Below are 55744 nucleotides of genomic sequence, written 5' to 3' on the forward strand. Positions count from 1 at the left end.
CGAGCCGCGCATCCGGGGGCATGCCGACCAGGGCGTCCAGCCGCTCCTTGAGCGGGAGGGGCAGTCCGGAGGAGTGGAGTTCGGAGCGGCTGAACCACCGGTCCAGCAGGACAGCGGCCTGCGGAGAGCGCAGCACCTCGTGGTGCGGCGGCTCCACGACGACGAAGGCGGCGTCGGGGCGGCGGTAGAGCTCCTCGAGGAGCCGGGCGCTGGTGGCGGCTTCCTGGACGTCACTGCAATTGCGCACGGTGTTCATCAGGTGCGCGGTGAGGCTGGAGAGGAGCGCGGCGTTCCGGGCGGAGAAGGCGCGCGGCAGGTGCCGGTAGAGCGCGAGGGCGCCGAAGAAGCCGGGCCGGATGGGGAGGAGCACGGCCATGATGTGCTCCAGGTTCTGCGCCAGCTCCCGGCTGCGTTGGAAGATGAGCGTCCGCTCGTACTCATTCCGGGTGAGGATCTGCGAATCGCGGATGACCACGTTCGGCCGGGCGAAGATGGGCTCCCGGAAGAAGTCGTGTTCGACCACGCGCTCATACTCATCCAGGATGGGGATGCGATGGCCAGGGACGTGCCAGTGGTTGCTCGCGGACTCGACGTGCATGAGGCACAGGGCCATGGAGTCCGCCTGCGCGAGCTCCAGCAGGTGCGGTCGAACGGCTTCGAGGTTCCGCGAGAGGGACAGCGAGCCGTTGAGGGCCAGGAGGGCCCTGTCCCTGAGCATGAGCTCGTCGGAGCTGAGATTCATTGAGCGGAACATCCACCCTCCCGGGTCAGACCATTCTGTGGGGATTGTACGGCACTTCCCCATGCATAGACATGGCCTGAAAACCTGCCCCTCACCCTTCCTGGGGATTGACGGGGCGGAGGAGGGCACCGCCCGGAGCCCCATCCAGGACCCCGGGCGGAGTTCAGCTCAGCTCACTGCATGATGGTGACGATCTGCGCCTGGCAGGTGTTGATGTCGATGAAGGAGTTGATGGTGTCCAGGGCGCAGATGGCGCCGCCGACGGTGCCGAAGGCGACGGACGCCGTGCAGGTGCCGCCGGAGTCAGCGATGTCCACGCGCCAGATACAGGTCTTCGCGCCGCCCGGGTTCGCCGGGTCGACCGTCCAGTAGTACTGCTGGGAGAACGACGGCGCCGGGGTGGGCGCGCTGATCTGGAACCCGCCCAGGGTGGCGGTGGGCACGGGGTAGGGCGTGAACACGCCGTTGAACGTCCCCGTCACGATCTGGAGGCCCAGGGAGACGGTCGCACCGCTCTGGTTCTGGATGAAGAAGTTCTCCAGCGCCGGACCCACGGACGCCCCGCCCTTCACCTGGGGAACCTCGAAGGCCCCCTCGCGGAGGCTGACATATTCGCCGCGCTGGGTGAGGAAGTCGGGGAACCCGAGCTCCACCTGGCCGGCGAACGCGATGGACGGAGCGAGAGACAACAGCGAGGCAGCCAGGAAACGCTTCACGTTCCTCGTCATGGACTTCTCCTGAGTTGTTTGTGCGGGGGTTGGCCGAAGCCAATGCCTTACTAACACCAATCCCTTTCTAACTGCAAATCAATCCAGGCAATTCGAGGAGTTCCTGTGGGCGTGAATGATTGCGATCGTGGCGTGCCGGGACGGCCCTACGGGATTCCCACGGGTCAATCAAACCCATAGGCCATATCACCGGGGGCGGCCCGGGGCCTCTTCGCGGAAGATCAACAGTCCATCCATGACCGTGTCCCACGGCGCCGTCATCCACGTGTAGTTCAAGGCACGCGCCACCCTGGGTCCGAAGTCACGGAGCTGGTGTCCCTCCAGATACCGGGTGTCCGCGGCGTGGTTGGCGAACGCCCACCCCTCCAGCGATTCGGCCGTCGCGGGGGCCAGGACGTAGGTGCGAGCCGAGCTGCCGAGGGCATAGCCCCCGGAGTTCGCGGAGAACCCCAGCACGAAGGACCGGTCCCCGTACTTCTCACGGACATGGGAGCCGAAGGACGTCCCGTTTCGAGCGTCCGCATCCACCTGCCGCAGGTCCTTCGCGGCATGGATGGTGGCAAGCCAGACGATGGCCTTGCGCGGCCTGGGGAACTGGGACAGGAACGATTCCAGGTTGAGGAACATGGAGCGATCGCGCGCGTCGAAGTCGTTCCAATCCCTTGCGCTCGCGGTCTGCTCCGGAGTCTGGGACATCGCGGCGACCTGGCGGGTGAAGTTCCGTTCCAGGTTGCGGACCATCCGCAGCGAACGTCCGGACTCGGGAGCGGTGAGCGCCGACGCCAATTCCTGCCAGCACCCCAGGATGAACTTCGCGGTCTCCGCCGTGTACGGGTGGGCTTCGTCATATCCCCAGGCCATGTGCCGTTCTATCTCCGCGCCGCACGCGGCCTGCCTTGGCCCCTGGAAGAGAGGGATGAGCTCACGCGCCATCTGCTTCTGCGCGTAGGTGCCCCTGCCAATCTGATCATCGAGCCCGCCGGCCACCAGCGTCCCCGCCTGGAGCCGCGCGGTCAGGAACGGGATCAGGGGCGCCATCTCCTCGGTGGCCCACATCCTGCCAATGGCGGCGGCGACCGTGTCCTCGCCGAGGGGTTGGCCTGCCTTCAGCAGCGCCTGGATGTGGAGGAAGTCGTAGGTGCCTGCCTCGATGACGAACGCGTCGTAGTGGCACTCCTCCACCAGCCTGCGGGTCAAGGCCACCTTGAAGGCAACCGTCCTGGCGTTGCCGTGGTGGGACTCCTCGCCCAGCAACGCAAGCTGCTTGTCGCAGAGCGCCCGGACGATGCGGTCGGCGTCCGTGTCCGTCACGGCCTCCCGCGGGGACGTGGCCTGGGATGACGAGGCACAGGCTGCAAGCAGCGGGAGCAGGAGCAGGAGGTATTTCATTCGCGGCCCTTTCATGAGCGAAAGGTTCACTCTAGGTCCGTTTGGGTAGTGGTTGTATGCTGCCCGCGCAGTTCTTCTCAGACGGAGCACGCATGCGCACGCTGAAGAAGTCCCTCCTGGCTGCCTCGGTTGTCCTTTCCCTCTCGCCCGCGGCTGCCTTTGCCGCGAAGCCCCAGTGCGAAGACATCTGTTACGAAAGTCCCTGCAGCACGATCTGCGACGTCCGGGGCCGCACGACCACGTGCGCCGAGAACGCGATGTACTGGGGCTGCATCCCGAGCGTCACCGACATCGACCCCGCCGCCACGGAGGCCCAGCAGGCCGAGGCCTCACGGGTGTGCAGCGAGCAGGACCCGGCGGCCGAGCAGTCCGCCACCGTCGAGAGCTGAGGCGCGAGAATGACCGGGACGTCCGGCATGCTTCATGATTTGCCGGGCGTCTCATCTCGACTGCCTGTCTCCGGCCCTCCATGACCCGCCCGAACGCATCCCCCGACTTCGACCCCCAGCTCGCCGCGCTCCTGCCTTCGCTGAAGGGGTATGTGCCGGTGGGGATGACGCTGGAGCAGCTGGAGCACTTCCGCACGTTGAGCCGCGTGGGCCGGGAGGACCTCATCGGAGACGCGAAGGTCCGCTGCGTCGATCACCGCATCCCCGGGTACCAGGGCGCGGAGATCACGGTCTCGGTCATCGCGCGGCAGGACCACGCGACTCCCGGGCCCGCCGTCTATTTCATCCATGGTGGCGGCATGGTGATGGGGACCCGCTTCGCGGGGGCGAGGCCGCTCGTGGACCAGGCGCTTCGTCACGATGCGGTCTGCGTGACGGTCGAATACCGCCTGGCGCCCGAGCATCCGGCCCCCACCCTGGTGGAGGACTGCTACGCGGGGCTGGAGTGGATGGCGGCGAACGCCGCGGCGCTCCAGTTCGACCCGAGCCAGCTCGTCATCTTCGGCGGAAGCGGTGGGGGAGGGCTCGCGGCGGGGACCACGCTCCTGGCCCGGGATCGGCGTGGGCCGCGGCTGCTGGGCCAGTTGCTGCAATGCCCCATGCTGGATGACCGCAACGAGACGGAGTCCGCCCACCGGTACGACGGCGTCGGCGTCTGGGACCGCACCAGCAACCTGACGGCCTGGCGGGCGGTGCTCGGCGACCGTCTGGGCGGCGCCGACGTGTCTCCCTATTCCGCGCCCGCGCGCGCAACGGAGCTCCGGGGGCTGCCACCGACCTTCATCGACGTCGCGGAAGGGGAGACGTTCCGGGATGAAGCCGTTGCCTACGCGCGCGGAATCATGGCCGCTGGCGGCGAGTGCGAGCTGCATGTCTGGGGCGGCGCCTTCCACGGCTTCTACGACATCGCGCCGCAGTCCGACGTGGCCCGGGCCTGCATCGCGACGCGCGACGCGTGGCTGGGACGCATGTTCGCCCGAGGCGCCGCGAGCAGGGGCGCGAAGTAACCGGGGGCCGGGCCGCTATGCCGCCCGGCCCAGCTTCTCGGCCAGCACCTCGCGCATGCCCGTCGGCGCACGGCCCAGCAGCTCACGCAGCGTGGGATTGACGGCCGCGAACTCTCCGTCGCGGCTCGCGCGGTAGAGGCCGAGCGAGATGGCCACCGCGGGCGCGGGCATGCCGGAGGCGGTGAGCTTCGCGCGCATCTCGTCCTCCGGCACCGTGCTCCGGTGGAGCGGGCGTCCAAGGATGCCCGACGCGAGCTCGCACAGCGCTCCGAAGTCGAGCGCCTGCGATGCCGTGAGCGGCGGCGTCGGCCCGTCGTAGCGGCCCTCGTTCGTCAGGATGACTGCTGCTGCCTCCGCGAGGTCCGCGTGCGTGGTCCAGGAGACCTTGCCGTCCGCGGGTGCCTCGAAGACTCCTGTCTGCAGGCCCTTCGCCAGCAGGAACACCGCGCTCGAAGCGTAGAAGCCGTTGCGAAGCGAGGTCCACGCCAGCCCGGACTCGCTCAGCAGCTGCTCCGTCGCCGCATGGTCGAGCATCGGCGGAAACGCCGAGGAACGGCTCGCGGCCATGTGGCTCGTGTAGACGATGCGTCGCGCGCCAGCGGACCGGGCGGCGTCGATGGCGGCGCGGTGCTGGGCGAGGGTATCGCCGCCCGTCGCTCGCGCGTTCGAAGAGACCATGAACACCTGGGATGCGCCTTCGAAGGCGTGCGCGAGGCTCGCTGGCTCCGCGAAGTCGCCCCTGCGCACCCGGACGCCCCGTGCCGCCAGGTCCTGGGCCTTCTGCACGTCCCGGACGCTGACGGCGACCCGGTCCGCAGGGACGCGGGTGATGAGGTTCTCCACGATGAGACGGCCGAGCTGCCCGGTGGCTCCGGTCACGACGATCATCGAACGCTCCTGGTGATATCGGTGGAAGCAGATGATTGTTACCGTCGATAACGTAGTGGCCGTTATCGCCGATATCAAGCCTTTGTTACCGGCGCTCCACGGGCGCGTGCTATCTCCACCCCATGAAGGATCGGGACAAGGTCGCTGCCGAGGACGTGGAGGGCTCCGATGCGCGCGCGCGCATCCTGGCGGCCGCCGCTGAGCTCATCGCCTCTGGAGGGCCCGAGGCCGCGACGACGCGGGCCGTGGCTGCCGCGGCGGGGGTGCAGGCGCCGACGCTCTACCGGCTCTTTGGCGACAAGCGAGGCCTGCTCGCGGCGGTCTTCGAGCACGCCATGCGGAGCTACGTGTCGGAGAAGGCCGCGCGCAAGCCGCACCCGGATCCGCTTCAGGACTTTCGCGACGGGTGGGACATGCACATCGCGTTCGGCCTCAGCCACCCCGGGCTGTTCGCCATCATGAGCAGCGACCCACAGCTCGCGTCGCAGTCTCCGTCCCTGGGCGACGGGGAGGATGTCCTGCGGCGGCGCATCCGGAACCTCGCGCTCGCGGGCCGGCTGCGGGTCAGCGAGGAGCGGGCGCTCGGCCTGGTGTCCGCGATGGGCATGGGCGCCGTGCTCACGCTCCTGAGCCAGCCCGAAGGCAAGCGCGACCCCGGGCTCGCCCACGCCGCGCGCGAGGCCGCGGTGGCCGCCATCACGAGCGAGGCGGCGAAACCCAAGCACGCGGAGGTCCGCGCCATGGCCGCCGCGCTGCGGGCCTCCCTGGACCGGATCCGCGTCCTGTCAAAAGGCGAAAGCCTGCTGCTGAGCGAACTGCTCGAGCGCATCACGGACGCGGAGTAGCCGAATCAAGGCGCCGTCACCTCGATGCGGAAGGGATTGCTGATCACCCGCTCCTGAAGGGAGCGTCCTTCAGCGTCGGTCCTCAGCGTGTCCACGTCGTGCACGATGCGGTACTCGCCGGCCGGCAGCTCCTTGTGGAGTGTCACCATGCCGTGGGCCTGGTCACCGACCTTCAGCGTGTGAAGCACGGCAGGGCAGGCATCGGTCTCGCCCAGGAGCGGTGTGGGGATCCACTCGCCGTCCTCCCGGTGCTCGACCCGGGCGCCGCAGAGGTTGTAGCCCACCTCGCGGGTGCCCTCGTTCACCAGCACGAGCTGGACGGTGTCACCGGGCAGGTACGCCGTGGCGTCCGTGGAGAGGGAGACCTCGACCTCCCCACAGGCCATCAGGAGCGTGGTGAGGGCTAGCAACGGCAGGGTGTGTCGCATTCGCGTCCTCCTGGGATTGAGGCCCGGCGCTGATGCAGCCGCCAGGCCATCTTCAAACCCAGACGCATCAAGGGAGTACGCGGAGGGCCCTCTCGGAAAAGCATGGCGATGGCGCCGGGGCCCTCAGCAATCTGAGGTCAGGAGTCGTACAGCGCGGCGCCGTAGACCGCGAACAGGCCCTGCTCGAAGGCGCCCAGCGGGGTGCCGTTGTCGTTGCCGGGCGACAGCTCCATCCCGAGCAGGTCCAGGACGGCTCTGCGCACCGCCCCCGCGCCCTCGCTCAAGGCCTTGTCCACCGACACGCGCTCGGCTTCCGACAGCACTCCTGACAGCAGGGTGCCCGTGGCGGGATCCGTCCGGAAGGACATGCCGAGGTTGGCGAGGCCCCGCGCGAACTCGATGTCCGGTCCGCCCAGCTCCGCCGCCGTGAGCGAGTCCGCCGCGCGGATCATCGAGCCGGCGACCGCTTCCTGCTGGAGCGCTGCCTGGCGTGCCGCGGCCTCCGCCGCGAGCCGCGCGGCGAGCTGGCCATACCCCGACTGAATCGTGCTGTCCCCCATGACACATCCTCCCCAGGAATGTTCGCACCCTGCTGCGTGCGAACGGAGTATCGGCAAGGGGCCGGGGGAGGATGAGTCAAGCCGGATTAAATCCGCGGCCGCTAGGGCTGCACGGTGAAGCGCACGCTCAGGGGAACGCCGCCGAGTCCCTGCCCGTTGGCCTCGCTGTAGGGCGTGGCCGTCAGCACGTGGGTGCCGACGGTCGCCGTGGCCGGGAGGATGTAGGGCGCCTGGTTGTCGACGGTATCGACGCCGTCGAGCTGGAAGCGCACGCTGCCCACCTGGGCCTCGTAGGTCCAGGCCATGAGGCCCACGGAGTTTCCTCCCAGGTCACTCAGGTCGAAGACCGCGCCGTTGTACATCGGCGCCAGCTCCCTGCCGGAGTCCGGGTTCACGACGGTGAAGGAGTTCACCTCGCTCACGTGGTTGGGCAGGACCGGGGTCGTCCGCTGGATGGTGAGCGTGTTGCCTCCGAAGGTGCGGACCTGGAAGCCCGCGAAGGGCTCGTTGTAGTAGTGCGCCAGGTCCTGCAGCGTGCGCAGCGCGAGCAGCTCACCCAGGCGGGAGCCGTGGTCGTGGTCGCTGCGGTAGTGCACCCCCGCGAAGAGCCGTCCCACGCCGACGTTGCTGACCAGCTTGTCCAGCTCGTCGAAGGCGTAGAGCGTGGGGCCGGTATAGGGCAGCAGCGCCGTGCCGTCCTCGTTGGGGACCACCGGGTTCGGCAGGGGGATGTCCTTGTAGAAGGCCTTGATCATCGTCACCCCCGCGCCAATGTAGGTGGAGTGGCCGGACGCATAGGCGGGGTGGACCGGGCTTCCTTCGGGAAAGGCCTGATTGAGCAGGTACGTGCCGCCCGCGCCTGCGTTGAGCGCGTTGTTGCGAGCCAGCACGAGCGGCAGCACCGGCGAGGTGAGCAGTTCCTGGGGAACGGGGTAGACGCGCGCCCCGGTCACGGTGTTGTGCACGCGGCCCGCGTACTCCTCCGGACGCAGGCGCCGGTGGATGAGCCACTTCTGGAACCACTGCGCGCGCAGCGCCGGATTCACGATGCGGCTCACCAGGTCCAGCCCTTCACCGTTGCCCAGCGTCGCGAAGGGCTCCTGGTTGCGGTAGTTCCGGTAGGGATTCAGCTCATCGAAGACGAGCGGCGAAGCTTTCGGATCCGCGTCCACATCGCCCAGCCGGGTGAGCAGCAGCGCCGCGTTGAGGCTGGACTGCACCGGATAGTCCAGGTGCACCCACTCGGCCAGGTCGCGGCCGTTGCGAAGGTACCGGCGGACCGGGTCGTAGATCGGCGGCTGGGTGGGGAGCGCACCGTTCTGGATGTTCAGCCAGGCGTCGAACCGGAAGACGCGGTCATCACCGGCGACACGCGTCAGGTTGCGCTGGGGAATCACCTGGGCGCCATAGGGCACGTCCATCAGCAGGAACTGGGAGATGAACGGACCCTTCACGCTCCCGGATAGCTCGGCCCGGAAGAGCGTCTGGCCCGTCACGACGCCGGCGTCCTTCGCCCCCCGGTATTCGCGGAGCGCGTTGAGGCGCTGGACGGCCTGGGTGATGACCGCGGGCGGATTGGACGTGTAGGCCTGGAACGGGACGTCCCGGACGAGAGACATCCAGTACAGTTCGTCCAGCTCTCCCGCGACCTCGGGGCTGATGAACAGCGGCGCGGGCCTGAGCGCGAGCGCGTGCGGGTCCGGCCCCACGGGCAGGTAGGAGAAGCCCGCTACGGGATTGACGAGCTTGCGCTCGCCAAGGAGTAGCGCCTCCAAGCCCTCCTCCGGATCATTCTCCAACAGGGCCGTGAGCAGCTTGTCGTACTCGGTCGTGACGACGTCGCCCAGCGCGTCGTGCTGCAAGCCCTTGCTGTAGCTGGCGAAGCGCGTGGGGTAGCGCTCCTCGTCGTTGTTATCCGGGTTCTCGGGCAGGGGTTTGGCGTACTCGGCCTCCGCCGCATTGACGCGAAGGACCCGGGCAATGCCGGCACGCAGGCCATTCGCGAGTTGGGCGTGCGCGCTTGTCGCAAGCAGGACGACACAGGGGATCAGGGGACGCAAACATCTCATCGGGGGGCTCCAACCGGCACGGGTTGCCGGGCGACGGAGATGCACCGGCTGCCCAGAAGGCGCACGCATGTGCCTGGATTCGAGCAGGGCCATGTGTCCGAAAGGGCCTGTTCGGCGCGGGAAGTGATGGCAAGCGCTCAGTGGACACGTCCCCGGGGGGCGGGGCTGCCATCCACACCTTCGCCGCATTCATGCGCACCTATGCTGGGTGCGGCCACCCACCCATGACAGAGTGGGGATCATCCGAATCCCCATCTCGATCGCGTTCTGGATCTTCCTCGCGCTGTCCAGCGCGGTGTTGTTCCTTGGAGCGCTCCTGCTGTGGGCGCTCACCCGCCCGTTTGACGCGAATGGACGCGTGCTTCACCTGTACTCGTGCTTCTGGGCGCAGCTGTATTTCTATGTGAACCCGATGTGGCACCTGCGGGTGGAGGGCCGTGAACGCCTGCCCTGGAAGGGCGCGGCGGTGCTGGTGGCCAACCACGAATCGCTGGGGGACATCCTGGTCCTCTTCGGCCTCTACCGGCCTTTCAAGTGGGTCTCCAAGGCGGAGAACTTCAAGCTACCGCTCATCGGCTGGAACATGCGCCTCAACCGCTATGTGCCGCTCATCCGCGGAGACCGCGCCAGCATCATCCAGATGATGGCGGGGTGCAGGCATTGGCTGTCGCGCGGCGTCCCCATCCTGATGTTTCCCGAAGGCACCCGCTCCCATGACGGCCAGGTGAAGGCCTTCAAGGACGGCGCCTTCACGCTCTCCATCCAGGAGCGCTGTCCCATCATCCCCGTGGTCCTCACAGGCACCGCGCGGACCATGCCCAAGCATGGGCTCATCCTCCAGCAGGCCGTCCACGCCAGGGTGCGCGTGCTGGAGCCCATCGACCCAGAGGCCTTCGGCGGGGACGTGCACGCCCTGCGCGACCACGTGCGCGACGTCATCATCCGCGAGAAGGCGCGCATGGAGGCTGAACGTTGAGCGTGCCGCGTGAGATAAGGCGCCATGCCTGACTGGAAGCGGCTGCGGAAGCTCAACGGCGGGGACCCCATCTGGTACTCGGACCCCCAGCTCGACACGAAGGACGAGGTCTGGCTCTACACCCAGGGCGGTGCCCTGCGCGTCTGGAGCGCGGGCACGCTCGACAAGGAGGATGCGAACGTCTTCAAGGGGCTCGCGCCCGTCGAACGGCGGCACACCCTGTACCGGCTCGGCAGCCTGCTTCACGTCGACGTCGAGGTGCGTGGCGCGCAGTCCCTCATCCGCCGGGGGACGCTGAACGGCGCGCACCTGGTCTCCCGCATCGAGACCTCCCAGGTCGAGGCCCTGCTGGCACGCTACCGCAAGCTGGGGTTCAAGGATGGCGCGCCGTGGAACGCGACGAAGAAGTTCGTGACGCGGCGTCAGTACCACCGGGCTCCCGACAAGTATTGGGGGGTCCTCGTGGACGGCGAGCATGTCTTCGAGGACTCCTCGAAGCAGACGACCTGCGACAGCCGTGAAGCCGCCCTCGCCCGGGCCGAGCAGCGCGTGCGAGCCAGGGAGAAGGCCGGCTTCGTGCTCCAGAACATCGAGCTCACGTCAGCCCGGTTCTCCAACCCGGAGCCCAGGCCCGCGCCGAACGCCCCCAAGCGCGCGCCCCTTCCCAATCGGCCCTCCTTCCCGAAGCCCCGGGACGCCTTCGAGGCCGTCGACGTGGCCATCGCGATGCTGAAGGACCTGCACGCGCGCATGCCCACGGGGCACTTCGTCGCGGAGCAACTGGACGCGCAGGAGGAGAAGAAGCGCATCGCCACGACCGTGGAGCACGTGTCCTTCTTCAAGCGCATGCACAAGGCGCGCATCGGCCGCTGGAGGACGGCGAAGCCGGGCAAGCCGAAGAAGCGCGAGTCCAGCTGGGACTACTTCCTGCGCGTGTATGGCTCCATCACCTGGATTGTCGGCAGCGGCGCGGACCAGGACCTGCCCATGTTCCTGTGCGGCAACGTCACCGGCGGCGGCTGGAGCTGCCTGGAGATCGCCGACGACGTCTACGACATCGAGGGCCTCGTCGAAGCCACCGGCAACACGGAGCTGGAGAACCTCCGCGTGTTTCACGGGGGCTGGCACACCTCCCGGTCCTTCGCGTTCGACGCCCGCGTGGTGTCCCCCACGGGCGAGCAGGCCATCATTCCCTTCGACGAGGGCGAGGCGGAGCTGCCCCGGCCCATGAAGCGCGAGCGGGTGCAGCCCTTTGGCCTGTGGCTCCACAAGCGCGTCGCCCAGTTGGCCCGCACCGCGGAGGAGAACCTGCGCGAGATGCTGTGAGCCGCGGTCCTCGCCTCAGGGCGTGCCGAGGGCGGGCGGAGCCTCCGGCCGCCGGGTGCGCCGGCGCCAGTAGAGGAACACGGGCACACCCGCGCCGAGCAGCAACGTGCCCTTGAGCGCGTTGAGCGGGTTGGAGGCCGTCGAGCCCAAGAGGACGTACAGCGCCGCGGCGATGAAGAGCAGCGGGGTGACGGGATAGCCGGGCACCCGGTACGCGGCGCGGGGCACCAGGCCCTGCCGCTCACGCGCGCGGTAGACGAACAGCGTCGCGGCCGTGGCGCCGAAGACGAGCCAGTCCGCGAAGACGACGTAGTCGAGCAGCTCGCCGTACGTGCCCGTGCCCGTGAGCAGGATGGCCCAGACCGCCTGGAAGACGATGGCGTTGGAGGGCGTGCGGAAGCGCGGGTGCAGCCGGGCCATCCAGGGGAAGAACAGTCCATCCGCGGCCATGGCCTGATAGACGCGCGGTGAGACGAGGATGACCAGGTTGAGGAAGCCGAAGGTGGAGAGGGCGATTCCCGCGGTGATGAACGTGCGGCCCGCGGGCCCCAGCAACTGACCGAGCGCGTCCGCCGCCGGCGCGCTGCTCGCCGCGAGCCCCACCGCGCCGAGCGTGCGCAGGTAGGTGATGTTCGCGAGCAGGTACACCGTCACCACGCCGATGACGCCGAGCAACAGGGCGCGCGGCAGGTTGCGCTCGGGGTCGACCATCTCCTCGGCCACGAAGTTCGTCTGCTGCCACCCGCCGTAGCTGAACAGCACCGGGACGAGCGCCGCCCCCAGGGCGAGCACGATGGAGTCCGGCGCCTGGGGCGCGGCGACCGCCTCCACCGCCGCAGGACGGACGCTCTCGAGCAGCAGCCCCGCGCCCACCAGCACCGCGAGCGCCAGCAGCTTGAGCACGGTGAAGACGTTCTGCGTGAGCGCGCCGGGCCGCACGCCGAGGTAGTTCACGCCGGAGAGCAGGAGGATGGCACCGACGGCGAGGGGGAAGCGGAAGCCGGGCCCCAGGCCGGTGAGCGCGAGGGTGTAGTTGGCGAAGGTGACCGCCACGGCGGCGATGGCCCCGGTGGCGATCATCAGCATCAAGCCCCACGCATTGAGGAACGCGGGCAGCGGGCCGAAGGCATCGCGCAGGTAGACGTAGCTGCCGCCCGCCTTGGGGCTGCGCTGTCCCAGCTCCCCGTAGATGAAGGCGCCAATGAGCGCCACCCCGCCGCCCATGAGCCACACCAGCAGGGTGAGCTCCGGCGTGTGCACGCGCTGCGCGACGATGGCCGGGTTGAGGAAGATGCCCGAGCCGATGATGCCGCCAATGACGAGCATCACCCCCGAGAAGAGGCCGACGCGTCGCGCGTATCCGTGGAGGGGGGAGGGGCTCATGGGACGCCGAGCATAGTCCGGCTGCCCCCGGGCTCAGTGCCACGACACGAACACCTGGAACCGCGGGGTCTGCACGGGGTCGGGCCTCTCGTTGGAAATGAGCGTGTCGCGCCGGAAGAGCTGGAGGCTGCCACCCAGCCCCAGCCCACGGTAGACCGGGATGTCCGCATGGAGGCGGCCCTCGTGGATCAGGTGGTCCTTCACCACCCCGTCCAGGGTGTGGATCCATGACGTCTCCAGCTCCACGCCGAGGTACTCCCACGGCCAGGAGCCCAACGCGGCCCGCAGCGTGACTCCCACCCCGGGCCCGTAGTCGTAGCCCCGTTCGTTGGTTTCGGAGGGGATGGAGGAGATGGCCGCGAGCGCCACTCCCCGCAGATCCAGGGCCGCGCGCACATCCATCGCTCCCGTCAGTTCATGGCGGTAGAGCAGGCTCCCGCTGAAGGACTGCGCGCCCACCTGGTAGTTGCCGATGTCCACGAAGTCGTAGAACTGGTACGCGCCCAGCAAGACCTGCCACCGGGGTCGCCGCGACAGCGAGGTGACCGCGAGCAGCCCTTGCGCATCGGCCTGGCCGAGGAAGTGGCCCTGGCGGACGATGAAGCTGGCATCCACCGCGAAGCTGTCGAACGGCTTGCGGAAGTCGTCGAGGAACGGGTCGCCGTGGCGCATGCCCAACCCGAGCACGAACCGGCCCGAGCCCTCTTGCCCCGCGTCGCCAGCTCCCTCCTGGAGGAACCCCGCCCGCGCGAAGCCGGCGAAGTGGGCCGGCGTCCACTCGCGCGGCGTGGGCCCGACCCGCCACGCCTCGCCCCGGACGACCCGGCTGAACCCACGCCCCGGATTGAGCAAGCCCGCCGCCACCTCGCGGCCGCCCCGCTCCCAGCCCGTGGCACCGTTGTCCAGAATCATCGAGGACAACCGGTACAGCACCTCGCCGACGGCGAGACCTCCGATGCTCGTGTTGATGACGTCGTTGGCGGACGGGGGGTTGTTCTCGCCGAACACCTCCCATTGGAGGCTGCCGAGGAAGGTGAGGGGAGCCGCCTCCCAGTAGCTCAGGCCGTTGTCGCGCCCGATGTTGTAGTAGATGCCGCCGTGGTACGGATGGTCGAGCTGGTTGGCGGTGAACTTGTCCGCGTCCCACTCGAAGCCGCTCGTCAGGTTGCGCCCCCAGACTTCCGGGCTCACCTCGGCCCAGTCGCGCTTCCGGATGTACCGGTTCACCGCCCACACCGCCGTGTTCACCGCCGTCACCTCGCCCAGCGCCAGCCAGGGATGCCGGCGCGGAGGCTCTGGCTCCTGGCACCCGGGAGCGGCTTCCAGGGCCGCATTCCCCGTGGCCTGAACCGTGGGCTCCTGCCTGGCGAGCGGCGCATCCGCGGGGAACCCGCGCGCCTGGGACGGAAAGACAGTGGCCAGCAGCAACACCGTCGCGACGTGCGCGAGGGCCGCCCGGCTGGGCCGCTCGGACCTCACGGCCATTGTCCCCAACACGCGGCCCCCCGTTCCCCCACGCCGGGAAGCATGCCGGGATTGAGGGTGGGACCGACCTGCCAGGGCGGCCATCGGCCCTGGAGCCGGAAGCGCCGTCGGCCGCGGAACGGTTGCTTCCTCCCTGCCCGAATCCCAGGGCAATGGAGGGACCAGGCGAAGGCTGTGATGCATCCCGGATGCCGCGCGAATGGAATCTCTGATTCTGCGCGCCGTTCAGTTGCTTGATGAGTCAGTCATTGCGTCTTAACGAAGTAAACCGCACCCGAAGGAGGGGCTCGCTCGTCGCGCTGCCGTGGGCGCTCCTCCTGCTCTCGCTGCTGACCGGGTGCCCGCTCGCGGAGAACTACCCGGATGAAACAGGACCGAGGTACAGCGGGGACCATCGGACCGCTGGCGCCGTCTCCGCGGAGGAGCCCTCCTCGCTCACCGTCGTGACGTTCAACCTTTCCTTCGCCGAGCACGTCCCCGAGGCAATCACAGCCCTCACGAGGCCACCGCTCGCGGGGGCGGACGTCATCCTGATGCAGGAGATGGACGCGGCCTCCGTGGACCGGATCGCCAGGGAGCTCGGGCTGGCCTACGTCTACTACCCCGGGTCGGTCGCGAAGGATGGGGATGACTTCGGAAACGCGGTGTTGAGCCGCTGGCCCATCACCGCGGACTGGAAGATCAACCTGCCGCATGACGACCCCTACCGCCAGCAGCACCGCATCGCGGTCGTCGCGACGCTGGACATCCGGGGGACCCCCGTCCAGGCGGTCTGCGTGCACAACGCGACCCCCATCGTCGGGCTCGGCGCCCGGCTGGATCAGGCGGAGACGATCATCGACGCGCTCGACGGAAAGGGGCCGTTGCAGATCATCGCTGGCGACTTCAACACCTCCGACCCCGGGAGCCTCACCCAGACCGTGAAGCTGTTCTCGGGGCGGGGCTTCCAGTGGGCCTCGGAAGGAGTGGGGGACACCGTGGACTCCATGATCGGGGGCCTGCCGCTCGACTCCGTCTTCGTCCAGGGCCTCTCCGTGGAGGAGCGCGGCGTGGACAGGCTCCCCGCCGGCAGCGACCACCATCCGGTCTGGGTGCGCTTCGCGTGGCCGCCATGACGCCGCGACACGCCATGCGGGCCTTTGGCTTGGGCGGGCTGCTCCTTCTTGCAGCACCCGGCTGTATGAGCGGAGCGCGGAACCTCGGCGCGGCGACGACCCCGGCGGGGACGACCGACGTCGGCGTTTCGCTGAACACCCTCGCTTTCGAGCGCGGCCGGGAGCGGGCGTATCTGCCCAACCCCGAGCTCACCTTCCGCAGGGGGGCGGGGGAGAACTGGGATTGGGGGGGCCGCCTCACGCTGCTGGGCCTCGAGCTCGGGACCCGGCATCGGCTCGCCGAGCAGTCTGCCTGGACGTTGTCGGTCGCCCCGAGCGCGGGTGTCTGGTACGTGCCCGTCACCAACAACTCCACGGAGCCCGTCAACCTGCGCCTGGGGGCGCAGGCGCTGCTGGACTACCGGCTCAGCCGGGCGTGGACCGTCACCGGGGGCGTCTCGATGATGGGGACCTTCGCGGGACCCCTCACCGTCTTTCAAGGCAGGTTCAACGGCACGCACCTGCTTGCGTCACCGGGCGGCTCGCTGGGCATTGGTTTCCGCCTGCGCCCGAACCTGGAGCTGCGAGCCGAGGGCGGCCTCGAGCTTCCGCTCGACCTGAGAGAAGGCCGCCGGCAGCCGACGGGCTACGCGGGGCTGACGCTCCGCTGGCGGCGCGCCGACGTTCGCTGACGGAGCGGGAGTCAGGAGGGGCTCATGGGCCGCGGAGCATCTCGGCTAGCATGCCGTCCGCCGTGAATGCCCATGCTGGAAGGACGGTCCCGTGGCAGCCGCTGATGGCATCAACCCGACGTCGCAGGCCCTGGTCGTCGAAGGGCCCCTGTCGGGCGTGATGAGCTCCCTGGCGGTGCTGCCGGAGACCCAGAAGTCCCGCCGCTTCTGGCGCCGCGTGTGGACCCGGCTGAAGTCCCTGGCGCGGCTGGGGACCTTCCTGCTGTGTGTGTGGATTGCCGGCACCGCCGAGGCTCCCCTGGACGCCGTGGCGGGCGTCCTCGCGGTCGTGCTGGGGCTGGTGCTGTGGTTTCGCAACCTGCTCCCCAATCCCTTCCACGCGGAGGGCCATCCGGGTGACGCGCTGAGCCGCCGGCCGGAGCTGGTCCTGCGGGTGCTCCGGCGCCTCAAGGCGGACCTGGCACCGGATGCGTCCGTGCGCCTGCGGCTTCGTCCCGATCCGCGTCCCCAGGGGCCGGGGTCGAGCTTCTACGAGATGAAGTTCACCCGGAAGGTCTCACGGGATGTGCTGGATCCGTGGCTCCTGCTGGAGACCCGGCTGGTGGATGGCGCGCACCTGCGGCTGAGCGCGGTGGAGCGCCGCAGGGTCAAGGTCAGCAACCGCAGACCGGATGGGACCCCGCGGCGCACCCGAAGCAAGGAGTACGACACGCTGTTCCTGGAGGCCCGGCTGCGCGTGAAGGCGAAGCGGCACCCGCAGCTCGCGACGCTCTCGGAGAAGCGGGCCCGGGAGGCGGTGCACCTGCCGCCCGGCGCGACGCTCCAGCGGCTGCGCGTCACCGGGGAGCGGCTCCTGCTCCGGATCCGCCTGGAGGAGTCCTGGCTTCCGTATGTCCCGAAGGACGCAACGGGAGAGGCGGCCACGGCCCCGGACGCGTCCCGCGCCGTGACGATGATGCTGCTGAGCCTCTACCAGATGCTCCATTTCGCCCGGACGCCCGCGGCCCGCCGGGCCATCAAGGCGCCGCCTCGCCCGAAGCCGTTGCCGCAAGAGGCGCTGCCTCACGAGCCGCCGTCGCCTCCCCAGAAGCAGCCACACCCTCGCGCGAAGTCGCGGCGCCTCCTCAGAACGAGGCGTTCCAGGTGAGCGCGGCGCCGCCAGCGGTCGGCGTGATGCCGACCTCGGTCAGCGCGGCGAGGGCGCGGTGCTGCCGCTTCCACTCGACATAGTCGTTGTGGCGGCTGACGCCCACGAGCAGCAGCGGGACACCCACGGCCGTCAGGACGCCGCCGAGGACCAACGAGGTCCCAAGACAGACGTCCTGCGTGTCCCGGGGGACCATGCTGGTTTTACAGAGGGGCGAGGTGAGCAGGTTGACCGCCCCCACGCCCGTCATGATGCTGCCGGTGACGAGCATGCCCGTGCCCGTGGGCGGAGGCCTGCCGCCGAGCAGCTCGTTCGCGCGCTCCTGCGCGAAGGCGGGATTCGAAGCGAAAGTGACGGCTGCGCTCACAACCAGGGAGAGGGTCGCTTTCATGTGACAAAGAGAGCGAGGGGCACGCTCAACGTCAAGCGTACCCAGGGCTCAGTCCACGACCGCGGTGGCTTCAATCTCGACGAGGACATCCGGCTCGAAGAGCACGGAGACCCCGATGAGCGAAGCGGGCGCCGGCACGATGCGCAGCTCCTTGGAGACCTGCTCGATGCCGGCGAGGAAGTCGGGCATCCGCTCATGCTTCCAGTCGACCACGTAGATGGTCAGCCGGACGACGTCGTTGAACGTCGCCCCGGCCGCCGCGAGCGCGATGGAGACGTTGCGGTAGGCCTGCGCCACCTGCCCGGCCAGGTCCCCTCGCGCGACGAGCTGTCCTTGCGCGTCGTACGCGACCTGTCCCGCGATGTGCACCTGCCGGGTGCCGGTGGCGATCGCCACCTGCCGGTACACGTCGGGCTTCATGAGTCCATCGGGGTTGAGCAGGGTGACAGGCATGGAGGCGCTCCAGGTGAATGGGTGAATGCCGGGCTCTATACCGGGCCCATTGACGAACGGCGTTCCCCACTCCAGCGACGCGGTCGCTACAATGCGCGCCAGCGATGAAACGCGCGCAGCTGGATGAGATCTTCGCCTTCATGGCCGTCGTGGACGCGGGCAGCTTCGTGGGAGGCGGCCAGTCCCTCGGGCTGACGCGCTCGGCGGCGGGCAAGGCCCTGGCCCGGTTGGAGTCGCGCCTCGGCGTGCGCCTGCTCAATCGCACGACGCGCCAGCTCAGCCTCACCGACGAGGGCCGCGTCTTCCACGAGCACTGCCTGCAGGTCGTCGCGGCCCTGGACGACGCGGAGGCCAGCGTGGGTCAGCGCGCGGGAACGCCCCGGGGCGTTCTCCGGATCACCCTGCCGGCGGCGTTCGGCAGACGTCAGGTCCTCCCGCTGCTGCGGGACTACCTGCGCGCCTGGCCGGAGCTCCAGGCGGAGGTGAGCTTCACGGATGGCGTCTCGGACATCATCGAGGAGGGCTACGACCTGGCCGTGCGCATCAACGCCTCCAGCACGGACACGCGCCTGGTCTCCCGGGTCGTGGCCCGATCCCCGGTGTTCGTCTGCGCCGCGCCCGCCTACCTCAAGGCGCACGGCGAACCCCGCACGCTGGAGGACCTGGCGGCCCATGAGTGCCTGCTCTTCAGCAGCCGGACGCGGCGGCAGCACTGGCGTCTGCGCGAGAAGGGCGGTGCCCCGTTGAAGGTGGAGGGGCGAAGCCGGCTGCGGCTCGACAGCGGCGAGGCCATCCGCGACGCGGCCATCGCGGGGCTGGGCATCGCCTATCTTCCCGGCTTCCTGGTCGGCGAAGACCTGGCGAACGGGCGGCTCAAGGCGCTGCTGCCGTCCTGCGAGACGGAGTTCGTCCCCATCATGGCGCTCTACCCGAGCAAGCGGCACCTGCCCGCGAAGGTGCGGCGCTTCATCGACCTGATGGTGGAGCGATGGGGCGCGACTTCGACAGCACCCAAATGATGAAGAGCCCCGCCTCCCCGGGTGCACCGGAAGAGGCGGGGCAGGGGGCCACGAACGTCTGCCGGCTACTGGCCGTCGAGCCTGCCGTCCAGGTTCCGGTCGAGCGCGATGCGCGTGCCGGAGCCCGGAGGCACCGCGGTGAAGGTCACCTCCTGGCCCAGCGTGTTCGCCAGCGCGCGCAGGGCCGCGGTGGTGATGTTGGCGGTGCCGTCATCCGGCTTCCACGTGCCGGCCGCGCGGTCGAACAGGAAGCCCTTCACGCGCGTGCCGATGGCGGCCTTCGCCACCAGGTCTGCCTCGTACGTGGCGCCGCCGAGGATCTTCGACACGAACGGCGCCTTCGCCCGAGCCATCAAGAGGTCGATGCGCGCCCCCACCACGGAGGCGTTCGTCGACGTGAGCGTCACCTGCTGACCGACGATGGGCGCCAGGTCCGAGTCCACCGCCAGCATGTACGCCTCCACGCCCCGGCGTTCCGTGTCGCTCCGGAAGCCCACCAGCGGGCCGCCGATGCTGTTGTTGGCGAAGACGATGGCGCTGAAGAAGCGGAACAGCGTGTCCACCGCGCCGTCGTGCGTGAAGCCGAAGCCGCGCACCTGGTCACCCGTGGGCCCCGTCTCCGAGTGCTGGAAGAAGCTGCTGTCCGGGAAGCCGAACATGCCGACCTTCGTGTACATGTTGCGTACGTGGGGGATCTTCATGATCTGGCTGATGCCCTCGAAGCTCGACTGGCCATCCGTGCCGAAGAAGCCCTTCGACGCGTCGATGACGTGACAGCCATTGCAGTTGAAGCCGGTGTTGGTGCCAATGGCCAGACCATCCACGCGGCGGCTGCCAAAGAAGAAGTCGCGACCGGCCGCCTGCGTGGACGTGAGCGAGTTGTCCAGGTTGCGGATGGGATTGGGCGGCAGCTGCACCTGGAGCTGGAAGTTCGTGAACGTGTTCATCTCCGCCTCGGTGGGCATGTCGGCGCGGCCGAGCAGCCCGGGGAAGGCGACGACGAAGTTCTTGAACGACAGGGCCTCGTCGTACGCCCCCGCGCCGAAGAAGCCCGTGGACCGGTCCCCTCGCCAGTGCATGGCGCCCGACGTGGACATGCCGCGCAGCGTCTGCGTCGTCATGGGGCCCTTCATCGGGTGGAAGGAGTTCTGGTTGCCGGTGCCGTTGACGTCGGAGCTCGGGTGGCCGGTGAGCAGGCGGAACGCGCCAATCTCCAGGCTGCTCGCGAGGCGCTTGTCGATGGCGTTGGTCGTCACGGCGTCATCCGGGTTGCCCAGGTCCCACGCGAGCTCGTCCTTGTCACCGAACACGTGGCAGCTGGCGCACGAGGCCTCGCCGTTGGCCGAGGAGAAGTTCGCGTCGTAGAGGAACGGGCGGCCCTGCACGACGGAGGCGGGCTCCGGGTTGTAGAGCGCGGCCGAGGCCACCTGGCTCTTCGTCCCGAGGTCGATGACCTTCACCGCGTTGTCGAAGCGGGTCATCACGTAGAGGCGGTTGCGTGCCTCGTCCAGCACCAGGCCGCTGGGGCCACCGCCGCTCACCGGGATGTAGTTGGCGCTCGCCGTCCTCGGGTTGAAAGTGTCCGCCTCCAGCGCCGCGGTGTCGAAGACGCCGACCTTGCTGGAGCTGAACGCGGCCACGTACAGCTTCGCTCCGTCACCGGACACGGCCATCTCCGTGGGGGTGGAGAGGCTGTGGTCGCGGGCCGTGGGGTCGAAGCCGGGGGCGCCCGCCAGCTTCGAATAGTCGATGTGCTTGTTCAGGTGGCGCGGCGACACCGTCGTCCCCTTGATGACGGTGATGCGCATCTTCGCGATGTTGCCCTGCACGGTGCTGCCGCCGAAGGAGCCGGGGCCCTCGAAGCGGGTGAGGTTGTTGGCGTCGCTGTTGGTCGCGTACACCGTGCCCGTCTTCGGGTTGGTGGCCAGGTTGAAAACCGTCGTGCCCACGCCCGTGTAGAACGCCTTCTGCTGCAGGCCGTCCGCGTCGATGGCGAAGACGTCCTTGTCCGGCAGGTTGAAGCGCACGCCGTTGTTCCAGTTGCGGCCGAGCGTGTCCTCCCAGCGGCTGGCGGCGGGGTTCCACTTGACGATGAGGCCCGTCTCCGGAGCCTTCGCGCCCTGGGCGTTGGTGGACGGCCCGGGCAGGCCGCCCAGGAAGAGGTTGTTGCCCCACGGGAACGTGTCCGGCTGGACCAGACAGATGCCCGCCTCGCCGAAGCCGTTACACACGCTGTCCATGTTGATGGTCGTCGTCCGGTTGCCGGACTGCGCGATGGCCGCGTAGACCGTCTTCTTGTCCGGGCTGACAGCCAGCGAGCGCGGCGTGTCGCCAAAGAGCGTCACGATGCGCACGGGCGTTCCGCCCAGCGTCGTCCCCAGGGCCGCCGGGTTGAAGACCCAGAGGTCCGCGCGGCCCACGCCCGGCGTGGTGAGCTGCGGATCCCCCGCGCCGGGCACGGAGGCGATGGACGGATCCGTGCGGTGCTGGCCCCGGTGCGCGGTGGAGATGAACGCATGGCCGTTGGCCCCGGCGAACACGACGTCGCGAGGCTCGTCACCCACCAGCAGCGTGCGCACCACGCGCGGCGTGCCGCTCACGTTCACCACGCTGACGCTGTCGGACAGGTGGTTGACCACCCAGACCTCGGTGTTGCTGCGCGCGGCGACGGAGACGGGCTCCAGGCCCACCGGCACCTCGGCCACCAGTGACAGGCCCGCGCTCGTGACGTTGAAGACCTCCAGGCGGTTGTCCGGCGTGTTGACGGCGAACAGCTTCGTGCCGTCCGGAGACAGGGCCAGCGGACGCACGTGCGCGCTCTCGAACTCGATGAACGCGGGCGCCTGGGCCTGGGCACGGGAGGAGACGAACAACGACACGGCGGCGCACAGCAGACCGGCTCGGGCGTGCCACCGGTTCTTGCTCAGGGCCACCTGCGGGGAAGGGACCATCTGGAACTCCTGGGTGAGCAGGTAAGAGCTGCTCAAGCGGAATTACCAGCGGGTGCCGCGACATCGCCCCCTCCGAAGGGAGGGGGCGGGGAGGGGCCGTCTCCAGAGAGGGTGACGCGTTGCGGCGTTCGCTGTTTGACGCTGTGTGTCTTGAGGCCCCCGTCCTCGCGCGCGGCGCCCGTGGTCTACTCGGGAGCGCCATCGGTCACAGGGGAAACGCGCCCATGCCGAGCTCTCGAAATACCCCGGGGAGCCCTCCCCCAGCGCCCGCGCCGATGGGCGACGCGCTCTCACACCTGCTGCCAACGAAGCTGTCGCCGCCGCAGACGGCGTCGGTGCTCGTGTCGCGGGCCGCGGCGCTCCGGAAGATGGACCGGGGTGCCGGCGGCAAGCTGGTGCTGGTGACCGCGCCGCTGGGCTCGGGCAAGACGACGCTGCTGACGCAGTGGTACCGCGAGCTGCGCGGGTCGCGGGTGCTCGCGTGGCTGTCGCTCGACGAGCGGGACAACGCGCCCGAGCGCTTCTTCTCCTACCTCGTCGGGGCCATCCGCCGCGCGGCCCCGGAGTTCGACGCGTACATCACCAGCCAGTTGGACGCGCAGGTGGCGCTCCCGCTGGACCATGCGACGACGGTGGTGCTGCGCAGCCTCTGGAACCTGGGGCGCGAGCTCGTCGTGGTGCTGGACGACTTCCACGTGCTGCGGGAGCGCTCGGTGGTGCGGGCCTTCTCGTACCTGCTGGACCATGCGCCGCCGCACGTGCACTGGATTGTCTCCTCGCGCGGCATGCCGGAGCTGGACCTGGCGAAGCTGAAGCTCACCGAGCAACTGGTGACGCTCGACAGCCGCGACCTGGGCCTGGACGGAGAGGCCATCCACGAGCTGGGGCAGCGCCTGTGCGGCGCCGCGCTGAAGCCCGAGGACGTCGAGTACCTGCGCGCGCGCACCGAGGGCTGGGTGGCCGGCGTGAAGCTGGCCCTGCTGACGGCGGGGGAGCACGCCAGCGTGAGCGACGCGCTCCGCAAGGCCATTGGCTCCAACCACGACGTGGCGAAGTACCTGGCGGACGTGGTGCTGCGTGAGCAGACGGAGGAGGTGCACACCTTCCTGGTGCTGAGCTCGGTGGTGGACCGGCTCAACGGCGAGCTGTGCAACGCGCTGCTGGGCATCACCCGGGGGCCGGCGCTGCTGGCGGAGCTGGAGCGGGGACAGCTGTTCATCCAGTCGCTCGACACGCAGCACCAGTGGTACCGCTACCACCCGCTGTTCCTCGACTTCCTGCGCACCCAGCTCGCGTGTACGCACGGCGACCGCATCCCCGGGCTGCACCGCGCGGCGAGCGCGTGGTTCGCCGGGCACGGGCTGCCAGACGAGGCCCTGACGCACGCGTTCGCCTCGGGGGACCGGGGCTGGTGCCTGGAGCTCACGGCCCGCTGCGTGGAGGCGTGGATGCGCGAGGGGGAAATCGCCTCCGTGCTCCACTGGACGACGAAGCTGACGGCGGAGGAGACCCTCTGCTCGCCGGCCATCTGCGTGGCGCGCATCGCGTGCCTCATCCTGTCCCGCGCCTTCGTGCCCGCCTCCCTGGCGCTGCAGGACGCGCAGCGCCGGCTCCAGACGGCGGCGTCGGATCCGGAGCGCGAGCGGCTGTCGCGACAGCTCTCCCGGCTCGCGCTGCTGCACGCCGTGCTGTCGGACTCGGCGCAAGGAGCCGTTATCGAGCTGGAGACGCCTCCGGGGGACGAGGACCCGGACGTCTTCATGGCGGGCGCGGTGCTGGCGGCGAAGGCCTACCAGGCGCTCCGGCTGAACCGGTTCGACGCGATGCGGAGGCTCGCGTCCATCGCGCGGGAGACGCTGCAGGGACAGAACAACCCGTACATGGTGGGCTACACGGACGTCCTCACCGTGCTGGCGGACCGGGCGCAGGGGAACATGAAGGACGCGGCGGACCGGTGCGAGGCGGCCTTCGAGCGCGCGAGCCGGGGACGGCGCAACCCGGTGTGGGTGAACGCGGCGACGGCGCTGGCCACCACCCGCTACGACCAGAACCGCCTGGACGAGGCCGAGGCGCTCTGCATCGAGGTCCTGCCGCTGCTGTCCCAGGCGGCCGTGTTCGAGACCTTCGCGATGGCCTACCTGGTGCTGGCCCGCATCAAGACGATTCGAGGCAAGTACGCGGAGGCCTGGCAACTGCTGGACTACCTGCACAGCGTGCTCGAGTGCGGACACCAGACGCGCTTCCTGGCCCACGTCTGCGGCGAGAAGGTCCGCCTGTCCCTGGTGGAGCAGTCCCCCGCGAGGATGAAGGCGGTGGCGCAGGAGTTCGGCCTGGGCGAGCGCATGCGCCGGGGCGAGTGGAGCGAGCGGCGCTTCTACGACGAGGCCTGGGAGCAACTGGGCGTGGCGCAGGCCTGGGTGCTGATGGCGCGCGGGAGGCATGACCGGGCGCACGGGCTGCTGGAGACGCTGCGGGCCAGCGCGCACGACGCGGGCTGCGTCGCCCGGGAGACGGCGCTCCTGGCCGCGCTGGCGGTGTGTCATTGGCGAGCGGGAGACCCGGCGGCGGCGTTCGCGGCGGTGAACCGGGGCTTCGCGCTGGTGCCCCGGTTCGGCTTCAGCCGGGGCGTGTTCGACGAGACGCCGGGGCTTCAGGAGGTCATCGTCGCGGCGGCCACGCAGCGCAAGCTGAGCCACGTGCTGCCGGCCCGCTACGCCGAGCGGTACCAGGACCTGCTGTCGTCGGCCAGCGCGGGCCAGGCCCCGTTCCCGGCCCTGCCCAGCGCGCCGCTGGAGCCACTCACCGAGCGGGAGCTCCAGATGCTCAAGCTGCTGGCGCAGGGCCTGAGCAACCAGGAGATCAGCGAGCGCTCCAACGTCGCGCTCTCCACCACGAAGTGGCACCTGCGCAACGTGTTCGCGAAGCTCGACGTGACGACGCGCACCGCGGCCATCGTGAAGGCGCGGGAGCGGCTGGAAGGGACGCTCTAGGCCTGGCCGTGGGCCGGGGGCCCGGCGGGGATGAACTCGCCGTGGAAGGTGGGCGGCAGGGCGTGCTCGAAGTGGCAGCGCGCCACGGGCCCCGCGTCCAGCCGCTCCGCGTCCAGGACGGCCACGTGGGTGGTGTCCGTCTTCGCGTCGAAGACCTGGGTGAGGATCCATCCGTCGTCCTCGGCGCGGGAGCCGGGGCGGGGCACGAAGACGGGCTCGGAGGGGAACTGGTCCGCCTCCAGCGCGGCCCGCGTCACGCGGCCGGTGCCCAGGTCCAGCCGCACCACCGAGTCATAGAGGCCGCGCCGGGCCTCGCGGGTGGCGTGCGCGCCCAGGTAGACCGTCTGGTAGGGCCGGCACTCCACGCTGGGGGCGACGCGGGGGAACTCGCAGCTCAGGTCCAGCAGGGGCTCGCTGCGGAACGTCCGGGCCTTCAGGTCGATGACCGCGCGGTGGAGCATGCCGTCGGCGTCGGCGGACGGCGTGCCGCGCACCAGCTCTCCCAGCCACTGGTTGGAGGCGAAGTCCGGATAGCGCACGTAGTCCACCACCAGCGTGTCGCCGTCCTCGTACGCGTTGGAGAAATGCCAGTTGAAGAAGGAGTCGGCGGGGATGCGGATGGGGTGGGCCACGTCGTCGATGGGCACCACCAGCACCTCCGCCGCCGCGCCCGGCCGGAAGTGGACGTTGTGCGCGAACGCGCCGATGCGCAGCAGCATCTTCAGGACGTCGATGCGCATCGCCGGCAGGAAGAAGACAAGGTAGCGGTCCGTGACCATGTAGTCGTGGACCATGGTCGCGCCGGGCAGCGGCACGGACCCCAGGTGCCGCGCCTTGCCGCCGTCCGGCAGCGCGTACAGCTCCAGCGTGTTCACCCGGCCGTGGTGCTGCGCGAAGTTGTACGTCGTGCGCCGCGAGTGGATCCGGTGGGGGTGCGCGGAGAACGACTTCAGCACGGCGCCCTCCAGGTCCGACTCACCCAGGGTGGACAGGTCCTCCGGGGACAGCTCCACGGGGAGGTTCGGCTCGTGCAGCGCGTACAGCCGGCCGTTCCAGGACATCACCGCCGTGTTCGCGTTGTTCTTCTGGGGATTGAGCAGCTTGTTGCGCAGCGGCGTGGGCATGGCGTAGCTGCCGTAGAGCTGCCGGCCCGCCTTCCGCTCCGTGACCATGGTGCGCGAGTCCACGAGCCGGGCCGCGCCCTGGACGCCGTCCGGCCCGAAGCGCACGCCCATCACGCCCCCGTCACCGTCGAACCAGTGCTGGAGCGGCACCCCGTGCACGTCCACCGTCCACGCGCCCGCGCGGAACAGCGTCCCGCGCAGCCCCTCGGGAAGCCGTCCCTCCACCCGCAGGGGCTGGAAGGCGTGCTGCCGGGAGATGTTGCGGAAGGCCCGCTTCCAGGCGGGGAGGGCAGGGGTGGCGGGCTGCGGCGTCGCGGTCGTCATGACGGGTCCAGGAGGTGGAGATGGAGGATCAGGGCGTGGGCTGGGCGAGCACGGCCTGCTGCCCGCGCGCCTCGGCCTCGTCGCGGCGCAGCCCCATGAGCGTCCACATGGCGCCGCTGAAGTCGATGCAGCCGAAGAACGTGACGATGGGCTCGCACAGGCCCATGGCCGTACAGACGATGAGCACCCCCACGATGAAGGTGCGCCCCATCACCGCCCAGACGAAGAACTGGCGCATGTCCAGGATGGCCGCCTGATGGGACATGAAGGACATGGACACCAGCAGCGCGCCCGCGAGGCGCATGAAGAACAGGTTGCCGTCCGCGGCCCCGGGCGCGATGCCCATCACCTTGAGGAACAGCCCCGGCGCCAGCAGCAGCGTGAAGGCGAGCGGGATCGTGTAGTAGACCCAGAGGTACATCGAGCGTCCCGCGTGGCTCAGCGTGGACAGCTTGGGGAACACCTTCGGCGCGAAGAGCATCATGGAGACTCCGGGGGGCAGGCTTGGGGGCGGTGGCGGGATCGTAGTGGAAATCCCAGGCTCGGCGCACGGGGGGGCCCCTGGGGCCGGGCCGTTCGCGGTGGCCGTTAGGCGCCGGCCCGGGTCTTCCGGGCTGTCACGCCACGCCGTGGCGCCCATGGAGGCCGGAGCCCGCCGAAGGCAGGGCGGCGACGGTCGGCCGGGAAGGGACCAACCGGATGAACGCGAACCGCTGGCTGTTGCTGGGTGCCCTGGGGCTGTCCCTGGGAGTCGTGGCGTGTAGCAGTGGAGACATCGGCACGCCGCCGGACAACAAACCACCGGTCCCCGGGGACGCCGGGACGGACGCGGGACAGCCCGTTCCCGACGGCGGACAGTCCCTCCCGGACGGGGGACAGCCGCTCCCCGACGGAGGGTCGGGCTCCCAGTGCGGCGCCGCGGGTGAGGCCTGTACCAGCGGGCTCGAGTGCTGCACGAACAGCTGTCTGGACGGCAAGTGCTCCACGCTGCAGTGTCTGGACGTGGGCGGCGCGTGCGCCAGCGCGGAGGCGTGCTGCACGAAGCTCTGCGGCGCGGACGGCAAGTGCGCGGCGCTGCCCTCCAGCAGCACCAGCAGCTGCAAGGTCCCGGGCCAGGCCTGCACCGGCGCGGGGGACTGCTGCTCCAGCAACTGCCAGGGCGGGGTCTGCAAGCCGGCGTACTCGTGCCAGGCCAACGACGACCTGTGCATGAAGGGCGCGGATTGCTGCGGCGGGGTGTGCTCGCAGGAGAACACGGGCACTCCGGGCCGCTGCGTGGCGGTGAGCGGTGGCGGCGCGGGCGGCTGCCTCCAGGACGGCAACCCGTGCTCGGGCTCCAGCAACTGCTGTTCGCGCACGTGCGTGGACCTGGGCTTTGGGACGACGGTGTGCCAGCCGGTGGGCGGCTGCCGCCCCACGGGCAACTACTGCACCAGCGACGGCGTGTGCTGCGGCGGGGAGAAGCTGTCCAACGCGGTGGACTGCCGCGAGAGCCGCTGTGACAAGCCCAATGGCTGCAACCCGGTGGGCAACATCTGCGGCAGCGGCCAGCTGCCCGACGGCGGCATCATCGACGTGAACGCCCGCGAGGCCTGCTGCGACGGCCAGAAGGCCGTGTGCAAGGTGGACTCCGCCGGCGTGCCGCGCTGCTTCGGCGGCTGCCCCAACAACAACTGCCCCGCGGAGTGCCCCACGGGCTACACCGGCGAGGCGCCGTGCTGCATCGCGCAGGAGCAGCAGTGCCAGTTCTCCGACCAGTGCTGCGGCGGCGCGCGCTGCCTGCCCGGCGCCGATGGCGGCCTGACCTGCCAGAAGGCGACGTGCGATGCGGTGGGCACGACCTGTGACCCGCAGGACTCCAAGTGCTGCGCTGGAACGACCTGTTCCCTCGTCTCCGAGTTCGCCTACGCCTGCCTCGCCAAGGGCGTGCCGGGTGGCGGCACCGACGGCGGCACCGGCACCCAGGACGGCGGCACGGGCGGGACGGACGCGGGCACGTGCGCCGCGAACGGGAAGGCCTGTGGCTCGGGTTCCGCCTGCTGCTCCGGCATCTGCACCAACGGCACCTGCGCGGCCCCCAGCGCCTGTCAGCCCCAGGGCCAGGCCTGCACCTCGCCCGCGGACTGCTGCGTCGGGCTGGGCTGCACCATCCCGGGGGGAAGCATCGTCGGCACCTGCCAGCCGGGCTCCACCTGCTCGGCCGCGGGTCAGGCGTGCTCGCCCACCAGCCCGTGCTGCACGCGGCTCAGCTGCGAGACGGCCGCCGGCGAAGCCTGCACCGGGACGACGCCCTGCACCTGCAACGGCACCATCGGCTGACAGGAGAAATCATGCTCACCTCCCTTCCTCGTACCCTGACCGCTGTCGCGTGTTCCTTCTTCCTGTCCCTGGGCCTCACGGCTTGCGGTGATGACGACATCAGCTCCGACGAGCAGGCCCGCCGCGCGTACCTCGGGCTCGACACGTCCGTGAGCAAGGCGCTGCAGCTGGGCTTCGCGGGCTTCAACGCCGCGTCCAGCGCGAACATCCCGCCCCAGTCCACGACGGGCACCGCCTCCGGGACGCTGCTCGTCACCGGGCAGGTGGATCAGGGCAGCTCGGCCAACAAGGGCATGCGCCTGCGCATCGGCATGACCGGGTACTCCGACGGAGAGATTGCCGTGGGCGAGGACGAGGATCCGGTGACCCTCACCTACGACACGGGCACCGACACGGCGGCGCAGCCGGAGCTCACCCTCCAGCTGCGCGACATCCCGGGCGGCACCTTCACCGGGACGCTCAAGGGGCCCTTCCAGATGGCCGGGGACCTGGAGGGCAGCGTCACCCTGGACCTCGCCCTCTCGGGTGAAATCGAGGACGACGGCACCGGTCAGGTCCGCCGCACGCCGGGCAGCACGCGCGTGACGGGCACCGCCACGTCCGGCGACGGCGTCTACACCGTCGACGTCACGCGGTAGTGGAAGGCCAGGGGCTCACCGCTACGCCGCGCGGGAGAGCCCCCGCCGCTCCATGAAGGCCCGCAGCTCGGGCCAACGGGCGGAGAGGAACTCGAGGTCGCCGGGGCGCAGGGGCTGGAGGGACGCCAGCGCGGCGTCGATGGCGGACGCGTGGCCCACCGGGTCCAGGGCATCCAGGGCGAAGGCCCTGAGCAGCTTGAGCCTGCGAGCGTCCCGCCCCACCAGCGCATCCGCCTCGCCCGCCCGTGCATCCAGCTCCGTCACGGCGGCGGCGGGGTTGCCTTCGCGGCAGAGGAGCGCGACCTCCGGCAGCAGCGCATACATGGGGGGCAGGGTGCCGTTGCGCTTGCGTCCCTCCTCCAGCCACGCGTGCGCGGAGGCCAGCTCTCCCTGCGCGAGGTGCGCCGTGGCGATGAGGCTGGGCATCCACCGGTGGATCGCCGGGACGGAGGCCCTCAGCTTGCCGGAGCGCTCCGCCGAGCCGAAGAGCTCCAGCGCGCGTCCGGTGTCTCCGAGCGACATCTGGCACTGCCCCATCATGGCGACGGAGATGGCGCGCTGGGCGCCCTGGGTGGCGCGGCGGGCGGCCTCCTCGAAGTGGTGGGAGGCCTGCTGTTCGTCCCCCGCGCTGAAGAAGGCCACGCCCTGGTGGTAGGCCCGTCCCCAGCGGCGGATCCGCCAGTAGAAGAAGGCGAACAGCCCCAGGAAGACCGTGACGAGGAGCGGGATGTGGAACCGCGGCCCCCAGGCCTCCCCCGCCGCACGGCCGCCACGGCTGAAGTGGTTGTAGGAGACGAGGAAGACGCCCACCCAGACCGCCCAGGCAACAAGCCGTTGCGCCGAGAGGAATGGGAAGGGCTTGAGGTGTGACTCTTTCGGCAGGGGAAGTTCGTTCACGGAACCCGCGAGGTTACCAGCTCGCGTCACTTGAGCCGACGGACGACGCGATGCGGTGGAGGGAAGGGATTGCTTCCGCCACGCGGGCGCGGCGAGGCTGCGCCGCCATGACGACCAGACGGTTGATGCGGGTGGGCGTGGTGGGTGGTGGAGCCATGGGGTGCGGCATCGCACTCGAGCTCGCCATCGCTGGCAGGCGGGTGGTGCTCCACAACACGCGCCCGGACAGCAGCGAGCGCGCGAGGGTGAAGCTGGAGCGCGACGCGGCCCTGATGGTGGAGACGGGCCTGCTGGCCCCCGCGCAACGGGAGGCGGCGCTCGGGCGCATCCGGCGCACCACGGTGCTCGCGGAGGCCGCCGTGGACCAGGACCTGGTCATCGAGTCCGTGCCCGAGGACCTCGCGCTCAAGCAGGAGGTCTTCCGTCAACTGGACGGGCTCGCGGCACCGGACACCGTGCTCGCGTCCAACACCACCGCGTTGAGCGTGACGGCGCTGGCCCGGGACTGCACCCGGCCCGAGCGCGTCCTCAGCGCGCACTACTACCTGCCCGCGCACCTGGTCCCCCTGGTGGACGTCATCCCCGGGGAGCGCACCGCCCCGGAGGTCGTGGAGGCCGTGCGGCGGCTGCTCGAGGAGATTGGCAAGACACCGGTGGTGTACGCGAAGGACGTGCCGGGCGCGTCGGTGGGCCCCCGGCTGTTGCAGGCGCTCATCGGCGAGGGCATCCGGCTGGTGCAGGAGGGCGTCGCCACGCCGGAGATGGTGGACCGCGTGCTCACCCAGGGCATCGGGCGGCGCCTGGGCGTGTCCGGCGTCTTCGACCGGCTGGACCTCGCGGGGTTGGACCTGGTCACCAACGTCATGCGCAACGCCGGGCGCCCGGTGCCTCCGGTGCTCGCCCAGAAGGTGGAGCAGGGGGAGCTGGGATTGAAGACGGGGAAGGGCTTCTACGCCTGGACGCCGGACACCACCGCCGCGTTCGAGGAGCGCGTCGCGCGCGGCCTCATCACCCAGCTTCGCGAGGATCGGGCCGAGGGCCGCCTCCGCGTCCCCACGGCGGAGGTCCCGGAATGAGCCCGCGGCACGTGCTGCTGGATCCGGGCGTGCTGTCGGACTTCCTCGCGGACGCCCAGCGCGAATACGTGGCCTGCACCCCGGAGCTGCCGCCGCGGAGCTGGGCGGTGTTGCTGGGGCGCTTCACCGAGGACGCGATGCGGGTGGAGCGCGTCCGCTTCGCCACCAACATCCGCGAGACGGACGCGTCCGTGCTCCAGGAGTTCGACGCCGCCATCATCCCGCGCTTCGGGGCCTGTTATGCCAATGGACGGCGCGGCTACTGGTGTGAGCCCCGGGAGCTGATGCGCATCACCGCGGAGGCGGAGGCCGCGGGGCTGGAGGTGCTCGGCTCCATCCACCTGCACCCGGACTGGCACCGCATCGGCCCGCCTCACGAGCGGGGCCTGCGGGTGAGCCAGGAGCCCACGCCCATGGACAGACACCTGTTCCAGGGCTCTGGCTGGCCGCTCAACATGATCCTCTACCTGGAGCGGCGCGAGGGGCGGCTTTATCACGCGCTCGGGGCCTGGGCGCCCCCGGACGCTTCCACGCCCGACGCGGGCTGCAACGCCTTGAGCCTCCACTTCGGCATGCCGGACACCCGGGCTTGAGCTCCGGCGTCACCGCCCGAAGGGCAGGGTGGGCGGCGGCAGCCTCAAGAGGAACGTGTCACGGCTGCCCAGGGGCGGACTGCCCGCGACCAGACCGCCCTCGGTGGAGCCCACGAGCACGGCATTGCCGCATGGATCCACGGCCAGGCCGGTGACGTGGTCATCCATGGGAGTGCCCTGCTGCCAGGTCCCCAGCAGCCGCCCGTCCGCGCTGAAGCGCAGCACGAACAGGTCGCTTCCCCCCTGATTCACGAAGCCGGGGAAGCTCCCCAGGGTGTCGCCCGCGACGAGGACGTCGCCGTTGGGCGCCAGGGACAGGGCCATGGTCCGGTCTCCGTCCCGGGTGCCCACCTGCCGCACCCATTGCACCTGTCCGGAGTCGGGCTCGAGCCGCGCGAGGAAGACGTCCGTCTCTCCCACGACGGGGACGCCGGGCTCCAGCGCCATCTGGCTGGACCCCGCCAGCAACAGCTGGTGGTCGGGCGTCAGGAGCAGTTCGTCCGCCTCGGTGCCCGTGGGCGCGATGACGCTCGTCCAGAGGACGTGGCCGTCTTCCGGATCGTGGCGCTGGACGAACGCGCCGCCCGGTCCCTCTTCGTCCGCGAAGAACCGGAAGCCGGACGTGAACAGGGACTCGCCGTCGGGCGAGAGCGCCAGTCCCGTCAGCCGGTCCGGATTGTCCACCACCTGGGAGCGCACCCGCCAGGACGGCCCCTCGGGTCCACCTGGAGCCGGGAACCGGGCGACAAAGCCATTCTCCATGTCCAGGGACACGCGGTTCTGGACGAACAGGTCGTCATGGCCGACGACCACTCCCCGGCCCCGTGCATCGACCGCCACCTTCACCGGATGCTGGGGGCGCTCGTCGCCCTGCTGCGCGGTGTGCAGCAGGTTCCCCTCGCCATCCAGCTCCAGGAGGAAGACATCGAACTGGCCGCCATTGCCGTGCCCCTCCAGGGCTCCGGTGGTGCGCCCCACCACCCGCACCGTGCCGTCCTCGCGGCCTCCGACGACGTGCTCCGCCGTATCCGTCCCCGCCGTGTCCAGGCGCTTTCGCCAGAGCACCTGTCCATCGGCCGAGTACCGGGTCACCACCGCGCGCGAGTCGCCCGAGGGCTCGATGTTGGTCGCTCCGAGCACGCCCTCCCAGTAGCCCGCCGTGTAGAGGTCGCCGGCCTTGCTGACCCAGACGGACAGCGTCTCGTCCGCTCCCGCCGTGCCTTCCTGGCGGTCTCCCCGCCAGGGCGAAGCACACGTCACCGGACCCGCGTCCTCGCTCCCACCGTCAAAGCCGCCATCCAGTCCCGCGTCCGGTGCTCCCGCGTCCGGCGCTCCCGCGTCGACCGGGCCCGCGTCCAGGGTGCCGCCATCCGTCGTGGGGTCGACCTGGCCGGACGGCGAGGAAGTGCAACCCAGCCCGAACAGCCCGAACATGACTCCCAGGGCGATTCCCAGACAGGGACTCGCGGCTGTGCTGCGGCTCGTGTCGCGTCCCTGCACGTCGCACCCCCGGCCCTCGGGGCCTTCCCCATTCCATATCAGACAAACACCCGGGACCGCCGCCGGTCCCGGGTGCCGCCTGTCACGACGGAAGGACGTCCTACCGGGGGAGCAGGTCCTCGGGAACGGAGCGCTGCAGGATGATGCGGTTCATGAAGCCGACGTCCTCGTTCTGGTAGCGGGCGGAGCCCACCAGGAAGCCCTGGGCCACCAGGACGTTGGTCACCTGGTCGCGGGTGATGGGCCGCAGGTTGTAGACCTTCCCGAAGTGCGTCGTCTTCTCCACGCTCACGACGCGCTCACGCGTGCCGTCCTGGCGCAGCAGCTCGTCATCCACCTTCAGGTCCGCCGCGCGAACCATCCGGCCCTCGCTGTTGACCACCGGGTGCTCGTTGGTCAGCCGCAGCTTGCCGCCATTCTCGGTGAGGATGGTGTAGAGCAGGTGCTCGCTGTCGCGCGTCTCCGACGTGTAGCTGTAGACGTGGTTCGTCTGGAGTTGCACGTCGTCCAGCGTGGAGTCCGGCGTCAGGGTGACGATGTCCACCTGCTGCTCCTGGACCGCCTTGGAGATGGGCACCGTGCCCTGGCTGAACAACAGCTCCTGGTCCGGCGCGTAGCAACTGGACTCGCAGTTCGCCACGACGAAGAAGATTCCGCCGGTGTACAGCGTGTCGCCCTTGGCGTCGGAGTTGGTGTCCCGGTAGAGGCGGCAGTCGGTGGTGTCCGTCGGGTGCGGATAGAGCGGCGTCCCGGAGCCCGCGGGCAGCGACGTCTCGAAGGTCGGGTAGAGCGGCCGCGCGCGGGCCACGGTCGTGGGCGCGGGGTTCCACTTGAAGTACCCCGTGGTGAGGCCCGTGGTCTCCGCCTCCACCTTGAGGATGGGCGTCGCGTCATACATCGCGATCGCGTAGTAGTAATTCACCCTGTAGCCCTGCGAGTTGCCTGTGTAGGCCCGCAGGGTGTCCTTCTCGATGTACTCCTTGGCGGGCGCGAAGTTGGTGTCGAAGGTCGTGGTGGAGGCCACCCAGTTCGAGGGGCCCGCGGGGTTGAGGTTGGTGAGCAGACCGCACCTGCGAGCCCATTCGGCGCGCACGATGGCCTGGCTTGGCGTCAGGCTGTCGACGTTGCAGCGCCACTCCTGCTGGGTCTGCGCGCCTGCCACGGTCGGGAACAGCGCGACGGCGGCCGCGCCCCCCAGGACGATTCTGAAGACAGACTTGGACATGGAATTCCCCTTCTTGGACAGACTGCCGCCCCCTCGTGTTTCAGCAGACCACCACCTGAACCTCCCCAGGGGGCGCGGGAGGCCTACTCCGGCAGCACTTCCGCCGGGATGCCACGCTGTCGCAGGACGCGGTTGAGCTGCTCCACGTCCTCGTTCTGGGGGCGGGACAGGCCCACCACGTACCCTTGAGACAGCAGCAGCCGCGACACCGGATCCCTTGCATCCGGCTGGACGGCGTAGATCCTGGCGGACTGTGTCGTCTGTTTCACCGTCACGATGCGGTCCGGCGTCCCATCCATGCGCAGCAACGCATCCCCGGGCCGCAGCGACTCCGCCTTCACCAGCCGGCCGTCGCTCGTGAGGACGGGTTGCTCGCGCGTCACCCGCAGCAGGCCTCCGGACTCCGTGAAGAATTCATGGAAGCGGTGCTCGCTGTCGCCCAGGTCCGTCGTGTCGCTGGGCACGGGACTGACGCGCAGCACCGGGTTCTCCAGCGTGGCCTCGGGCCCCAGGACCGTCAGCTCCTCACGGCCCGCATGCGCGGCGTCCTGGGGGGCCGTGCCGTCATGGCCCAACATCAGCAACTGGTCCCCCGGGTGACAGCCGGACTCGCAGTAGGCCACCGCGTAGAAGGGCCGCTCGACCGTCTTGATGACGATGCGGCAACCGTCCCGGATGATGCCCTCCGGACCGGCAGGCTCGTCTTCCGCCCCCTGCAGGTACTCGATGGGCTCATCGTCACAGACGGTGGTCCGGGTCGTGGTCACCCACGGCGTGGTGCCCGCCGTGTCGCTGAAGAGGCGGCAGTCATTCGTGTTGGTGGGGTGGGGATACAGGGGCGTGCCGCTGCCCGCGACGTTGGTGCTCTCGAAGGTGGGGTAGAGCGGCCGCGCGCGCGGCGTCGTGTGGGACCACTTCCAGTAGCCGGTCGTGCCTCCGCTGGTCTCCTGGAACACGGAGTACATCGGCGTCGCGTCGTAGAGCGAGCGGGCGTGGTAGTAGTTGACGTTGTTGTAGTGCGTGTTGCCCGTGTACGCGTGGCTCGTGTCGGCCTCGCGGTATTCCTTGGCCCACGCGTAGCCGGTGTCGAAGGCCGCGGTCGAGGAGAACCAGGCCGCCGCGCCCCCCGTGTTCCGCCACAGCCCACACCGCCGGGCCCACTCGGAGCGCGCGATGGCCTGGTCGATCGTGAGGAAGTCGCTGCCGCACCGGGCCTGCTGCGGGTCCTGCGCCAGGGCGGAGCAGGGCAGCAGGCCGAGCGCGAGGACCTTCAGGGCCTGGGCAAGGTGGGGGCTTCGCATGGGGCTCTCCGTGCGGCGGGGGCGCGGCTACTTCGTCTTCGCCATCACGGTTCCGGGGCCGCGGTTCTCGGTCCACACGACGTGGTCCCCGCCCACCGCCACGCTGGTGAGGTTGAACGTGGGGGTGAAGGCCTGCACCGCGGTGCCACCGCCCACCGGCACGCGGAGGATGCGCCCCGGCACCGCGTCCTCGGCCAGCCATACCTGCGTGCCGTCACTGGCCAGGCCCGTGATGGAGGCGCGCGTGAGCAGCGTGGACACGGTGCCTCCGCCCTTGGGCATCTTGCGGATGGCATCCCCCTCCTGCCAGTAGACGCTGCCGCCATCCACGGTGATGCGGCCCGTGACGTTGGTGCGCTGGGTGATGACGTCCGAGCGGGTCCCGCCCTGGGTGGACATCTTCCGGAGGGCGCCGCCCTCGGTCCAGAACAGGGTCGTCCCGTCCGTGGCGATGCCGCCCAGCCCGGTGATGCCGCTGGCCAGGACCGTGGGCGCGGCGAGCGGCGTGGCCACCGGCAGCTTGAGGATGGAGCCCGCGGCTTCCGTCCAGTACAGGTGGGTGCCGTCGGTCGCGATGGCCATCGGCTCGTTGCGGTTGAAGGCCATCAACTGCTCGCCGCCGCCGTCCAGTGACGCGCGCATCACCACGCCGCCCGCGCGGCGCTCCACCCAGTAGGCGAAGCGGCCGTCCGACGCGGTGCCGGACAGGTTGAAGCGCGAGGGGGGCGTGAGCGGGTGCTCCGCGTTGAGGAAGTCCTCCATCACCTGCTTGCGGAACGGGATGAACGTCTGGGTGAGCGCGCTGGAGAGGAAGAACCGGTTGCCGTCCGGGCCCGGCTCCTGGAACTCCAGGTTGTGGATGAAGCCCGCGGCGCTGGGGAAGCGCAGGGTGCTGCCGTCCGGCAGGGTGCCCACGTCCGCGCTGTCGCTGCGCTGATGACAGCCACTGCAGGACAGCGCCTGCGCCCGGGCGACAATCTGCGTGGGCGTCAGGTCGCTGCCAATCATGTCGAGCCGGGACTGGATGTCATTGCGGAAGCCGCTGGGCCCGGTCCCGAAGCGCAGGCTGTACTCGTCCACGGCATTGAAGGTGCTGGAGTCGCCCTGGGCGGCGTTGAATTGATCCGGCACCGCGTAGTTGAAGGTGTTGAGGTTGTTGGTGGCCAGCGCGGGCACCTGGGTGAGGAAGTGCGCGCGGAAGCTGGCGGCCAGCGGGTGCGTGGAGGCGGGGTTGAACAGCTCGCCGAACGGGTTGGTCTTCACCGTCACCGGGGCGAACTTCAGGGTGCACACCCCGCCCGGGCACTGCCGCTGGAGCTTGAACTCCTTGAGCACCCACAGGGGCTCGATGAACACGTTGAAGCGCACCTGGCCGGTGCCGTCCGGGTTGAGGCCGTAGTTGTTGATGTGGAACACCGGCGAGAAGCCGGGCAGGCCCGTGAAGTAGAAGTCGCGCAGGGCAATGCCGCGGTCGGTGACGTTCTTCGCGCTCAGGTCGCGCCAGAAGGTCTGCACGGGGCGGCAGCCGTCGAGCCCCAGGTCCGGACGGGGATTGGGAAGCGAGGCCTCCAGGATGAGGAAGGCGCGGCCCGCGCCTCCGGACGTCTTGCCGAAGACGACCCGGTATTCACCGCAGTGGGCCCCGGAGACGGGCGCCAGGTCGAAGCGGTTGAAGAGGCCGATGGCGGAGTAGGAGTTGAGGGTCGTGGGGCTGTTGGCCGCCGCCTGGGCGCCCTCCTGGGGACGGCAGCCATACGGAAAGCCGTTGAGCGAGCCTCCGTTGTCATTGCAGTGCGCCCCCGGCTGCAGGTCCGGCTGGCCGGGGGAGGGGTTCTGCGTGTCCCAGAGCTGGCGGAAGAGCTGGGTGGCGTTGAGCCCCGTGCCCCCGTTCTGGGTGACGAGCTGCTGCAGGACGTTGGAGAGGGCGAAGTGGGCCAGGATGGAGGCCTCCGTCACCGCCACGGACTTGCGCCCGTCGACCGTCTGGGAGGCCAGGGCCGTCAACTCCCGCGCCTGCGAGGTGATGCCAATGCCTCCCCGCTCGGAGAAGGGCGCGGAGGGAGTGGACTCGGCGTCAACGGTTCCGGGCGGCTGACAGCCGGTCCCCAGGAGGGCTCCCGCGGCGAGGAGCGCGCGCGACCAGTGCTTGAACATGTCAGGTCTTCCTTTGGATTAGAGCGGAGGCGACTGGGGCTGGGGGACGTCCACCTTGAGCAGGAACATGTCGCGGCTGCCCTGGTGCTGGCGGCCGGGCACGAGCGCGCCCTCGGTGTGGCCCGCCAGGAAGACCCTTCCGCACGGGTCCACCCAGATGGCCGTCGCCTGATCATTGCCGGCGGTGCCGCGCTGCCACGTTCCCCGCAGGCGCCCGTCCGCGCTGAAGCGCAGCACGAACAGGTCCCGGGCACCCTGGTTGGTGAAGCCCGGGAAGCTGCCCTGGGTGGCGCCCGCGACGTAGAGGTCGCCGTTGGGCGCGCGGGCGAGCGCGGTGACCAGCTCACTGCCCGCCGTGCCCACCGTCCGCAGCCACTGGACCTGTCCGTCGGCGGGGTTGAGCTGCGCGACGAAGATGTCCACCTCTCCCGCGTTGGGGACGCCCGGCTCCAGGGGCATCTGGCTGGAGCCCGCGAGGATGAGCTGGTTGTCGGGCGTCAGCAGCAGCTCGTCCGCCTCGGTGGCCACGGGCGCGATGACGCTCGTCCAGACGACACCGCCATCCGCGGGGTTGAGGCGCCGGACGAACGCGCCGCCGGGCCCCTCGCTGTCGGCGAAGAACTTGAAGCCGGACGCGAACAGCGCGTCCCCGCTGGGGCTGGCCGTGAAGCCCGTCAGCCGGTCCGGGTTGGACTCCACGGTGGACGCGAACTTCCAGGCCGCGCTGGAGGAGAAGCCATTGCCGTCCCGGTTGATGCGGGTGACGAAGCCATTCTCCGAGTCCAGCACCACGCGGTTCTCGACGTACAGGTCCTCGTAGCCGGCGACGAACACGCTGCCATTGGGATGGACGGCGACCTTCAGCGGATGCTGCGGGCGCTCGTTGCCCTGCTGCACGGTCCGCTTCTTGTTGCCCTTGGCATCCAGCTGCGACACGAAGAGGTCGAACTGTCCCCGGTTGGTGGAGTTCTCCAGCGCGCCCGTGGTGCGGCCCACCACCGTCAGCAGCCCCAGGGACTCGTTGCCCACGATGTGCTCGGCGACGTCCGTGCCCCCCGTGTCCACGACCTCCGTGCGGTCCAGCGACCCGTTGGGGTTGAAGCGCAGCACCACCGCCCGCGAGTTGTCCGAGGGCTCGATGTTCGTCTTGCCCAGGCTCCCGCGGTCATAGCCCGCGACATAGACGGCGCCGGAGCTGCCGGCCCAGACGGAGAGCGCCTCGTCCGCGCTGGCGGTGCCGCCCTGGTAGTCCTGCTGCCAGGCCGTCTGGCACGTGCCCGCGGGCTCCTCGGGTTCGTCGTCACCCGTACAGCCCACCGTCCCCAGCACGCCCATGGCCATCACCAGCCCCCACCCCTTGCGCGTGCTCCGGCTCTCTCTGTGTTGCGACACTGACCACCACCTGTTGTTGTTTGTGCGGGGCATGGACCATCCATGCAATGGAAGACACGGGATGCGGGAGCGGGGCCTCAAGGCGCGGCGGAGTTGCGGGCCTGGGCCTGCATCTCCAGGCGGATCTGCTCCTCCTGGGTGCGGCGGCGCTGCTCCTCCTGCGCCATCCACCCGGTGAGCTTCTCCATGTTGGTGCCCCGGGCGCGCTCACCCAACGCGAGCGCCCGCTGCATGTCGTGCTCCGCCAGCAGGCGGTACATCTCCATCTTCCCGCCCGCGAGCATGTAGCGGCGCTCGGTGTCCTGGGCGCCGAAGATGTTCTGCTGGAGGATGATGTCCTCGGCGTGCGCGAGCAGCTGGTCGCGCTGGGGGTTGTCCTTCCACGCGAGCGCGGCCTTGAAGTAGTCCACCTCCATCAGCCGCTCGTACTGCTCCTGGGGCTGCACCTCGCCGCGGCCTGGATCCTTCAGGCGGTCGGCCATGGTCTTCATCATCTCCGGCCCGGAGAGCAGCTTGCGGTACTCGTCGCGGCCCTGCGCGTCGAGCAGCACGTGCTTGTGGTAGTGCATGAACAGCCCCAGCGGCTTGTTGTCCTCCAGCGCCTGGGCGATCAGCTCCTTGGGCATCAGCGGAGGGCGCTCGGTGCCAGGGGGCGGTGCCTCCGCCTCGAGCAGGGGAGGCGCCTTCTCACGGGGACGCGGCGGGATGGGGGCCGCCGCGGCGGGCGGGGCGGCGGGCGGGCGCGGGGCCTCGGCCACGGGGGCGGCTTCAGGCGCGGGCGCTTCCTCTCCCGTCCAGAGCCAGACGCCTCCCACGACCGCCAGCAGGGCCAACCCCAGGACCATCCACGAACGGCTGCGCTTCATGGTGCTCTCCTCCCAACCAAGACATCCAGGACCAGCGGGCCCGGGGCCCACGACGGGCCCCGGGCGGACTGCGTGTGACGGGGGACGCTTCCGGGCGCTACTGGGGGAGCGCTTCGGCGGGGATGCCGCGGTACAGGATGATGCGGTTCATGTACTCGACGTCGTCGTTCTGGAAGCGGGCGGAGCCGACGAGGAAGCCCTGCGCGACGAGGACGTTGGAGACGGGGTCGCGCGCTTCCGGCTTGAGGTTGTAGACCTTGCCGGAGTGGGTGCCCTGCTCCACGGAGACGATGGCGTCCGGCGTGCCATCCGCGCGCAGCAGCTCATCCCCCACCTTGAGCGTCTGGGCCTGCACCATCCGGCCCTCGCGGTTGAGGACGGGGTGCTCGTTGGTGACGCGCAGCTCACCGCCAGACGCGGTGCGCAGGTTGAAGATGATGTGCTCGCTGTCCCGGGTCTCGGACGTGTAGCTGTACACCTTGCCCTGGGCGAGCTGGGGCGCGTCCAGCGTGGAGTCGGGGCTCAGCGTGACGACGTCCTCGCGGCCCTGCTTCATGGCCTCCAGGATGTTCGCGTCGCCGCCGCTGAACAGCACGCGCTGATCCGGCGTGTAGCAGGAGGACTCGCAGTAGGCGACGACGAAGAAGCTGCTGCTGTTGGGCACCGGCGTCCCCGTGCCCGCCGGGTTGCTGTAGAGGCGGCAGTCGTCGGGGTTGGTGGGGTGCGGGAAGAGCTGCGTGCCCGTGCCCACGGAGGCGACGTTCTCGAAGGTGGGGTACAGGGGCCTGGGCCGGGTGGCCGTGTGGGACCACTTGAAGTAGTTGGCCGTCGCGCCGGTGGTCTCCTGCGACACGGTGTAGAGCGGCGTCGCGTCGAAGGTGCCCCACGCGTGGTAGAAGTTGACGTTCCACTGGAACGCGCTTCCGGAGAAGGACTTGTCACCCAGCGGGTTCACCGCGGTGTTGACCTCCTTGTAGTCCTTGGCGAACTGGAAGGTCGAATCGAACGCGCGCGAGGACAGGAACCACGCCTCGGGGTTGAGGACGTTGCGGATGAGCCCGCACTTGCGCGCCCGCTCGATGCGGATGGCGGCCTGCGCGGGCGTGAGGCTGTCGGTGCTGCAACGCCACTCCTGCAAAGGCTCGGCTTGCGCCGCCAGCGGGAAGAGGGACAGTGCCGCCAGCGCGGCGAGGGGACGTGAAAGGGATGAGGTCATCCTGCTTGCTCCTTGGGTGTTCAGGGACACGGCCAGACAACAGACACCGGGGCGCTACTGCGGCAACACGTCGGCGGGGACGCCGCGGTACAGCAGGACGCGGTTCATGTATTCGATGTCGTCGTTCTGGAAGCGGGCGGAGCCGACGAGGAAGCCCTGGGCGACGAGGATGTTGGAGACGGGGTCACGCGCCTCCGGCTTGAGGTTGTAGACCTTGCCGAAGTGGGTGCTCTTCTCCACGGAGACGATGGCGTCCGGCGTGCCGTCCTGGCGCAGGAGCTCATCCCCCACCTTGAGCGTCTGGGCCTGCACCAGCCGGCCCTCGCGGGTGACGACGGGGTGCTCGTTGGTGACCTTCAGCTCGCCGCCGGACGCGGTGCGCAGGTGGTAGAGCAGGTGCTCGCTGTCCCGGGTCTCGGACGTGTAGCTGTACACCTTGCCCTGGGTGAGCTGGAGGTCATCCAGCGTGGCATTGGCGCCCAGGGTGATGACGTCCTCGCGGCCCTGCTTCATGGCCTCCACGAGGTTCTTCTCCCCGTCGCTGAACAGCACGCGCTGGTCCGGCGCGTAGCAGGACGACTCGCAGTAGGCGATGACGTAGAAGTTGGAGGGCCAGACGGTGGTGCCCGCCGCGTCCGCGTAAAGGTTGCAGTCGTTCAGCGTGGGGTGCGGAAAGAGCTGCGTGCCGCTGCCGGCCACCGGGCTGTTCTCGAAGGAGGGGTAGAGCGTGCGGGGGCGGGTGCTGGTGTGCGTCCACTTGAAGTAGTTCGCCGTGGGGCCGGTCGTCTCCGGGGCCACCGTGTACATGGGCGTGTTGGCGTACTTCGAGAACGCGTAATAGTAATTGACGTTGTACTGGTTGAGGTTGCCCGTCCAGGCGCGGTTGGTGTTGAACTCCTTGTATTCCTTGGCCCAGTCGAAGTTCGTGTCGAAGGCCTTGCCCGACAGGAACCACGCGTTCGGGCCCGCCGGGTTGAGGTTCTGGGTGAGGCCGCACTTGCGGGCCCACTCGATGCGCGCCTGGGCCTGCTCCGGGGTGAGGCTGTCGACGCTGCAACGCCATTCCTGCATGGGTTCAGCGACCGCGGCGGCGGGCAGGAGGGTGAGGACCGCGACCTTCAGGAAGGGGGAAGGGGAAGGCTTGCGCATGTGGGACCCATCGCGTGAGCGGTTGAAGGGAACAGCGGAGCTGGGAGGAAGGAGGCCCCCCTGGCAGGGGGGCCGGTGACGCGTCGCTGGGAGGGCTACTTCACCTTCGCCATGACGACGCCGGGGTTGCGGTTCTCCGTCCAGACGACGTGGCCGCCGCCCGCGGAGATGCTGTTGATGCTGAAGGCCGCGGCGAAGGTGGCCACCGGTGCTCCGCCCGCCAGGGGGAAGGCCAGCACGTTGCCGGGGTTCAGGTTCTCCGCCACCCAGAGGCGCACGCCGTCACTGGCCAGGCCGGTGATGGAGGGCCGCGAGGTGAACACGCCGAGGGCGCCGCCGCCCTTGGGCATGCGCTGCACGTCGTTGCCCTCCTGCCAGAAGAGGTGGGTGCCATCCACGGTGAGCAGGCCCGTGACACCCGGGCGGCCGCTGACGAGCGTGGTGGGGGCGCCGCCCGCCACGGGCAGGGACAGGATGGAGCCGCCCTGGGTGACGAACAGGCTGGTGCCGTCGGTGGCGATGCCGCCCAGGCCCGTGAGGCCCGTGGCGAGCGTGGACACCGCGCCGCCGTTGACGGAGACCTTGAGGATGGAGCCCGCGGCTTCTGTCCAGTACACGTTGACGCCATCCGTCGCGACGGCGATGGGGTCCGGGCGGTTGAAGGCGAGGACGCTCTCGCCGCCGCTGTCGAGCGAGGCCTTCATCACCACGCCGGTGCCGCGGCGCTCCACCCAGTAGCCGAAGCGGCCATCCGTGGCGGAGCCGGAGAGGTCGAACCGGGAGACGGGGGTGAGCGGGTGGTCCGCGTTGAGGAAGTCCTCCATCACCTGCTTGCGGAAGGGGATGAAGGTGTTGGCGAGCGCGCTGGACACGACGAAGCGGGTGCCTTCAGGCCCCGTCTGGGTGCTCTCCGTGCTGTGCACGAAGGACGCCGAGTTCGGGAAGGAGATGCCGCCGCCCATGGCGCCGCCGCTGCTGCGGTCATGGCAGCCGCCGCAGGACAGGGCCTGGGCGCGGGCGACGATCTGGTTCGGCGTGAGCGGGCTGCCCAGCCGGGTGAGCTCCGCCTGGATGTCGTTGCGGAAGGTGCTGGCGCCGCTGCCGAACTGGGCCGCGTAGTCATCCTCGACACCGAAGGACTGCGCGTCGCTCTGGGCGGCGTTGAACTGATCCGGAACCGAGTAGTTGAACGTGTTGACGTTGTTGACCGCCAGCTCCTCCACCTGGGTGATGAAGTGCGCGCGGAAGCTGGGGGCCAGCGCATGCGTGGAGGCCGGGTTGAAGAGCCGGCCCGCCGGGTTGGCCTTCACCGTCACGGGGGCGAACTTCAGGGTGCACACCCCGCCCGGGCACTGGCGCTGGATCTTGAACTCCTTCAGCATCCACGGCCCGTTGATGAACATGTTGACGCGCACCTGACCGATGCCCGCCGGGTTGAAGCCGTAGTTGTTGATGTGGATGACCGGCGAGAAGCCCGGCAGGCCGGTGAAGTAGAAGTCGCGCACGGCGATGGCGCGGTTGGCCAGCGTCTTCGTGCTCAGGTCGCGCCAGAAGGACTGGACGGGACGGCAGCCATCGATACCCAGGTCCGGACGGGGATTGGGAAGGGCGGCCTCGAAGATGATGAAGTTGCGTCCGCCGCCTCCGCCTGTCTTGCCAAAGACGACGCGATACTCACCACAGTCGGCGCCGGAGGTGGGGGCCAGGTCAAAGCGGTTGTAGATGCCGATGGCGGAGTAGGAGCCGATGTTGGTGAGGCTGGTGGGGACCGCCTGCGCGCCCTCCTGGGGACGGCAGCCATTGGGGAAGCCGTTGAGCAGGTTGCCACTGTCCGTGCAGTGCGCGCCCGGCTGCAGGTCCGCCTGCCCGGGCGACGGCGTCTGCGTGTCCCAGAGCTGGCGGAAGAGCTGGGTGCTGTTGAGCCCCGTGCCCCCGTTCTGCGCGGCCAGCTGGTTGAGGACGCCGGACAGGGTGAAGTTGGCCAGGATGGCCGTCTCGGTCAGCACCACCGACTTGCGGGCATCCACCGTCTGGGGCGTCACCGAGCCCAGTGCCTGCGACTGTCGCCGGCTCGTGACACCCATTTCACCACGGTCGGAGATGGGATCCCGGCCCGCCGCCGCCGGGGCCTCATCCGGCCCCTCGGCCTGACAACCCGCGCACAACATGGCTCCGGCCGCGAGCGCGGCCTTGAGAGAGTGCTTCAGCATGTGGGGATTCCTTCCGGGCGGACGGGTGCCGCTAGAGCAGGGGATGCCTGTCTTTGACCCGGAATGTAACTATTGACTCACTCACAGTGAAAGTCAAACACGGCCAAACGATTTGCTCGCAAAGCTTTTAACGCGGCTCGTGCTGTGCTCGCCGCTTGATCCAGTCCGGCAGAATTCCAGCGGATTGCGGAGATAAGACTGTTTTTGAGGATTCCTTTTTGCGGGATCCGGATCCTGGTGCGTTGTGTTGAGGCGCAGAATCCGCCTGTGACTTCGGGCGTCGGCGTGTATCGAGTTGCGTCATGAGCTCGTGACACGTCAGAGGGCATGCCAGCCGGTGCACACCGTGCAGCCCGCTTCACACGAAGAGGGGGCTATCGTCCTGACCGTGAAGCTCCCCGTGCTGCTGGGCAACCACACCGTCTTCTCCAACTTCCATCTGTGAGCAGGGTCAGGGTGCCTTGACGTAACCCGAGACCTTCGGGTTGCAGGCGCTCACTTTCTTCAGCGCGGCCTCGGCTGCCTTCTTCTCCGGGAGGAGCTTCGTCACGATGAACAGCCCCGGGGTCAGGCGTTTGAACGAGGTGCTCTCGAGGACCAGGAAGTCGTTCGTACAGAGCTTCTCCGACTGTGTGTCTTCACGGTAGGCGATGGCCTCCCGGACCGTCTTGAAGCTTCCGATGATGGCCGCGTGGCGCTCGGGCCGCCGCTCCTTCACCACCTTCTGGGCCGTGGCATCCCAGCGATAGGCCTGGAGCTTCCACTGGTCGGGCTCGCCGCTGTCGGCATCGGCGGAGAGAAACACATACTCCCTGAAGAAGCCTTCGACCGGTGAGTCTGGCGTCAGCGGATACGGGCTGACGGAGGACTGCTCCGGACCCGCGAAGTTCTCATCCCCCTTCCAGGCTTCCGCCACGCCCCCATCCTTGACGACATAGAGGCGGTGCCGGCGATGGACGTGCTCGAACCCGCTCTCCTGGGTGACGAGGAGCCCCCACGCGTCAGCCGTGAGCCGGACCGGCTGGACGGAGGTCGTGACGTTGCGCTCCTCCTCGCCGGAGGTCCAGCGCTCGGAGGACGCGGTTCCTGAGGGGGCCTGCTGAATCCCGTGAGCCATGCCGTCGGGAAGCCTCGCCTTGCGCTTCCCCTCCGCGCCTTCGCTCAGCTCGAGCTCCAGCTTGCAGGTGTCGCTCGCCTTGCGGCAGCCCGTGGCGCGCAGGACATACATCGCGTCGGTCGTTTCACTCGCCTTGAAGCGCTTGAGCTCGAGCCCGTCCTGCGCCGGAGGCGCGGCGCTGACCGTCCGGGGCGTGGCTGCGACCAGAAGCGCGATGAGCACCGAACCCCGCGCGGACCGACTTTCAAAGCGCATCTTCACTGCCTCCATGTTTCGGCCCTTCCTGTTGGCCACACTCTAGTCCGCGCAGGTATCCGGCCGGGCACGAGTGTCCAGCGCTACGCTGCCCGGCATGGACTCCCCGCCCGAAGCCGACCTCTCCACCGACGAGCTCTTCGCCCGCACGCTCCAGGGGGATGAGGAGGACGCGGGCGCGTGGCGCGCCATCTGGCAGTTGCACCACCGCGGTGGCGAGGACGTCTTCCAGCGCGCCGCGGCCTGGCTCCAGTCCTCCTCCGCGAAGGAGCGGGGCCGCGGCGCGAACGTCCTTGCACAGCTGGACTTCCGGAACCGGTCTCCGGAGCTCGTCGCACGCTTCACGGACGCACTCCTGCCGGCGCTCGCGAAGGAGCAGGATGCCGCGGTGCTGGAGGCCATGGCCGCTGCCCTGGGCCACCTGGGGGACCCCCGCGCGGTCCCCGCGCTCCTTCCCCTGAAGGACCACCCGGACGCGCACGTCCGCTTCGGCGTCGTCATGGGGCTGTCGGGGCACCGGGATGCCCAGGCGCTCCAGGCCTTGATTCATCTCTCCCGTGACTTCGACGAGACCGTGCGCGAGTGGGCCACGTTCACGCTCGGCTCCCAGGCGCGCGAGGTGGACACGCTGGAGCTGCGCGAGGCCCTGGTGGAGCGGCTCTCCGAGGACCACCCGAAGATTCGCGGAGAGGCGCTGCTGGGCCTGGCCTTGCGCAAGGACGCGCGTGCCCTGGAGCCGCTGCGGCGCGTGCTGGAGGAGGGCGTGGTGACCACGCTGGACGTGGAGGCGGCCCAGGCGCTGGAGGATGTCTCACTGCTCCCCCCGCTCCGGGAGCTCCGCGAGTCTGTCAATGAAGAGGACGACGACCCCGAGTTCCGCGCGGTCCTCTTCGAGGCCATCCACGTCCTGGAGTCGCTGTCTCGGTGACGCAACAGGCCGAATAGCAGGAATTCATTATAAATCTGTAAATATTGGATTCCCTGGCCATGCGGCGCGCCGCTTTTGACGGCTGTATCAAGGGACTCCATCCGCCAACTCCAACAGCGCGTCGAACAGGGGGGCATCGATGCGGTGTGCGGTCTGCGAATGCTGACCGGCGCGCAGCCCCGGCCACGCGCCGGCCAGTTGATGCGTCATCAGGAGGGTCGTGCCGCCCGCGTGCTCAAGGGCGAGCGCGCCCACCAGGCCACGGCCGTGCTGCAGGTTCGTGCGCAGGACCCGCAGCGTTCCGTTGGAGTGGGCTCCCAGCACCTGGCCAGAAGCATCTCGCAGGACCAGTTCCCGCGCGGAGCGCTCCAGGTGCAGCAGCGGCACCTTGCAGTACGTGGATCCCGGCGCGTCGACCTTCAGGATCAGCAGCATCAGGTTCACCATCCCGATGCCGAAGCCGGTCGCGACCAACAGCGCCACGAACCACGGCAGGCTGAAGCCCGGCCACGAAAACCACGCTACCGATGCCGCGGAGAGCACCACGGCCGGAGGCGCCGTCCATGCCACCAGCGCCAGCACGAAGCTCCGGGTGCTCACCTTCCACAGGGTGACCTCTTCCAGGGCCCGCCCCTTGCTCCGGCCGCTTCGGTCCGGAATGCGCTCGCGTGTCGAATCCATCCCCCCAGGATGGACGAATCCCGCCCCAAGGCGAAGCCCCCGCTTCGCCTCGGGCCTGCTTCAGCGGCGCGGCGGCGCTAGTAGTTGAGCCAGCGGTAGCCCGTGGACGCCGAGCCCGAGCACAGCAGGGAGTTCGGCTGGTGGCTCGTGGCGTTGCAGCACTCCTTCGTCGCGCCCGGAGTGGTGCACCGCAGGTTCACGTACAGGCTGCACGACGGCAGTCCGGCACACGTGGACGGGCACGCGGTCAGCACGCCGTCACACGTGACGCCCTGGTAGTCGGTCGAAGAGCAGGTGGCCCCGGTACAGGAGACCGAAGTTCCCCCCGAGCAGGCCGCCGTACAGGTGCCGAACTGGGACACCGTGCGCGCTTCGGCCTCGGGAGCCATCGTGTCCTCAAGGGCCGGGCCTCCGCACCCCAGGAGGGAAATACCAACCAACGTCACCATCGCCGCGAGAGAGAGCTTCATGGGAGACTCCTGGAGGATTTTCGAGATGAAAGCGGCGAACTGTTTCAGTAGCAGGCGCACTCGTTCCGGCTGGGGCAGAAGCCATAGGAGAAACCCATCTCGATGCATGACGCGATGCAGGCATCACAGGTGTACGCCTGCGGCCCCACCGGTGCTGGCGTGGACAGGGCCTGCGTGGCCGTGAATGAGAAGGCAGCGGCCGCGACGACGGCGAGCAAGGTCTGTCCGGCACTCTTCGCAATGCGAATCATGACAACCTCCTGGAGGGGCTGACACCCGTTCGGAATACCGCGGCAAGAGCTGCGGCCTGAAAACGGTAGCCCTGCAGGGAAAAGCCGTCAAAGCGGTACAGCCCGGGCCTGTCTCCAGGTGTTCGAAGGCGTGTCAGGTCCGGGTTCCAGTCTTCGTGTGTTGTGGACACGAAGGCTGCCGGGTCCATCCCGGGAGCCGCCAGCCAGGGAGGGGGCCATGTCGCTGAAGGGAATCGCGCAGGAGACCGTCGGAATCGTGGAGCAGGGCGAGTACGTGGCACCGTCCGGGAGGCCCGTGCGGTTCCGGGAGCAGGTGGAGCACGCCCTGCGCGGGACGCGGCTCTACCGGCCCGGTGACTTCGAGCGGCTGCCCCGGCCCGAGCCTCGCGTGGAAGGCGCCGCGCTTCGCATCGAGGTGACGCCGGAGAAGACCGGCGCCGCGTCGCGCCGGTGCGTGGAGGCGGAAGGAGTGACGGACGTCGTCGCGCTCAACTTCGCGTCCGCGAAGAACCCGGGCGGCGGCTTCCTGGGCGGAGCGAAGGCGCAGGAGGAGGACCTGGCGCGCTGCTCGGCGCTCTACCCGTGCCTGCTCACGCAGCGCGAGTACTACGACGCCAACCGTGCGCAGTCCTCGCCGCTGTACACGGACCACGTCATCTACTCACCCCAGGTGCCGTTCTTCCGGGACGAGGGCCTCACGCTGCTGGAGAAACCCTTCCGCGTGTCCGTCATCACCGCGCCCGCGCCCAACGCCGGTTCAGCCGCGCGGAACGCACCGCACCTGCTGCCCCGCATGCGGGAGGTGCTGCAAGCGCGGGCGGTGAAGGTGCTCCAGGTGGCGGCGCACCACGGGCACCGCACGCTGGTGCTGGGAGCGTGGGGCTGTGGCGCCTTCCGCAACCAGCCGCACGACGCGGCGGAGGCCTTCGCCAGCGCCCTGGACGCCTTCCCCGGCGTCTTCGAGCGCGTGGTGTTCGCGGTGTGGGAGCGGGGAGGGGACGGCCCCAACCTGCGGGCCTTCCGCGAGCGGTTCGCCTGACGCGCCGGGGCTACTCGACGACGTACACGAGGCTCTCCCCCTGGTAGTAGGGGCGGTAGCGGACGCCGCCGCACTGCTGGTAGGTGATGCCGCCCGCCACGCTGGCCACGCATCCCGCGGGGAGCGCCGTGACGGTCTGCGCGCCCGCGGGCACCGCCACCACGGCCGTGCTCGTGCCGCCGTAATAGGCGTCGTGACGGGCGGCCGTGCGTCGCGAGGTGCGCCGCGCCACCCGGCGCGACGTGCCGTAATTCTGGGCCAGGGCCACCTCCGGGAGCATCTCACCCAGGAAGAAGAGTCCCAGCATCATCGCCGCCGCCCGCTGGCGGGACCTGCGCGCGAGCATCCTCATTTCGAGCCTCCTTGCTGCGCCCCGCCCTGCGAGTCGGGTGCGAGGAACGACACGCGCATCGCATCGCGCGGGGGCGTGAACTGGAACTGGTCCTGGGTGAGCTGGGGCGACAGGTTCCACTCGGACAGGCTCACCGAGTACTGCGGCGCTCCTGGCAGGTCCCTGGAGGTGATGACGTACTTGCGCGGCAGGGGCCGCGGGCCGTCCTCGACCCACAATTCCCAGTCCACGCCGTCGCTGTTGCGGAACGCCAGGTGGTGCACGGCCACGCCGTCCACCATGGAGCCGCCGAGATAGCGCCCCGAGCACACGTCCTCGGTGAGGGCGGCGTAGGGGTTGCTGACGAGGAGGTCCGCCCCGGGTGCATCCAACCCGAGCTTTTGTGAGGCCATGTCCAGCGTGGCATCCACCGTGGTGGGGGCTGGCGTCGTCGCATAGGCATTGGCGCGCTCGCCATGGAGGGTGAGCTGCCGGCCGTCGTAGAAGAGGTGGAGCCTGGCCAGGTCTCCGGTGCGGTCCACGCGGAGCCGGTTGGGCCGCTGCAGGCGCACGTCACCCGAGCGCTGCAGCTGGATCTTCTGCCCCGAGTCGAGCACCTCATCGAGCGTCCCCTGGGTGCGGACGGAGAACTCGCGCTGCGCGGACAGGAAGTCGCTCATCTGGCGCAGGATGCGCTGCGCCTGGGGATCGATTCGAGCGTCGGACCCGGTGGAGGCCTTCGCCTGCTGCGCGGCTCCAAGCAGGGGTGTCGCTCCGAGGAGCAGGGCGAGCAGGGGCCCCCACCACCTCTTCCATGATCCTCCGCTGCTACCTGTGTCTGTCATGAGCACCTCCTGGGGCGCGAGAGGCGCCCCGGACGCCGGGCGGCTTCGCCGCACGCCTTCGACCGTTGCCCCAGGACGTTGGGCGTGGGGTCACCCGGCACAAAGACTCACCGGCTCGACCGCCGAACTGGCTGGTGGCTGGCGGAAGGCCGCCGCCGCGCACAGCATCGGTGTCAGGAGCGGAGGGCCCGGCAGGCTGGCTGTCCGGGAGGAGGCAATCGCTGGGGCAGGGGAGGTGGCGCGGCGGCTACAGGGGGCCCGAGCAGTTGCTGGTGTGAGCGCCCGGCGGGCACCAGTAGTTGGTGATGTTCAGCTCGGCCTTCGTGCCGGTGCGCGCGTCGCAGGCGCTGGTGCTGAACAGGCCAAAGGGCAGATTGATGCCGTAGGAATCCTGCTCCGTCCGGCAACGCGCATAGAGGACGCATTCGTCATCACAGAGTGGAGCGCACGGCCCGTGCTGGGGCCACAGCCCGTGAAGGCCAGGGAGAAGGTGAGGGCGGCCAGCTTGGACTTGAACGTCATGGGACTGTCTCCGTGAGGGACCACGAAAAGGCGTCCACAAATCCGTGGCGGCATGACGCCCGTGTCGTGAGTCCAAGGGCCGGGGGGTGGCAGAGAGCCTGTCTCCCTGGGACGGCCCTCTCAGGCATGGTGATTGCTCAGGCAGCCACCACCTCAAGGGGGAAGAGCCATGCCGCGTTTCATCTGCCTGATCATGCTGTTGTGGTGGGTCGTCCCTCCGTCATTCGCTCGGGCCGAGGAGCCAGGGACGGCATCGCCCGAGACCTCATCCCAGGACTGGTTCGAGAATCCCACCCGCACCCGCAGCCTCGTGGGGCCCACCGCGCTCCCGCTGCATGCGGGAGAGGGCTACATCGGTCAGCAGGCCTTCCTCATCACCGCCGCGGAGGTAGGCCTCTCCGAGCGCGTGTCCCTGAACGCGGCTTCGGTCATCCCCATCGTCGCGCTGGCGCGGGGCTTCAGCGACGTGCCCTTCAGCCTGCTGGCGGGCATCAAGGTGACGTTCCCGTTGACGGAGCGCCTGCATCTGGCGTTTGGCGCGCAGGGCGGCACCTTCGACAGCGACCTGGGAGGCTTGAACGTCGTCAATGGCGTCGCGGCCTACGGCGTCCTCACCTATGGAACGGGCGACGCCTACGTGTCTCTGACGGTCCAGCCCATCTTCACCTGGGGAAGCATGGACGAATCCGGGAGCGCGATGGTGCTGCCCATGCTGGGAGGCTTCATCCGCCTGGGCAGGCATTGGGGCCTCGCGGCGGATGTCGCGCTGTCACCGGTCGAGGGCATCAGCGCGCCGTTTGCCTTCGCGACCGCGGGCGGACGGCTCCTGGGGCAGCATTGGTCCGTGGACCTGGGCGTCCTCGCCGGGAAGCAATTGCATGACTCCACGCTTGCCGTGGTCCCCGGCGCCTCGTTCCTGTTTCACTGGCGCTGACTATCCGTAGGGGGTCTCCTTGTGGCGCTGGAACGGGTACGCCAGCTGCCCCAGGTAGGTCTCCGGCGGCTGGAACTTCGTGGTCCCGTAGTTCGAGGGCCAGTGGGCCGGCATGTGCGCCGTGCCGAAGATGACGTCGATGAACGACAGGAAGACGGCGAAGTTCTTGTCGATGCCTTCGTCGTCCGAGGTGTGGTGCCAGTGGTGGAACTCCGGCGTCGCGAAGATCCAGCGCAGGTACGGCCAGCGGTGGTTGACGTTGGCGTGGATGTACACCGCGTGGAAGGACACGAAGACGAGGTAGCCGTAGATGGCGGACGGGTGGAAGCCCAGGAGGAACACCGGCACGAAGCCCGCGAAGCGGTTGACCAGGGTGTCCACCAGGTGGCTGCGCGAGCTGGCCAGCCAGTCCATCTGCAGCGGCGAGTGGTGGATGGCGTGGAAGTTCCACATCCACCCGAAGGTGTGGAAGGCCCGGTGCACCCAGTAGCTCACCAGGTCGATGACCAGCAGGATTTCAAAGAACTGCAGCCAGATGGGCTGCGCGGCCACGTGCGCCTGGAAGTCCAGCTTCACGGCCCAGGACAGGAACACCTGCACGGGGATGAGCACCGCGAAGGAGATGAGCTGCACGCCCACGTGGCTGACGAAGAAGTGCTTGAGGTCGGTCTGCCAGCCCTTGCGGAAGATCTTCTGCTCGTGCAGCCCCCACAGCCGCTCCATGGGGATGAACACCAGCCCGAGCACCAGCAGGTCCAACGCGAAGAAGTCCAGGCCCGCGCTCATCGCGCGCGGCGTGTGCGTCAGGGGCTCCGCCTCGCTGCCGCCCAAGAGCAGCGCCACCATCGCCAGCACCATGGCGATGCCGCCGTGCGCCTTGGAGCGCAGGGTCAGCACGCTGAAGGTGCCCAGCAGGAAGGTGGCGACGATGGACACCTGGAGGATGCCTCGGAAGACCTCCAGGTGCTCCACGTAGAAGGCCCGCCCGTCGTTGGACACGAGCACGTGGGGGAACAGGAAGCAGAACTCCGCGATGACGCAGAGCACGCCCAACAGCCCGCCCGTGACACCGGCGCGCTTGCCCAGGTCGATGCGCCGGGCGGGAGCAAGAAGGATTTCCAAGGAGGACCGTCCAGAAGGAATGCGGCGGGGCACGACTCTACACCACCCGGGCGGTGGAGCAGGGACGCCCCCCTGGAGGGCGCTCAGGGAACGCGGATGCCGTGGCGCAGGAGCGGCGCCCGCACCTGCGTCTCCGCCGTCTCCTGGCTCACCGTGACGTAGTCCCGGGACTCCATCCAGCCCAGCTCCGTCACGTGCTCCAGCAGGAAGCCCTCGCTCGTGACGCCGTCCTTCGTGGTGCTGCGAAGCTTCTCCCAGAGCGGGGCCTGCGCCTCCAGGGCCTCGCGCGCCACGCGCCCCAGCCGGTCCTTCTCCGCGGCGTCCAGGTCCGGGGCAAGCCAGTCCAGGTAGAGGTAGCCCAGCCGTCCGTGAAGGGCCTCCTCCTGGACCAGGGTCGTGAGCACCGCGCGCGTCAGCGGATGGGCCGTCGCGCGCAGACAGCCGGACAGGAGCGCGAAGGAGAGCGTCTCCCCCACGCAGCACACCCGCACGATGAGCTCGCTGGCGCGCTGGAGCCAGGTGAGCGACGGGTCGAACGCCACGGCGAAGGCTCCGGGCGAATAGGACAGCCGGGTCCCGCCCCCCAGCCGCATCGCCATCCGGGCGCAGAGCTCCACGTGGTGGATCTCCTCCGCGGGGAAGCGCGCCGCCAGGCTCCACAGGTCCAGGGGCACGCGTGCCTCGCCCATCACCTGGACCAGCTGTCCCATCACCGTCGCGCTGCCGAACTCGTTGAGCGCCCGCAGCGTCCACGAGTACCGCGCCCGCTCCAGCAGCGCCGCCGGGTAGCGCGACGGCTCCAGCGAGTCCCACGGATAGCGTTCCGCCACGTGGCCCGACGCCCGCTCATGCAGCGTCAGCGCGGGGCCGTCCGTCAGGTCCAATTCGAAGAGCGCCTCGGTGCTCATGGCGGACGCCCCCTTCACGGTTGCTGGGGCAGACCCGCGTCCGTCCCCGCGTCGGTGCCCGCGTCCTCTGGGAAGTTGTCGGTGCCATTGGACGGATTGCAATCATCGTCAATCAGGCCCCCGTCGTAGACACACGGCGCGGGATTGGTCGTCAGCAATGAATCGCACGCGACCATCGAGAAGGCCGCGCTCGCGGCGGTGGCGGCCAGCAGCACCCGGCCCCGGCGACGTCCCGGAGGGGCGGACTCCAAAGGCAGGGAAGGGGACGACACACCGGGCTTCGGGGGGAAATCGCTCATGGCTTCCTCGCGGTTCGCCGGCCCGACAGCTCGCGCGGCACCCTATCCCGGGTGATGTGGAACTGTCACGCACCGGGGCCTCTCCGCGTAAGCGGGGCGGCGGGTGACGGCACCGGCTTCGCCACCCGCCCTCCTCAAGCCCTGACTAGCAGAGGCCCGCCCAGCGGACGTAGCCGTAGCCGCCGATGCAGGTATAGGGCGGGGAGCAATAGAGCTGGCCGCGGACCCAGTTCTCGCCGTTCGACGAGAACACGGAGCTGTCGGTGTTGAAATGGTTGCCGTAGCTCATCACGAACACAATCGAGGAGGACGTGTTGGGCTGGCTGTAGATGCCAAGCTGGTCCCAGCAGACCGTGTAGACAGACTCCTGGTGGAGGCGGGGCTGCTCGGGGGTGGGCTGCTGCTCGGAGTCCGTGGAGACCTCCTCCTGGGACTCGACACCACAGCCCGTGCCGAGCAACGCGATACCGCCAGCCAGGGCCACAATCATTCGCAGGTTCATCATGGGGTGTCTTCTCCGTGAATCAGTACGCGTAGAAGCAGACGCAGTCGCCGTAGCAGCGCCCGTAGTCGAACCCGTCCTCGATGCAGTCATTGACACAGCTGCCGCCGTGGGACCCCACGCAGGCGAGGGACTGGGACTGCTCGGAGGGGCTGGAGGAGGCGGCGACGGTGGTGCCGAACGACGCGGCCGCGCCGACGGCGACGGCGAGGAGCAGCTTTCCAAACTTCTTCACGGAGGGGCTCATGGTGACCTCGAAGCAGGGGGACAGCGGCGCGAGACGATAGCCGATGCCACGGTGCTTCTGGAGCAGGGGGCCCGTGCGCCTTCAGCGGGCGCGGACGACGGCCAGCGTGGTGAGGCTGCCCCCCTGGGCCAGGTTGAGCATGCTGGAGTCGGACTGGCGCACCAGGAAGCCCTCCTGCCGGCCGTGCTCCCAGAGGAAGGGGTTCAGGTCCGAGTTCAGCGACTGCTGGCGCACCCCGCCCCCGTCGAACACCGGGAACGCCTGCGGCTGCATGGGAACGCGCTCCTGCACCACCCA

54 protein-coding genes (1 of these 54 cut by a window edge) are annotated in these 55744 nt (G+C 69.5%); 18 read left to right on the forward strand and 36 right to left on the reverse strand.

The window, feature by feature from the left end; all coding sequences use genetic code 11:
- From JYK02_RS04760 to JYK02_RS04770, 3 genes are all read right to left on the reverse strand, one after another.
- Positions 1–742, reverse strand: a 742-nt coding sequence (locus JYK02_RS04760) for a helix-turn-helix transcriptional regulator (protein ID WP_207048694.1), incomplete at its 3' end; no start/stop codon positions are given.
- A gap of 173 nt (positions 743–915) precedes the next feature.
- Complete coding sequence (locus JYK02_RS04765; RefSeq protein WP_207048695.1) at positions 916–1470, reverse strand: hypothetical protein; 555 nt, start codon at positions 1468–1470, stop codon at positions 916–918.
- Positions 1471–1656: 186 nt separating this feature from the next.
- Positions 1657–2859: an erythromycin esterase family protein gene (locus tag JYK02_RS04770; protein ID WP_207048696.1), complete on the reverse strand. Its 1203-nt coding sequence runs from the start codon at positions 2857–2859 to the stop codon at positions 1657–1659.
- A 92-nt stretch (positions 2860–2951) separates the two neighbouring features.
- Between JYK02_RS04770 and JYK02_RS04775 the strand changes: the two genes are divergently transcribed.
- Together JYK02_RS04775 and JYK02_RS04780 are read left to right on the forward strand one after the other, a co-directional pair.
- A complete protein-coding gene (locus JYK02_RS04775; RefSeq protein ID WP_207048697.1) occupies positions 2952–3248 on the forward strand; it encodes a hypothetical protein in 297 nt (98 codons plus the stop codon).
- A gap of 80 nt (positions 3249–3328) precedes the next feature.
- Positions 3329–4315, forward strand: a complete 987-nt coding sequence (locus tag JYK02_RS04780; RefSeq protein WP_207048698.1) for an alpha/beta hydrolase — start codon at positions 3329–3331, stop codon at positions 4313–4315.
- Positions 4316–4330: 15 nt separating this feature from the next.
- Here JYK02_RS04780 and JYK02_RS04785 read toward each other — a convergent pair whose 3' ends face one another.
- Complete coding sequence (locus JYK02_RS04785) at positions 4331–5203, reverse strand: SDR family oxidoreductase (RefSeq protein WP_207048699.1); 873 nt, start codon at positions 5201–5203, stop codon at positions 4331–4333.
- A 122-nt stretch (positions 5204–5325) separates the two neighbouring features.
- On the opposite strand from JYK02_RS04785, the gene JYK02_RS04790 reads away from it, so the two are divergent.
- On the forward strand, positions 5326–6048 hold the full coding sequence (locus JYK02_RS04790; protein WP_207048700.1) for a TetR family transcriptional regulator: 723 nt from the start codon (positions 5326–5328) through the stop codon (positions 6046–6048).
- Positions 6049–6053: 5 nt separating this feature from the next.
- Here JYK02_RS04790 and JYK02_RS04795 read toward each other — a convergent pair whose 3' ends face one another.
- The 3 genes from JYK02_RS04795 to JYK02_RS04805 form a co-directional block, all read right to left on the reverse strand.
- The gene (locus JYK02_RS04795; RefSeq protein ID WP_207048701.1) at positions 6054–6476 is read right to left on the reverse strand and encodes an immunoglobulin-like domain-containing protein; all 423 of its coding nucleotides are present in this window, start codon (positions 6474–6476) and stop codon (positions 6054–6056) included.
- A 137-nt stretch (positions 6477–6613) separates the two neighbouring features.
- Positions 6614–7036, reverse strand: a complete 423-nt coding sequence (locus tag JYK02_RS04800; protein ID WP_207048702.1) for a hypothetical protein — start codon at positions 7034–7036, stop codon at positions 6614–6616.
- 101 nt (positions 7037–7137) lie between these two features.
- A complete protein-coding gene (locus JYK02_RS04805; protein WP_207048703.1) occupies positions 7138–9096 on the reverse strand; it encodes a phosphoesterase in 1959 nt (652 codons plus the stop codon).
- 247 nt (positions 9097–9343) lie between these two features.
- Between JYK02_RS04805 and JYK02_RS04810 the strand changes: the two genes are divergently transcribed.
- Both JYK02_RS04810 and JYK02_RS39485 read left to right on the forward strand, forming a co-directional pair.
- On the forward strand, positions 9344–10081 hold the full coding sequence (locus JYK02_RS04810; RefSeq protein WP_347402432.1) for a lysophospholipid acyltransferase family protein: 738 nt from the start codon (positions 9344–9346) through the stop codon (positions 10079–10081).
- Between the two features lie 24 nt (positions 10082–10105).
- Entirely contained in the window at positions 10106–11407 is a 1302-nt protein-coding gene (locus JYK02_RS39485) for a hypothetical protein (protein ID WP_242588443.1), read from the forward strand.
- A 15-nt stretch (positions 11408–11422) separates the two neighbouring features.
- Here JYK02_RS39485 and JYK02_RS04820 read toward each other — a convergent pair whose 3' ends face one another.
- Positions 11423–12790 (reverse strand): APC family permease, encoded by a 1368-nt coding sequence (locus tag JYK02_RS04820; protein WP_207048704.1) that lies wholly within the window; start codon positions 12788–12790, stop codon positions 11423–11425.
- Positions 12791–12823: 33 nt separating this feature from the next.
- Complete coding sequence (locus tag JYK02_RS04825; RefSeq protein WP_207048705.1) at positions 12824–14269, reverse strand: DUF3943 domain-containing protein; 1446 nt, start codon at positions 14267–14269, stop codon at positions 12824–12826.
- Positions 14270–14523: 254 nt separating this feature from the next.
- Between JYK02_RS04825 and JYK02_RS04830 the strand changes: the two genes are divergently transcribed.
- From JYK02_RS04830 to JYK02_RS04840, 3 genes are all read left to right on the forward strand, one after another.
- On the forward strand, positions 14524–15390 hold the full coding sequence (locus tag JYK02_RS04830; RefSeq protein ID WP_242588445.1) for an endonuclease/exonuclease/phosphatase family protein: 867 nt from the start codon (positions 14524–14526) through the stop codon (positions 15388–15390).
- A gap of 65 nt (positions 15391–15455) precedes the next feature.
- Complete coding sequence (locus tag JYK02_RS04835) at positions 15456–16061, forward strand: hypothetical protein (RefSeq protein WP_242588446.1); 606 nt, start codon at positions 15456–15458, stop codon at positions 16059–16061.
- A 91-nt stretch (positions 16062–16152) separates the two neighbouring features.
- Positions 16153–17208 (forward strand): hypothetical protein, encoded by a 1056-nt coding sequence (locus JYK02_RS04840; RefSeq protein ID WP_207048707.1) that lies wholly within the window; start codon positions 16153–16155, stop codon positions 17206–17208.
- Here the strand turns inward: JYK02_RS04840 and JYK02_RS04845 are convergent.
- On the reverse strand, positions 17186–17599 hold the full coding sequence (locus tag JYK02_RS04845) for a hypothetical protein (RefSeq protein ID WP_207048708.1): 414 nt from the start codon (positions 17597–17599) through the stop codon (positions 17186–17188). The genes JYK02_RS04840 and JYK02_RS04845 overlap by 23 nt on opposite strands.
- 48 nt (positions 17600–17647) lie before the next feature.
- The gene (locus JYK02_RS04850) at positions 17648–18052 is read right to left on the reverse strand and encodes a RidA family protein (protein ID WP_207048709.1); all 405 of its coding nucleotides are present in this window, start codon (positions 18050–18052) and stop codon (positions 17648–17650) included.
- A 104-nt stretch (positions 18053–18156) separates the two neighbouring features.
- Between JYK02_RS04850 and JYK02_RS04855 the strand changes: the two genes are divergently transcribed.
- Entirely contained in the window at positions 18157–19071 is a 915-nt protein-coding gene (locus tag JYK02_RS04855) for a LysR family transcriptional regulator (RefSeq protein ID WP_207048710.1), read from the forward strand.
- Positions 19072–19136: 65 nt separating this feature from the next.
- On the opposite strand, the gene JYK02_RS04860 is transcribed toward JYK02_RS04855, so the two are convergent.
- The gene (locus JYK02_RS04860) at positions 19137–22022 is read right to left on the reverse strand and encodes a YncE family protein (protein ID WP_207048957.1); all 2886 of its coding nucleotides are present in this window, start codon (positions 22020–22022) and stop codon (positions 19137–19139) included.
- Positions 22023–22297: 275 nt separating this feature from the next.
- Here JYK02_RS04860 and JYK02_RS04865 point away from each other — a divergent pair, with 275 nt between their 5' ends.
- A complete protein-coding gene (locus JYK02_RS04865; RefSeq protein ID WP_207048711.1) occupies positions 22298–25012 on the forward strand; it encodes a LuxR C-terminal-related transcriptional regulator in 2715 nt (904 codons plus the stop codon).
- Here JYK02_RS04865 and JYK02_RS04870 read toward each other — a convergent pair.
- Together JYK02_RS04870 and JYK02_RS04875 are read right to left on the reverse strand one after the other, a co-directional pair.
- Positions 25009–26460 carry a carotenoid oxygenase family protein gene (locus JYK02_RS04870; RefSeq protein ID WP_207048712.1) on the reverse strand — a complete coding sequence of 484 codons (1452 nt, stop codon included), beginning with the start codon at positions 26458–26460 and terminating at the stop codon, positions 25009–25011. The two genes, JYK02_RS04865 and JYK02_RS04870, sit on opposite strands and share 4 nt — an antisense overlap.
- A gap of 28 nt (positions 26461–26488) precedes the next feature.
- Positions 26489–26944, reverse strand: a complete 456-nt coding sequence (locus tag JYK02_RS04875) for a hypothetical protein (RefSeq protein WP_207048713.1) — start codon at positions 26942–26944, stop codon at positions 26489–26491.
- A 215-nt stretch (positions 26945–27159) separates the two neighbouring features.
- Between JYK02_RS04875 and JYK02_RS04880 the strand changes: the two genes are divergently transcribed.
- Both JYK02_RS04880 and JYK02_RS04885 read left to right on the forward strand, forming a co-directional pair.
- Positions 27160–28779, forward strand: a complete 1620-nt coding sequence (locus JYK02_RS04880; RefSeq protein WP_207048714.1) for a hypothetical protein — start codon at positions 27160–27162, stop codon at positions 28777–28779.
- An 11-nt stretch (positions 28780–28790) separates the two neighbouring features.
- Positions 28791–29417 carry a hypothetical protein gene (locus tag JYK02_RS04885; RefSeq protein WP_207048715.1) on the forward strand — a complete coding sequence of 209 codons (627 nt, stop codon included), beginning with the start codon at positions 28791–28793 and terminating at the stop codon, positions 29415–29417.
- A 21-nt stretch (positions 29418–29438) separates the two neighbouring features.
- Here JYK02_RS04885 and JYK02_RS04890 read toward each other — a convergent pair whose 3' ends face one another.
- A complete protein-coding gene (locus JYK02_RS04890; RefSeq protein ID WP_207048716.1) occupies positions 29439–30314 on the reverse strand; it encodes a hypothetical protein in 876 nt (291 codons plus the stop codon).
- A gap of 107 nt (positions 30315–30421) precedes the next feature.
- Between JYK02_RS04890 and JYK02_RS04895 the strand changes: the two genes are divergently transcribed.
- On the forward strand, positions 30422–31390 hold the full coding sequence (locus JYK02_RS04895; protein WP_207048717.1) for a 3-hydroxyacyl-CoA dehydrogenase family protein: 969 nt from the start codon (positions 30422–30424) through the stop codon (positions 31388–31390).
- A complete protein-coding gene (locus tag JYK02_RS04900; protein WP_207048718.1) occupies positions 31387–31983 on the forward strand; it encodes a hypothetical protein in 597 nt (198 codons plus the stop codon). The genes JYK02_RS04895 and JYK02_RS04900 overlap by 4 nt, the downstream gene beginning before the upstream one ends.
- Before the next feature lie 9 nt (positions 31984–31992).
- Here the strand turns inward: JYK02_RS04900 and JYK02_RS04905 are convergent, their stop codons facing one another.
- The 9 genes from JYK02_RS04905 to JYK02_RS04945 form a co-directional block, all read right to left on the reverse strand.
- On the reverse strand, positions 31993–33417 hold the full coding sequence (locus JYK02_RS04905; protein WP_207048980.1) for a hypothetical protein: 1425 nt from the start codon (positions 33415–33417) through the stop codon (positions 31993–31995).
- 166 nt (positions 33418–33583) lie between these two features.
- Entirely contained in the window at positions 33584–34708 is a 1125-nt protein-coding gene (locus JYK02_RS04910; protein ID WP_207048719.1) for a Hint domain-containing protein, read from the reverse strand.
- Positions 34709–34791: 83 nt separating this feature from the next.
- Complete coding sequence (locus JYK02_RS04915; protein WP_207048720.1) at positions 34792–36009, reverse strand: hypothetical protein; 1218 nt, start codon at positions 36007–36009, stop codon at positions 34792–34794.
- 27 nt (positions 36010–36036) lie between these two features.
- Positions 36037–38163, reverse strand: a complete 2127-nt coding sequence (locus tag JYK02_RS04920; protein ID WP_207048721.1) for a hypothetical protein — start codon at positions 38161–38163, stop codon at positions 36037–36039.
- Positions 38164–38181: 18 nt separating this feature from the next.
- Positions 38182–39555: a hypothetical protein gene (locus JYK02_RS04925; RefSeq protein ID WP_207048722.1), complete on the reverse strand. Its 1374-nt coding sequence runs from the start codon at positions 39553–39555 to the stop codon at positions 38182–38184.
- Positions 39556–39632: 77 nt separating this feature from the next.
- A complete protein-coding gene (locus JYK02_RS04930) occupies positions 39633–40421 on the reverse strand; it encodes a hypothetical protein (protein ID WP_207048723.1) in 789 nt (262 codons plus the stop codon).
- A gap of 97 nt (positions 40422–40518) precedes the next feature.
- Positions 40519–41637: a Hint domain-containing protein gene (locus tag JYK02_RS04935; protein ID WP_207048724.1), complete on the reverse strand. Its 1119-nt coding sequence runs from the start codon at positions 41635–41637 to the stop codon at positions 40519–40521.
- Positions 41638–41691: 54 nt separating this feature from the next.
- Positions 41692–42786, reverse strand: coding sequence for a Hint domain-containing protein (locus tag JYK02_RS04940; protein WP_207048725.1), 1095 nt, complete (start codon positions 42784–42786; stop codon positions 41692–41694).
- Between the two features lie 95 nt (positions 42787–42881).
- On the reverse strand, positions 42882–44996 hold the full coding sequence (locus tag JYK02_RS04945) for a hypothetical protein (protein WP_207048726.1): 2115 nt from the start codon (positions 44994–44996) through the stop codon (positions 42882–42884).
- Positions 44997–45306: 310 nt separating this feature from the next.
- Here JYK02_RS04945 and JYK02_RS40340 point away from each other — a divergent pair, with 310 nt between their 5' ends.
- Positions 45307–45441: a hypothetical protein gene (locus JYK02_RS40340; protein WP_277991261.1), complete on the forward strand. Its 135-nt coding sequence runs from the start codon at positions 45307–45309 to the stop codon at positions 45439–45441.
- Between the two features lie 6 nt (positions 45442–45447).
- Here JYK02_RS40340 and JYK02_RS04950 read toward each other — a convergent pair whose 3' ends face one another.
- Positions 45448–46368, reverse strand: coding sequence for a hypothetical protein (locus JYK02_RS04950; protein WP_207048727.1), 921 nt, complete (start codon positions 46366–46368; stop codon positions 45448–45450).
- Positions 46369–46465: 97 nt separating this feature from the next.
- On the opposite strand from JYK02_RS04950, the gene JYK02_RS04955 reads away from it, so the two are divergent.
- On the forward strand, positions 46466–47296 hold the full coding sequence (locus JYK02_RS04955; RefSeq protein ID WP_207048728.1) for a HEAT repeat domain-containing protein: 831 nt from the start codon (positions 46466–46468) through the stop codon (positions 47294–47296).
- An 87-nt stretch (positions 47297–47383) separates the two neighbouring features.
- Here JYK02_RS04955 and JYK02_RS04960 read toward each other — a convergent pair whose 3' ends face one another.
- The 3 genes from JYK02_RS04960 to JYK02_RS04970 all read right to left on the reverse strand — a co-directional run bounded on the left by JYK02_RS04960 (position 47384) and on the right by JYK02_RS04970 (position 48698).
- Positions 47384–47896, reverse strand: coding sequence for a hypothetical protein (locus JYK02_RS04960; protein WP_207048729.1), 513 nt, complete (start codon positions 47894–47896; stop codon positions 47384–47386).
- A gap of 158 nt (positions 47897–48054) precedes the next feature.
- A complete protein-coding gene (locus JYK02_RS04965) occupies positions 48055–48447 on the reverse strand; it encodes a hypothetical protein (protein WP_207048730.1) in 393 nt (130 codons plus the stop codon).
- Between the two features lie 44 nt (positions 48448–48491).
- The gene (locus JYK02_RS04970; protein WP_207048731.1) at positions 48492–48698 is read right to left on the reverse strand and encodes a hypothetical protein; all 207 of its coding nucleotides are present in this window, start codon (positions 48696–48698) and stop codon (positions 48492–48494) included.
- A 217-nt stretch (positions 48699–48915) separates the two neighbouring features.
- Here JYK02_RS04970 and JYK02_RS04975 point away from each other — a divergent pair, with 217 nt between their 5' ends.
- Complete coding sequence (locus JYK02_RS04975) at positions 48916–49737, forward strand: TIGR02452 family protein (RefSeq protein ID WP_207048732.1); 822 nt, start codon at positions 48916–48918, stop codon at positions 49735–49737.
- Positions 49738–49747: 10 nt separating this feature from the next.
- On the opposite strand, the gene JYK02_RS04980 is transcribed toward JYK02_RS04975, so the two are convergent.
- Both JYK02_RS04980 and JYK02_RS04985 read right to left on the reverse strand, forming a co-directional pair.
- Positions 49748–50089 (reverse strand): hypothetical protein, encoded by a 342-nt coding sequence (locus tag JYK02_RS04980; RefSeq protein WP_207048733.1) that lies wholly within the window; start codon positions 50087–50089, stop codon positions 49748–49750.
- Entirely contained in the window at positions 50086–50913 is an 828-nt protein-coding gene (locus tag JYK02_RS04985; RefSeq protein ID WP_277991263.1) for a DUF2092 domain-containing protein, read from the reverse strand. The genes JYK02_RS04980 and JYK02_RS04985 overlap by 4 nt, the downstream gene beginning before the upstream one ends.
- A gap of 691 nt (positions 50914–51604) precedes the next feature.
- On the opposite strand from JYK02_RS04985, the gene JYK02_RS04990 reads away from it, so the two are divergent.
- A complete protein-coding gene (locus JYK02_RS04990; RefSeq protein ID WP_207048735.1) occupies positions 51605–52369 on the forward strand; it encodes a hypothetical protein in 765 nt (254 codons plus the stop codon).
- Here the strand turns inward: JYK02_RS04990 and JYK02_RS04995 are convergent, their stop codons facing one another.
- The 6 genes from JYK02_RS04995 to JYK02_RS05020 form a co-directional block, all read right to left on the reverse strand.
- Complete coding sequence (locus JYK02_RS04995) at positions 52370–53491, reverse strand: sterol desaturase family protein (RefSeq protein WP_207048736.1); 1122 nt, start codon at positions 53489–53491, stop codon at positions 52370–52372.
- An 83-nt stretch (positions 53492–53574) separates the two neighbouring features.
- Complete coding sequence (locus tag JYK02_RS05000) at positions 53575–54399, reverse strand: hypothetical protein (RefSeq protein WP_207048737.1); 825 nt, start codon at positions 54397–54399, stop codon at positions 53575–53577.
- A gap of 14 nt (positions 54400–54413) precedes the next feature.
- Entirely contained in the window at positions 54414–54698 is a 285-nt protein-coding gene (locus JYK02_RS05005) for a hypothetical protein (protein ID WP_207048738.1), read from the reverse strand.
- A 145-nt stretch (positions 54699–54843) separates the two neighbouring features.
- Positions 54844–55203 (reverse strand): hypothetical protein, encoded by a 360-nt coding sequence (locus JYK02_RS05010; protein WP_207048739.1) that lies wholly within the window; start codon positions 55201–55203, stop codon positions 54844–54846.
- 19 nt (positions 55204–55222) lie between these two features.
- On the reverse strand, positions 55223–55447 hold the full coding sequence (locus JYK02_RS05015; RefSeq protein WP_207048740.1) for a hypothetical protein: 225 nt from the start codon (positions 55445–55447) through the stop codon (positions 55223–55225).
- Positions 55448–55528: 81 nt separating this feature from the next.
- Positions 55529–55744 carry the final stretch of a hypothetical protein gene (locus JYK02_RS05020; protein ID WP_207048741.1) on the reverse strand. Its footprint extends 1149 nt past the window's final position, so only the last 216 of its 1365 coding nucleotides appear in the window; the start codon falls outside the window, past its right edge; the stop codon is at positions 55529–55531.

This window comes from Corallococcus macrosporus (assembly GCF_017302985.1).
Taxonomy (GTDB): Bacteria; Myxococcota; Myxococcia; order Myxococcales; family Myxococcaceae; genus Corallococcus; species Corallococcus macrosporus_A.

Bases quoted from the DNA above. Each gene is read 5' to 3' on its own strand.
- JYK02_RS04765 (WP_207048695.1), bottom strand. From the start codon at position 1,470: ATGACGAGGAACGTGAAGCGTTTCCTGGCTGCCTCGCTGTTGTCTCTC.
- JYK02_RS04770 (WP_207048696.1), bottom strand. From the start codon at position 2,859: ATGAAATACCTCCTGCTCCTGCTCCCGCTGCTTGCAGCCTGTGCCTCG.
- JYK02_RS04775 (WP_207048697.1), top strand. From the start codon at position 2,952: ATGCGCACGCTGAAGAAGTCCCTCCTGGCTGCCTCGGTTGTCCTTTCC.
- JYK02_RS04780 (WP_207048698.1), top strand. From the start codon at position 3,329: ATGACCCGCCCGAACGCATCCCCCGACTTCGACCCCCAGCTCGCCGCG.
- JYK02_RS04785 (WP_207048699.1), bottom strand. From the start codon at position 5,203: ATGATCGTCGTGACCGGAGCCACCGGGCAGCTCGGCCGTCTCATCGTG.
- JYK02_RS04790 (WP_207048700.1), top strand. From the start codon at position 5,326: ATGAAGGATCGGGACAAGGTCGCTGCCGAGGACGTGGAGGGCTCCGAT.
- JYK02_RS04795 (WP_207048701.1), bottom strand. From the start codon at position 6,476: ATGCGACACACCCTGCCGTTGCTAGCCCTCACCACGCTCCTGATGGCC.
- JYK02_RS04800 (WP_207048702.1), bottom strand. From the start codon at position 7,036: ATGGGGGACAGCACGATTCAGTCGGGGTATGGCCAGCTCGCCGCGCGG.
- JYK02_RS39485 (WP_242588443.1), top strand. From the start codon at position 10,106: ATGCCTGACTGGAAGCGGCTGCGGAAGCTCAACGGCGGGGACCCCATC.
- JYK02_RS04820 (WP_207048704.1), bottom strand. From the start codon at position 12,790: ATGAGCCCCTCCCCCCTCCACGGATACGCGCGACGCGTCGGCCTCTTC.
- JYK02_RS04835 (WP_242588446.1), top strand. From the start codon at position 15,456: ATGAGCGGAGCGCGGAACCTCGGCGCGGCGACGACCCCGGCGGGGACG.
- JYK02_RS04845 (WP_207048708.1), bottom strand. From the start codon at position 17,599: ATGAAAGCGACCCTCTCCCTGGTTGTGAGCGCAGCCGTCACTTTCGCT.
- JYK02_RS04850 (WP_207048709.1), bottom strand. From the start codon at position 18,052: ATGCCTGTCACCCTGCTCAACCCCGATGGACTCATGAAGCCCGACGTG.
- JYK02_RS04855 (WP_207048710.1), top strand. From the start codon at position 18,157: ATGAAACGCGCGCAGCTGGATGAGATCTTCGCCTTCATGGCCGTCGTG.
- JYK02_RS04860 (WP_207048957.1), bottom strand. From the start codon at position 22,022: ATGGTCCCTTCCCCGCAGGTGGCCCTGAGCAAGAACCGGTGGCACGCC.
- JYK02_RS04865 (WP_207048711.1), top strand. From the start codon at position 22,298: ATGGGCGACGCGCTCTCACACCTGCTGCCAACGAAGCTGTCGCCGCCG.
- JYK02_RS04870 (WP_207048712.1), bottom strand. From the start codon at position 26,460: ATGACGACCGCGACGCCGCAGCCCGCCACCCCTGCCCTCCCCGCCTGG.
- JYK02_RS04875 (WP_207048713.1), bottom strand. From the start codon at position 26,944: ATGATGCTCTTCGCGCCGAAGGTGTTCCCCAAGCTGTCCACGCTGAGC.
- JYK02_RS04880 (WP_207048714.1), top strand. From the start codon at position 27,160: ATGAACGCGAACCGCTGGCTGTTGCTGGGTGCCCTGGGGCTGTCCCTG.
- JYK02_RS04885 (WP_207048715.1), top strand. From the start codon at position 28,791: ATGCTCACCTCCCTTCCTCGTACCCTGACCGCTGTCGCGTGTTCCTTC.
- JYK02_RS04895 (WP_207048717.1), top strand. From the start codon at position 30,422: ATGACGACCAGACGGTTGATGCGGGTGGGCGTGGTGGGTGGTGGAGCC.
- JYK02_RS04900 (WP_207048718.1), top strand. From the start codon at position 31,387: ATGAGCCCGCGGCACGTGCTGCTGGATCCGGGCGTGCTGTCGGACTTC.
- JYK02_RS04905 (WP_207048980.1), bottom strand. From the start codon at position 33,417: ATGTTCGGGCTGTTCGGGCTGGGTTGCACTTCCTCGCCGTCCGGCCAG.
- JYK02_RS04910 (WP_207048719.1), bottom strand. From the start codon at position 34,708: ATGTCCAAGTCTGTCTTCAGAATCGTCCTGGGGGGCGCGGCCGCCGTC.
- JYK02_RS04915 (WP_207048720.1), bottom strand. From the start codon at position 36,009: ATGCGAAGCCCCCACCTTGCCCAGGCCCTGAAGGTCCTCGCGCTCGGC.
- JYK02_RS04920 (WP_207048721.1), bottom strand. From the start codon at position 38,163: ATGTTCAAGCACTGGTCGCGCGCGCTCCTCGCCGCGGGAGCCCTCCTG.
- JYK02_RS04930 (WP_207048723.1), bottom strand. From the start codon at position 40,421: ATGAAGCGCAGCCGTTCGTGGATGGTCCTGGGGTTGGCCCTGCTGGCG.
- JYK02_RS04935 (WP_207048724.1), bottom strand. From the start codon at position 41,637: ATGACCTCATCCCTTTCACGTCCCCTCGCCGCGCTGGCGGCACTGTCC.
- JYK02_RS04940 (WP_207048725.1), bottom strand. From the start codon at position 42,786: ATGCGCAAGCCTTCCCCTTCCCCCTTCCTGAAGGTCGCGGTCCTCACC.
- JYK02_RS04945 (WP_207048726.1), bottom strand. From the start codon at position 44,996: ATGCTGAAGCACTCTCTCAAGGCCGCGCTCGCGGCCGGAGCCATGTTG.
- JYK02_RS04950 (WP_207048727.1), bottom strand. From the start codon at position 46,368: ATGCGCTTTGAAAGTCGGTCCGCGCGGGGTTCGGTGCTCATCGCGCTT.
- JYK02_RS04955 (WP_207048728.1), top strand. From the start codon at position 46,466: ATGGACTCCCCGCCCGAAGCCGACCTCTCCACCGACGAGCTCTTCGCC.
- JYK02_RS04965 (WP_207048730.1), bottom strand. From the start codon at position 48,447: ATGAAGCTCTCTCTCGCGGCGATGGTGACGTTGGTTGGTATTTCCCTC.
- JYK02_RS04970 (WP_207048731.1), bottom strand. From the start codon at position 48,698: ATGATTCGCATTGCGAAGAGTGCCGGACAGACCTTGCTCGCCGTCGTC.
- JYK02_RS04975 (WP_207048732.1), top strand. From the start codon at position 48,916: ATGTCGCTGAAGGGAATCGCGCAGGAGACCGTCGGAATCGTGGAGCAG.
- JYK02_RS04980 (WP_207048733.1), bottom strand. From the start codon at position 50,089: ATGAGGATGCTCGCGCGCAGGTCCCGCCAGCGGGCGGCGGCGATGATG.
- JYK02_RS04985 (WP_277991263.1), bottom strand. From the start codon at position 50,913: ATGACAGACACAGGTAGCAGCGGAGGATCATGGAAGAGGTGGTGGGGG.
- JYK02_RS04990 (WP_207048735.1), top strand. From the start codon at position 51,605: ATGCCGCGTTTCATCTGCCTGATCATGCTGTTGTGGTGGGTCGTCCCT.
- JYK02_RS05000 (WP_207048737.1), bottom strand. From the start codon at position 54,399: ATGAGCACCGAGGCGCTCTTCGAATTGGACCTGACGGACGGCCCCGCG.
- JYK02_RS05005 (WP_207048738.1), bottom strand. From the start codon at position 54,698: ATGAGCGATTTCCCCCCGAAGCCCGGTGTGTCGTCCCCTTCCCTGCCT.
- JYK02_RS05010 (WP_207048739.1), bottom strand. From the start codon at position 55,203: ATGATGAACCTGCGAATGATTGTGGCCCTGGCTGGCGGTATCGCGTTG.
- JYK02_RS05015 (WP_207048740.1), bottom strand. From the start codon at position 55,447: ATGAGCCCCTCCGTGAAGAAGTTTGGAAAGCTGCTCCTCGCCGTCGCC.